This is a genomic window from Winogradskyella bathintestinalis (assembly GCF_030407435.1).
Taxonomy (GTDB): Bacteria; Bacteroidota; Bacteroidia; order Flavobacteriales; family Flavobacteriaceae; genus Winogradskyella; species Winogradskyella bathintestinalis.
The window spans coordinates 230,686-288,356 of record NZ_JASDDK010000001.1 but is presented as its reverse complement, the minus strand read 5'-3'; the positions used below and the strand labels follow the sequence as shown (position 1 = coordinate 288,356).

Annotated in this window: 52 protein-coding genes (2 of these 52 only partly in view); 35 read left to right on the top strand and 17 right to left on the bottom strand. The window is 31.3% G+C overall.

From position 1 onward, the window contains the following. From QMA06_RS01065 to QMA06_RS01030, 8 genes are all read right to left on the bottom strand, one after another. On the bottom strand, positions 1-482 hold the start of the coding sequence (locus QMA06_RS01065; protein ID WP_290205033.1) for a type IV secretory system conjugative DNA transfer family protein. The gene continues 1,099 nt to the left of window position 1, outside the view; only the first 482 of its 1,581 coding nucleotides appear in the window; its start codon is at positions 480-482; its stop codon lies off the left edge, out of view. Between the two features lie 2 nt (positions 483-484). Next, the gene (gene mobB, locus QMA06_RS01060) at positions 485-1,516 is read right to left on the bottom strand and encodes a MobB family relaxase (RefSeq protein ID WP_290205032.1); all 1,032 of its coding nucleotides are present in this window, start codon (positions 1,514-1,516) and stop codon (positions 485-487) included. An 11-nt stretch (positions 1,517-1,527) separates the two neighbouring features. Then, a complete protein-coding gene (locus QMA06_RS01055; protein WP_290205031.1) occupies positions 1,528-1,908 on the bottom strand; it encodes a BfmA/BtgA family mobilization protein in 381 nt (126 codons plus the stop codon). Positions 1,909-2,339: 431 nt separating this feature from the next. Beyond that, on the bottom strand, positions 2,340-2,537 hold the full coding sequence (locus QMA06_RS01050; protein ID WP_290205030.1) for a hypothetical protein: 198 nt from the start codon (positions 2,535-2,537) through the stop codon (positions 2,340-2,342). 12 nt (positions 2,538-2,549) lie between these two features. After that, a complete protein-coding gene (locus QMA06_RS01045; protein WP_290205029.1) occupies positions 2,550-2,930 on the bottom strand; it encodes a DUF6876 family protein in 381 nt (126 codons plus the stop codon). A gap of 78 nt (positions 2,931-3,008) precedes the next feature. Beyond that, entirely contained in the window at positions 3,009-3,353 is a 345-nt protein-coding gene (locus QMA06_RS01040) for a single-stranded DNA-binding protein (protein WP_290205028.1), read from the bottom strand. Positions 3,354-4,338: 985 nt separating this feature from the next. Continuing rightward, positions 4,339-5,175, bottom strand: coding sequence for a DUF932 domain-containing protein (locus QMA06_RS01035; protein ID WP_076547953.1), 837 nt, complete (start codon positions 5,173-5,175; stop codon positions 4,339-4,341). A gap of 265 nt (positions 5,176-5,440) precedes the next feature. Further along, positions 5,441-7,237, bottom strand: coding sequence for a ParB/RepB/Spo0J family partition protein (locus QMA06_RS01030; RefSeq protein WP_282073539.1), 1,797 nt, complete (start codon positions 7,235-7,237; stop codon positions 5,441-5,443). Positions 7,238-7,946: 709 nt separating this feature from the next. On the opposite strand from QMA06_RS01030, the gene QMA06_RS01025 reads away from it, so the two are divergent. Continuing rightward, complete coding sequence (locus tag QMA06_RS01025; RefSeq protein WP_290205027.1) at positions 7,947-9,158, top strand: site-specific integrase; 1,212 nt, start codon at positions 7,947-7,949, stop codon at positions 9,156-9,158. On the opposite strand, the gene QMA06_RS01020 is transcribed toward QMA06_RS01025, so the two are convergent. Continuing rightward, positions 9,155-10,138: an HNH endonuclease gene (locus QMA06_RS01020; protein WP_290205026.1), complete on the bottom strand. Its 984-nt coding sequence runs from the start codon at positions 10,136-10,138 to the stop codon at positions 9,155-9,157. The genes QMA06_RS01025 and QMA06_RS01020 overlap by 4 nt on opposite strands. A gap of 198 nt (positions 10,139-10,336) precedes the next feature. On the opposite strand from QMA06_RS01020, the gene QMA06_RS01015 reads away from it, so the two are divergent. The 5 genes from QMA06_RS01015 (at position 10,337) to QMA06_RS00995 (ending at position 15,089) form a co-directional block, all read left to right on the top strand. Then, on the top strand, positions 10,337-11,086 hold the full coding sequence (locus tag QMA06_RS01015; protein ID WP_290205025.1) for a hypothetical protein: 750 nt from the start codon (positions 10,337-10,339) through the stop codon (positions 11,084-11,086). 167 nt (positions 11,087-11,253) lie between these two features. Beyond that, positions 11,254-12,126 (top strand): AAA family ATPase, encoded by an 873-nt coding sequence (locus QMA06_RS01010; RefSeq protein WP_290205024.1) that lies wholly within the window; start codon positions 11,254-11,256, stop codon positions 12,124-12,126. Further along, on the top strand, positions 12,089-13,117 hold the full coding sequence (locus QMA06_RS01005; protein ID WP_290205023.1) for a DUF3871 family protein: 1,029 nt from the start codon (positions 12,089-12,091) through the stop codon (positions 13,115-13,117). Before QMA06_RS01010 ends, QMA06_RS01005 begins: the two co-directional genes overlap by 38 nt. 102 nt (positions 13,118-13,219) lie before the next feature. After that, positions 13,220-14,866 (top strand): hypothetical protein, encoded by a 1,647-nt coding sequence (locus QMA06_RS01000; protein ID WP_290205022.1) that lies wholly within the window; start codon positions 13,220-13,222, stop codon positions 14,864-14,866. 34 nt (positions 14,867-14,900) lie between these two features. Beyond that, on the top strand, positions 14,901-15,089 hold the full coding sequence (locus tag QMA06_RS00995; RefSeq protein WP_290205021.1) for a hypothetical protein: 189 nt from the start codon (positions 14,901-14,903) through the stop codon (positions 15,087-15,089). A 63-nt stretch (positions 15,090-15,152) separates the two neighbouring features. Here QMA06_RS00995 and QMA06_RS00990 read toward each other — a convergent pair whose 3' ends face one another. The 3 genes from QMA06_RS00990 to QMA06_RS00980 form a co-directional block, all read right to left on the bottom strand. Beyond that, positions 15,153-15,782, bottom strand: a complete 630-nt coding sequence (locus tag QMA06_RS00990) for a hypothetical protein (protein WP_290205020.1) — start codon at positions 15,780-15,782, stop codon at positions 15,153-15,155. Positions 15,783-15,879: 97 nt separating this feature from the next. After that, positions 15,880-20,052, bottom strand: a complete 4,173-nt coding sequence (locus QMA06_RS00985; RefSeq protein ID WP_290205019.1) for a hypothetical protein — start codon at positions 20,050-20,052, stop codon at positions 15,880-15,882. A 134-nt stretch (positions 20,053-20,186) separates the two neighbouring features. Then, entirely contained in the window at positions 20,187-22,859 is a 2,673-nt protein-coding gene (locus QMA06_RS00980; RefSeq protein ID WP_290205018.1) for a hypothetical protein, read from the bottom strand. A gap of 268 nt (positions 22,860-23,127) precedes the next feature. Between QMA06_RS00980 and QMA06_RS00975 the strand changes: the two genes are divergently transcribed. Further along, a complete protein-coding gene (locus QMA06_RS00975; protein ID WP_290205017.1) occupies positions 23,128-23,520 on the top strand; it encodes a hypothetical protein in 393 nt (130 codons plus the stop codon). 52 nt (positions 23,521-23,572) lie between these two features. Then, a complete protein-coding gene (locus QMA06_RS00970; RefSeq protein ID WP_290205016.1) occupies positions 23,573-24,010 on the top strand; it encodes a JAB domain-containing protein in 438 nt (145 codons plus the stop codon). A 69-nt stretch (positions 24,011-24,079) separates the two neighbouring features. Here the strand turns inward: QMA06_RS00970 and QMA06_RS00965 are convergent, their stop codons facing one another. Next, a complete protein-coding gene (locus QMA06_RS00965; RefSeq protein WP_290205015.1) occupies positions 24,080-24,313 on the bottom strand; it encodes a helix-turn-helix domain-containing protein in 234 nt (77 codons plus the stop codon). Positions 24,314-24,422: 109 nt separating this feature from the next. On the opposite strand from QMA06_RS00965, the gene QMA06_RS00960 reads away from it, so the two are divergent. From QMA06_RS00960 to QMA06_RS00915, 10 genes are all read left to right on the top strand, one after another. Continuing rightward, the gene (locus QMA06_RS00960; protein ID WP_290205014.1) at positions 24,423-25,244 is read left to right on the top strand and encodes a hypothetical protein; all 822 of its coding nucleotides are present in this window, start codon (positions 24,423-24,425) and stop codon (positions 25,242-25,244) included. Between the two features lie 8 nt (positions 25,245-25,252). Beyond that, entirely contained in the window at positions 25,253-25,822 is a 570-nt protein-coding gene (locus tag QMA06_RS00955) for a hypothetical protein (RefSeq protein ID WP_290205013.1), read from the top strand. Between the two features lie 84 nt (positions 25,823-25,906). Beyond that, the gene (locus tag QMA06_RS00950; protein WP_290205012.1) at positions 25,907-26,248 is read left to right on the top strand and encodes a hypothetical protein; all 342 of its coding nucleotides are present in this window, start codon (positions 25,907-25,909) and stop codon (positions 26,246-26,248) included. A gap of 731 nt (positions 26,249-26,979) precedes the next feature. Continuing rightward, positions 26,980-27,153 carry a hypothetical protein gene (locus QMA06_RS00945; RefSeq protein WP_290205011.1) on the top strand — a complete coding sequence of 58 codons (174 nt, stop codon included), beginning with the start codon at positions 26,980-26,982 and terminating at the stop codon, positions 27,151-27,153. A gap of 253 nt (positions 27,154-27,406) precedes the next feature. Next, a complete protein-coding gene (locus QMA06_RS00940) occupies positions 27,407-29,317 on the top strand; it encodes a tetratricopeptide repeat-containing sensor histidine kinase (RefSeq protein WP_290205010.1) in 1,911 nt (636 codons plus the stop codon). Beyond that, positions 29,314-29,982 carry a response regulator gene (locus QMA06_RS00935; RefSeq protein ID WP_290205009.1) on the top strand — a complete coding sequence of 223 codons (669 nt, stop codon included), beginning with the start codon at positions 29,314-29,316 and terminating at the stop codon, positions 29,980-29,982. The genes QMA06_RS00940 and QMA06_RS00935 overlap by 4 nt, the downstream gene beginning before the upstream one ends. A 426-nt stretch (positions 29,983-30,408) precedes the next feature. Then, the gene (locus tag QMA06_RS00930) at positions 30,409-30,774 is read left to right on the top strand and encodes a BlaI/MecI/CopY family transcriptional regulator (protein WP_290205008.1); all 366 of its coding nucleotides are present in this window, start codon (positions 30,409-30,411) and stop codon (positions 30,772-30,774) included. Between the two features lie 88 nt (positions 30,775-30,862). Continuing rightward, positions 30,863-33,124: a M56 family metallopeptidase gene (locus QMA06_RS00925; RefSeq protein ID WP_290205007.1), complete on the top strand. Its 2,262-nt coding sequence runs from the start codon at positions 30,863-30,865 to the stop codon at positions 33,122-33,124. Positions 33,125-33,154: 30 nt separating this feature from the next. Next, on the top strand, positions 33,155-34,285 hold the full coding sequence (locus tag QMA06_RS00920) for a tetratricopeptide repeat protein (RefSeq protein WP_290205006.1): 1,131 nt from the start codon (positions 33,155-33,157) through the stop codon (positions 34,283-34,285). A 154-nt stretch (positions 34,286-34,439) separates the two neighbouring features. After that, on the top strand, positions 34,440-34,880 hold the full coding sequence (locus tag QMA06_RS00915) for a hypothetical protein (protein WP_290205005.1): 441 nt from the start codon (positions 34,440-34,442) through the stop codon (positions 34,878-34,880). A 105-nt stretch (positions 34,881-34,985) separates the two neighbouring features. On the opposite strand, the gene QMA06_RS00910 is transcribed toward QMA06_RS00915, so the two are convergent. Next, positions 34,986-36,134 (bottom strand): glycosyltransferase family 2 protein, encoded by a 1,149-nt coding sequence (locus QMA06_RS00910; protein ID WP_290205004.1) that lies wholly within the window; start codon positions 36,132-36,134, stop codon positions 34,986-34,988. After that, positions 36,128-37,102: a lysylphosphatidylglycerol synthase domain-containing protein gene (locus QMA06_RS00905; protein WP_290205003.1), complete on the bottom strand. Its 975-nt coding sequence runs from the start codon at positions 37,100-37,102 to the stop codon at positions 36,128-36,130. Before QMA06_RS00905 ends, QMA06_RS00910 begins: the two co-directional genes overlap by 7 nt. Positions 37,103-37,128: 26 nt before the next feature. Between QMA06_RS00905 and QMA06_RS00900 the strand changes: the two genes are divergently transcribed. From QMA06_RS00900 to QMA06_RS00830, 15 genes are all read left to right on the top strand, one after another. Next, the gene (locus QMA06_RS00900) at positions 37,129-37,800 is read left to right on the top strand and encodes a cell envelope biogenesis protein OmpA (protein ID WP_290205002.1); all 672 of its coding nucleotides are present in this window, start codon (positions 37,129-37,131) and stop codon (positions 37,798-37,800) included. Between the two features lie 33 nt (positions 37,801-37,833). Continuing rightward, a complete protein-coding gene (gene ruvC / locus QMA06_RS00895; protein WP_290205001.1) occupies positions 37,834-38,388 on the top strand; it encodes a crossover junction endodeoxyribonuclease RuvC in 555 nt (184 codons plus the stop codon). Between the two features lie 113 nt (positions 38,389-38,501). Continuing rightward, complete coding sequence (gene hemW, locus QMA06_RS00890) at positions 38,502-39,629, top strand: radical SAM family heme chaperone HemW (protein WP_290205000.1); 1,128 nt, start codon at positions 38,502-38,504, stop codon at positions 39,627-39,629. A 131-nt stretch (positions 39,630-39,760) separates the two neighbouring features. Beyond that, positions 39,761-40,510, top strand: a complete 750-nt coding sequence (locus tag QMA06_RS00885; protein ID WP_290204999.1) for a cyclase family protein — start codon at positions 39,761-39,763, stop codon at positions 40,508-40,510. Positions 40,511-40,788: 278 nt separating this feature from the next. Continuing rightward, positions 40,789-41,400: a DUF4230 domain-containing protein gene (locus tag QMA06_RS00880; protein ID WP_290204998.1), complete on the top strand. Its 612-nt coding sequence runs from the start codon at positions 40,789-40,791 to the stop codon at positions 41,398-41,400. 69 nt (positions 41,401-41,469) lie between these two features. Further along, positions 41,470-41,838, top strand: coding sequence for an MmcQ/YjbR family DNA-binding protein (locus QMA06_RS00875; RefSeq protein WP_290204997.1), 369 nt, complete (start codon positions 41,470-41,472; stop codon positions 41,836-41,838). Between the two features lie 516 nt (positions 41,839-42,354). Beyond that, complete coding sequence (locus QMA06_RS00870) at positions 42,355-42,765, top strand: response regulator (protein ID WP_290204996.1); 411 nt, start codon at positions 42,355-42,357, stop codon at positions 42,763-42,765. Continuing rightward, the gene (locus QMA06_RS00865) at positions 42,765-43,304 is read left to right on the top strand and encodes a heme NO-binding domain-containing protein (RefSeq protein ID WP_290204995.1); all 540 of its coding nucleotides are present in this window, start codon (positions 42,765-42,767) and stop codon (positions 43,302-43,304) included. Before QMA06_RS00870 ends, QMA06_RS00865 begins: the two co-directional genes overlap by 1 nt. Beyond that, on the top strand, positions 43,304-44,896 hold the full coding sequence (locus QMA06_RS00860) for a sensor histidine kinase (RefSeq protein WP_290204994.1): 1,593 nt from the start codon (positions 43,304-43,306) through the stop codon (positions 44,894-44,896). Before QMA06_RS00865 ends, QMA06_RS00860 begins: the two co-directional genes overlap by 1 nt. Position 44,897: 1 nt before the next feature. After that, positions 44,898-46,031 carry an FIST signal transduction protein gene (locus QMA06_RS00855; RefSeq protein WP_290204993.1) on the top strand — a complete coding sequence of 378 codons (1,134 nt, stop codon included), beginning with the start codon at positions 44,898-44,900 and terminating at the stop codon, positions 46,029-46,031. Continuing rightward, positions 46,031-47,080, top strand: a complete 1,050-nt coding sequence (locus tag QMA06_RS00850) for a sensor histidine kinase (protein ID WP_290204992.1) — start codon at positions 46,031-46,033, stop codon at positions 47,078-47,080. Before QMA06_RS00855 ends, QMA06_RS00850 begins: the two co-directional genes overlap by 1 nt. Positions 47,081-47,083: 3 nt before the next feature. Then, on the top strand, positions 47,084-47,401 hold the full coding sequence (locus QMA06_RS00845; protein WP_290204991.1) for an Hpt domain-containing protein: 318 nt from the start codon (positions 47,084-47,086) through the stop codon (positions 47,399-47,401). A 9-nt stretch (positions 47,402-47,410) separates the two neighbouring features. Continuing rightward, entirely contained in the window at positions 47,411-48,124 is a 714-nt protein-coding gene (locus QMA06_RS00840; RefSeq protein WP_290204990.1) for a LytR/AlgR family response regulator transcription factor, read from the top strand. 319 nt (positions 48,125-48,443) lie between these two features. Next, positions 48,444-51,020, top strand: a complete 2,577-nt coding sequence (locus QMA06_RS00835) for a DUF6923 family protein (protein WP_290204989.1) — start codon at positions 48,444-48,446, stop codon at positions 51,018-51,020. Between the two features lie 192 nt (positions 51,021-51,212). Next, positions 51,213-51,890 carry a hypothetical protein gene (locus tag QMA06_RS00830; protein WP_290204988.1) on the top strand — a complete coding sequence of 226 codons (678 nt, stop codon included), beginning with the start codon at positions 51,213-51,215 and terminating at the stop codon, positions 51,888-51,890. Positions 51,891-52,212: 322 nt separating this feature from the next. Here the strand turns inward: QMA06_RS00830 and QMA06_RS00825 are convergent, their stop codons facing one another. Then, positions 52,213-54,276 (bottom strand): tetratricopeptide repeat protein, encoded by a 2,064-nt coding sequence (locus QMA06_RS00825; protein WP_290204987.1) that lies wholly within the window; start codon positions 54,274-54,276, stop codon positions 52,213-52,215. 147 nt (positions 54,277-54,423) lie between these two features. Here QMA06_RS00825 and QMA06_RS00820 point away from each other — a divergent pair, with 147 nt between their 5' ends. Together QMA06_RS00820 and QMA06_RS00815 are read left to right on the top strand one after the other, a co-directional pair. Beyond that, positions 54,424-55,680, top strand: a complete 1,257-nt coding sequence (locus QMA06_RS00820) for an oligosaccharide flippase family protein (RefSeq protein ID WP_290204986.1) — start codon at positions 54,424-54,426, stop codon at positions 55,678-55,680. A 113-nt stretch (positions 55,681-55,793) separates the two neighbouring features. After that, on the top strand, positions 55,794-57,002 hold the full coding sequence (locus QMA06_RS00815) for a glycosyltransferase (RefSeq protein ID WP_290204985.1): 1,209 nt from the start codon (positions 55,794-55,796) through the stop codon (positions 57,000-57,002). A 64-nt stretch (positions 57,003-57,066) separates the two neighbouring features. Here QMA06_RS00815 and QMA06_RS00810 read toward each other — a convergent pair whose 3' ends face one another. Next, positions 57,067-57,671: the final stretch of a glycoside hydrolase family 2 TIM barrel-domain containing protein gene (locus QMA06_RS00810; RefSeq protein WP_290204984.1), read on the bottom strand. It continues 913 nt past the right edge of the window; only the last 605 of its 1,518 coding nucleotides appear in the window; its start codon lies beyond the right edge, outside the window; the stop codon is at positions 57,067-57,069.

Below are 57,671 nucleotides of genomic sequence, written 5' to 3'. Positions count from 1 at the left end.
TTAAAAGGGATGTCGCTATCCTTGAAAAGCGGATATGCCATTTCGGTCAATTCAAAATCTTTATAATCGTGAATAATTCCGCAGAAACCTTCTTTTTCAAAATGCTTTAGAAATCCATAAACCACGCTTTCGGTTTTACCACTTCCGGCAGAACCAATGATGGATGCACCACGTTTGATATTATCCAATCTGAAATTTCCTTTAGTAGTTGCAAAGTTTACTTGGTATCTGCTGTCGCCATTTTTCGGGCTTTCGGTTTTATGTAGAAAAACATACAGTCCTATATTAATTAGCATTAGCGGACAAACCAAATAAAGTAATATAAATATCAATTCATTTCCTTCAGACAAATAGAACACGAGAACTGAAAGCGATATGCTATTCAACACAAACGCATATTTTGATACTCGAAACATTCCATAGAAAACCATACTGGCCAGACCAATAATTGAAAGTATCGTTATGAGATTGTTTATTTCCATACTTAGATTCCTATTGAACTTGATTTGATGGCCACCTCTATGCCACGTCTTAATCGCTTAAAAACTCGAAGCGCTATTTGTGCCTGACTTACTGGAATACTCGGCACTATGGGCAATCCTGATTTACTTATCATTTTAAAAGCCAATGCTTTTTCATTGGCTGGCAATTTCATCAATGCTGAAAAATATAGGTTTGGGTTCTTTACAAAGGTCTTTTTAGCTTTGTAGGTCTCTGCGTAATTGCGCTTATATCCAAATGTCTTATCAAATGTTTTTTCCGCTTTCGCGAAAAATGTATCTCTATCAAAACCACGCTTCACTTTTTTTCCGTGCATCTCTACTTCGGATGCTTTGTGCTTACTTCCTGGGGAAAGGCATATAGAATTTGAAGCATCCTTTCGGCTAACGATAATATGAATGTGACTTTGGTTTCCTGCTTTCGGCATTCCCTGAACTATCCGTTTTCCGTTTTGTTGATGTGGCGCTTGGCGTTCCAGTTTGGCAATTTCCTTTTCCATTTTCTTAATATTCCCTTCAGCTCGTCCTTCTTGAATATTTCGGATATCCGTTTTGAGCTGAAGTATTTTTGTGGCGAAAGGTTGGTTTTCTTTTATCTGAAAGTCCGTACCCTTGAAGGTTCTTTGATGTTCAATTTTAGCGTAATATTTTATGTCGTCTATTGATATAGGTCGTCCATTGATTTCCCGATTGAAGCTGGCAACATAATCTTTCATTAGCTCACGAGTGTAGGTTTTTAAATCTTCACGACTGTTCTGTAATCTGTTCAATTCATACTTGGAAGGACTGACCGTTATGGAATAAAATTTAGGTTCTTTCTTTTTCAATTTTGCCGTGTTTCCATCAATTTCTTTGACCACTTCTTCAGCGGAAATCTCATCGCCATATTGATTGAAAAAGTGTTCCATTTCGTATTGTTCCAACCCTTGGTTTTCCTTCTCTAAATAGCCTACAAAATCCGCTGAGCTTTGTGAATAATTGCTACCTAATTTTTGAGGTGTTACTGTGATATACATAGCTCAAAAGTTTATAGTTGGTTGCTTTGATTTTTCTTTTCGCGAAAGCGGATTTCCTTCTTTTCTTCGGCATATTTCTTTTCTACAATCAGCGGTTTTTTGGTGGGTTCTTCTGTTTCAAAAAGGGATTGAATCATCGCCACCGTAGGTTTGGTTTGTGTCTTTTCTACGTCTCGCATTATGGCAATTACCGCATTGATTCTTTTTAAAAGTTTGGCTTCAATAGTTCGCCCTGTTGGACCTAATTTTTCCTTTGGCGAAATTTCGTTATAGAAGAAAAAATCGAGCATCGTAGCCATCGCCTCGGTGTGCGATTTAAAGTAAGTGCGTGAGAAAGTTTGAAAACGTTTTGCAGTTTCCTTTTTAAATCTAATTCCAATAAATGAGTCCATATTTCGCCGATTTGTCGCAAAATCTTCCCTAAAAATGGGCGTTTACAGCCCGTTTGTCGCAAATCGTTGATTGTCAGGAAATTAAAATATATTCAAATCGCTGGTAATCAGCTATTTGAAAACGAAAAGGAATCCGAAACAGCGCGCAGCGTGTTACCCTCTTGCTATTCCTTTTCGTCACGCGCAAGCGTGACAAAAATCCATACAATCAGGCTTAAAAGCCGATTGCCATTTTCAAGGAAAATGATTTTCCGATATGTTATTTTTCGATGTGTAAGGTTATCGGCGAAAGTCGAAAAGTGGATAACCCTACTTAAATTTGAATGCTGAATTTCAGCGAAATAAAGATACGTTTTTTTATTGGTTATATACTAATCGCATACAAAAACACCTCTAAATTTTAGAGGTGCTTGCTTTTAATTTCATAAAATTTATACGTTGAAAATGTATTTATACGAATACAAATTCCGAAGTGCTTCTTCATCAAGCATCTTATCCAAATTGGTATTATGCTTTGTGGCATAATCCATTATATCCTTGCCGTACTTTTCCTTTACTTCTTCTTTGGAATTGGCAATTAATCGCTCTTGTGTTTCGGCGTTCAAATCGGTAAAATTTAGATATATCATAACGTCCGATTTTTAATATTCGCTTGGTAACATCAGCGTATCATTTACAAAAAATAACCGCAGTTCATCGAGCGGAAAATCGGTTGCCCGATATCCGTGTTTTTCCAAAATATTGTCGTTGCCATCGCTGTAAATTATCTCTGCTTCATAGCCTGTAAAATCCTGTTTATCTTCGGGCAATCTTTTGAAGTCTATGGTTATAAATTCGCTTCGGTTCATCAGACTTTTTGCAATTACGGATGTGTCTGTAATGAGCCAAAAACATTCTACTACTTCCGATAAGTATTTCAATCCGTCCGTAAAACGGGTTCGCAATAATGGGATTTGATAGAACATTTCTGTTCCACTAAAATATTGCAATCGCTCTTTTATTTCGTTAACTTGTGCTTTCATTGTACATATTATTTAAAGTGTGAATAATGAAAAAGAGGGCGCATCTTTCGACGGTTACGCCCTCTTTCATTTTAAGATTTACTTGTCGTCTTTGCTTCCAAGTAATAGAATTTCATCGGCTACAACTTCCGTAACATAGCGTTGTTCGTTATCATCATTTGTATAACTTCGAGTTTTAAGTTTTCCCGATATTCCAACTTCTTTGCCTTTAACAACATACTTCTCTACAATTTCGGCAGTCTTGCCCCAAGCAACTACCGTATGCCAATTAGTGTCAGTTTGTTTTTCGCCTTTGGCATCTTTGTAATACTCATTTGTGGCGAGTGAAAAACGGGCTACTTTCTTACCGCTTTCAAGGTTCGTAATGGTTGGCTCTTGTCCAACGTTTCCAATTAACTGTACGTGATTTCTAATAGTACTCATAATAAAAAGTTTTGTGTCTGCTTTGTTACAGACTGGTTTATATTTCCCCTATTTGTTTTAAACTGAATTAAATTTTAAGGGGTGTTTGTTCTTTTCTTCTGTGCACCGCACAATGGATAGAGTGGGTTTTGTCCAGACTTTTCGGGAACAAATCAGGTGTGTTTGCGACGTAGTAAAATCCTTGGATTTTCAAGAGAGTAGAAACCTTATTTTTCACTAAAACTTGTATAGTCTTGACAAGTTCCATAAGGGCATTAGCAATTCTTTTAAACGCAGTTGCGTTTGAGCGTACCGACAGTTAAGCGAGATAAGCAGCTGTGATTAAATTAGAATTGGTTATGTCGTGCCTGTTTTTCGACGCCCTGAAAAACAACAAAGGCTTTATCCATTATAAACCCCTTAAAATGTGTAAGGCAGCGGTTCGGTTTTTAAGGATTTTCGAGTGAGGGCTCAAGAAGACCGCGCCGAAAATCCTGTTAAGAAAACCGAAGGGATGACTTTCCGATGAAAAGCGGACTTAATTCACAATTTTGGCAAATGAATGAAGTGTTCCTTCCCAGTCCCGAGGCTTCGGGACGGGAAGGGTTAACGGAATGGAAAGCTAAAATTGGGGATTGTGTCCAAGATATGTGTAGTGAAGCTCTTTTTTCGAAATGTAGCTTTTGGCGAAATGCAGGGGAATGTGCTGAACGGATTAAGAAAACTATTTATTCTCATTATGCAGGATTTAAAGCGGACTTGACTTTGAAGGTGTAGGTTGGAATGCAGTTTGACCGCTTCCCGATTTTTTTCGGGAATTAGCGGGCAAGTGGAATGGAAAACGGAAGCTTTGAAGTTGTGTCCAAGATTATTATAGGAAGCGCTTTTCCCGAAATGAAGCTTTTTTGCGTAATGCAGGGGAATGGGCTGAACGGTATTGCTTTTAAACCTATAAGTAGCAAGCACAAAAAAATCCAGTTTGAGGTACTGGATGAACCTTTTGGCTTTAGGCCATTTCATAAATTTCATCAAACAATTTCTTGTCCAATCTTTCTTGTTGGCCAAAGCTTTTCTTCAGCGTGTTGTGTAAAACTGCATTGAAGGCATTGTAACCTAACCACAAATTAGGTTCCTCGTTTAGCAACAATGCTTCATAATTCAGGATTTCCAGGACTTCACGAGATTTTTTCGAAGGGTCGCTGTTCTTGTCGCTGCATTCATATCTAAAGAGTTTCGTTTTATCAAGAATGGCTTTTACAAATTCCTGTGTATCGATGATTTTAAATTCTTTCATCTTGTCGAATTTCTTGGTTATCGTATAGAATTCATTGTCCAGAAACTTGTCGAACAGGTTGTTTAGTCTTGGCATAATAAGGTGTGTATTGTTCTTACTATGCTTGATGGAAAACTCAATTTCGGCTTGTGAAACGTGCAAACCATTGGAACATACTTCTCTATAAAATCCGAAGTGTCCAGAAGTCTTTTCACTACCGTCATACGAGTTTTTGAACCGTAGCATTGGCAGTATCACGTCCTTATCGTTCTTGACGGTAAACTGACTTATATCGTCTATGATAAAGTCGGTAATGAACGACCTATCATTTTTGTTGATGGTGCGCTTGTGAAAGTTCAGTTGTGCATCTGTCAGCATTTCTTCAGCTTTCTTGAAGAACAATTGGTTTGGAATGTGTCCATAACTGTTAGATACCACATTGACGATTTTACCATTTGAAATGATGGCATTTTCAAGCCCTCGTCGGGATTCTATCTGTGTCAGAGTTTTTAAGGATTTCATTTCTGATGAAACAAAGATTTCATCCTGTTGCAAATTTTGTAAATACATAGCTTTTGAATTTAGATTAAACAATATTTGAGCTTAACCCAAACGGAAGCTAAAATCTCAGCTCAAAAGGAAACGGAATAAATAAGTAAGGGAAGAAGCGGTGGCTTTATGCCGTAGTCTTTTGATGGGTGTATTTTACGAGTTTACCTTTGCGTTACTATTGATTGATTATTCTCTCTATTCCTTGACCATTTTAACCAAGTGTCTATTATAAAAAAAAAAGAAGGACCAGCACGAATGCCAATCCTTCTTCAAACAACAAAAGCTACTCTTTCAATCCTTGAATTTGCTTTTCAAGAACTGTTATTCGCTCTTTCAAACGTTCTTCACGCTTGTTTCTTTTTTCGGCATATTCTTTTTCGATGCCGTCAATCTTGGACTTGTAATAACCTTGCATCGCATTGTAGAATGAAATGTTAGTCAGATTATTAACGTGATTGCTTTCGCCAAAATGCACTTGCTTCGTTAGTATATACCGTATCAACTTATGAAAGATTTCCTTTTTAAACTTCTTTTTGAAACTCTCAACAATTTCTTCATCTGTCATCTTGGATGTATTGCCCAATAAATTTGAAAAGAATCTTTGTCGTCCAACATAATCTACATTGTTTTCATACAACGTCAATGAGAATGCTACCATTTCATCCACCGAAAGTGTTTTCTTCGTATCAATGTATTTGGTGTCTCTAATCATTTCAACAACTTCTTCAAACTGCTTGTTGTTCTCTATTTGCTTCTTGCGTATTTCCCTTTCGTTGATTTTAATTATCTGTTCTTCAGGGGAACAATCTGCCATTTTTCTGTTTTCCAAAGGTGCTGAATACGATGTCGATTCATTTTTGGACTGTTCAACAATCTTTATAAAGACTTCTTTGTGTCTGTATGTTTCAGGATGGAACACAATACCTTTTACAAATTCATTTTCTTTAGCGGAATTGTATTTTTCCAATTCTTCTTCGTATTGCTGTAAGGCTTCATCCAGCTCAGCTTTAAATTCATCTTCGGAATAATCGTAATGTTGGTATTCTTTCTTGATGTCCTCAATTGTTGGCTTTATCGGATTTTCTATGATTTCAACATCATCCAGCAAATAGACTTTCAAACCGTTCTTTTCCAATTGTGAAATAATCAGCTGATTGTTTTCCTCGTCTGCCCAATACTGTCGTATTTCAGGAATTAACAGTATGTTCTCTTGTTTCGATTTTTCAATCAAATTCAAGAACGACTTGCTTTTCTTCGTTTCATAACAAGCTGATTTTGTACAAACCATTTTGCCATCGCCGAAAAGATTACCTTGATTTGCCGCGTTAAACGGACATTCAATACAAGAGCCTACTTTTGGCACCAATTTCTTATCATTTACATCAAAAGATGCTTTTTCCAAATCATAGGTCTGGTCTTTAATCATCCTGTTCACCTGATGGGCACTAAAATCTTCGCCCATCGTTTCCAACATCATCTGCTGTTCTTCTGGTTCAAAAAGTGCAACACCCACACCTAACGAAATCGTCATTTCGCCATTACGAACAAAATGCTTAAAACCTTCAATTAAACCAGCCAGCTTTAATCGTTGTCTGATAAAGTTATCTGTTCTTCCCAATCGCTTTGCAATTTCTGTAAGCGCATATTTTTCGCTTAAGTAAGCAATCGCCTCAGCTTCTTCGGTAGGTTCAACATCCTGCCTTTGCAGATTTTCGATGATTTGAATTTCAAGAACATCGTTGTTCTTATATTCCCTGACAATACACGGAATAGTTTTCTTGTCGGCCATCTTACTTGCTCGATACCTACGTTCGCCCATCACGATGATAAATTCGTTTCCAGATTTTCGGACTGTAATAGGCTGTAGAACACCGTGCTTTTTGACGCTTTCGGAAAGCTGTTGCAGATGTGCTTCATTAAAAGTCTTTCTGGGTTGCATCGGGTCGGGAATGACCTTTGCAGTTGATAGGTTCTCAATCTGAAGCCCAATCGCTTTTTGTGTCAATTTTTCTTTGACTTCTTTCTTGGCGGTGGTAATTTTTTTACCGCTCTTTCTTGTGGTACTCGCTTTTGTTGTCATAATACTCAAATTTTAGATTAAACAATATTTGAGCAGAAACCAAACGGAAGATAAAATCTTGGCTCAAAAGGAAACGGAATAAATAAGCGATGGAAGAGACGTTGGCTTTATGCCGTAGTCTTTTGATGGAAGTATTTTACGAGTTTAAATTGCGGTCATATTGTATGATAATAAACCCCCTTAGTTAAATTTTTATTTTCAATTCATTGGTAATATATTAGTTTAATATTTATTGGTAATAAATGTTGTTAATTGAAAAGAATTATTATTTTTGCATCAGACGAATCAAATTGAACTACAACTCACGAGAATTAGTTCACAAATCGTCAACATAGATAAAAATATTTGGCAGAAGTGCCACAGCGACAGGGCTCGCCAAGCAAGGTTCGAGTCCCGTCCAGACCGCTAAAATTGCAAAAAGAAGCTTCAAGAAATTGAGGCTTTTTTTAAGCAATTTAAAGACGTTGTGTTGTTCCAAGAGAAATCTTGGATGTAGTTTACCAAAGTGATTTGGTAATCCAATGAGAAGCTTTCCTTTTTTCTGAATAAGAAGATTGGGATGCTTTTTTGTTTTAGGATGGTAACAAATCTTCTAATACCATCAAAATAGGAGCATTTTAAGGGGACACTAATTTTTCAAAAAGGGGATGCTCTATCTTTCACAAAATCAAATAAATACATTTTTTAAAAACTATTAAAACTACCAATTATGCAGATAAATAGGGTGACTATTTTATTTGTAATTTACAAAAGCAGGAAAAAGAAAGACAATACTTCTCCTCTTTATTGTAGAATTACTTATAAAAAACAAAGGAAGGAGTTTGCAACAGGGTACTATATTTATCCAGAAAATTGGGATAGCAAAAACCAATTAGTCAAACCACCAGAAAAAGAACACAACTTTCTAAACACACAATTAAGCCTGATTATATCTCAAATTAATCAGGCTTTTTTAATGCTTCAAGTTAATCAAGTGAGTTTTGATGTAGAAGATATTTTTAGACAGTACAAAGGAGAAACTGTTAAAACAGATGTTGGAGTAGTTGAAGTTTATGGACTGTTTTTACAATACTTAGAAAGACTAGTGGGTAAAGAGTTAAATAATGATACTCACAAAAAATATATAGCCTATGGTAAACATCTTAAAAGCTTTATTAGATGGAAATATAAAACTAAGGATATAAAACTTTCAACTGTAAAAAGTAGTTTTATTGACCATTATGAATACTATCTTAAAACTGAAAAGAACTTTGCTCAGATAACTTTAAATAAAGTCATTCAAAGATTTAGAAGGTCAATTAAATATGCTATTGCAGAGGACTATTTGGATAAAGACCCATTTATGCTCTATAAAGCAAGGAGAATAAAGAAAGAGATTGTGTACCTATCACAAGAGGAGCTATTAAGGTTGGAGAATAAGACTTTTGAAATTAAGAGGTTGCAACAAATCAAAGACATGTTTGTATTTTGTTGTTATACTGGATTGGCTTTTAAAGAAATGATTGCCTTAAAAAAGTCTGATATTATTGTTGAGTTTGATGGAAACCTTTGGTTGGTTGTTCATAGAGTTAAAACTTCAAGAAGTTATAAAGTTCCATTAATGCCACAGGCAAAATTGATTATGGAAAAGTACCATCAAGAAGAATTAGATTTTGTATTTCCTAGAATATCAAATCCTAAGTTCAATGCTTATTTAAAAGAAATAGCTGATGTGACAGGAATTAAAATCAATCTGACTCACCATATTGCCAGAAAGACTTTTGCAACTACTGTATTGCTTTATAATGATGTTCCTATGGAAATAGTTTCTAAATTATTAGGTCATGCTAAAATGCAAACCACTCAGGAGCATTATGGTCAAATTGTGGAGAGAAAGATTAGTGAGGAGATGATTAAGCTCAACAAAAAGTTTAATACTTAGAGAGCAAAAATTTCTTTGTTATGCCACTGAAGTGATTCTGGAGAGGGATACCAAGAAGCTTTTTCAGGAAGCATAATTTGATTTCCATTAAACTGAGACAAAGAAAACATAGTTTCATTTTCAGTAACCGTAGGAGATATTCTAACTATGTGATCTTGGTTAATGGTAATCAAGCCTCTATCAAAAGCTCTATGTAAATTTGGGGATAAGGATATACCATTTGGGATTGTATCATCATTTGAAATGCTAAATGGTATAATGTGACAAGCATCTATCATTTGAGCATTTTGTGATGATTCAATCCTCATTCCTGATATACAACAAGAGTGATTATAGATTTTTGGGATGGTCTTTTTAAATAATCCACCTCTAATAAATAATTCTTCTTCGTATTCATCATCATCTAATGATGTCCTTAACTCTTTTAAGTGATTTTGATATTCAGCTTTAGGTTCATTCAGTATTTGACTCTCAATTTTCAATACTTCATTATTGACATTTGAGAGGATTATTGAATAATTTGACTCTGTATTATTAAAATATTTTTGAATAATAACCTGTTCTAAAATTGTTCTTGTTGAACTATCAGATAACAATTCAAATAGATGCCTATCAATTTCAGCAAAAGCAATAGATTCTTTTAAATTTTTGAAACTTTTAATGCTTTTTGATTTTGTTACAATTAGTTCCATTCCTGGTTTAATAACTAGATGCCAAAAAGATTCACTTCTCATATGGAAAAATGGAAGTGCAAAATTTGGAACATGAGGCGTGTCAACCATAACATTCCAAATGTTCTTAAATTCTAATAAGAGTTCTGGTGTTATGAAAATTCTATTTGAAACAATCTCTTTTCTTTGGATAAGTTGAATAATTGATAACAGTAATATAGGCTTATGCGGAGCTTTCCCCAAACCTTTATTATAGCCTCTATTTAAGGTCTCAAATAGATGAATGTATTTATTAATTACCTCAGTCATTAATCACAAATCTATATAAATGATTCAGATATTTCTGAAAATCAGTTAAGAAAAACATGAATATTAAACATTTTTATTAATTTTGTACTACTTACCAACCTAATGAGTTTTTCAAGTTCATTCTTTTGAACTTTGGCTTATTTCTTTAAGCCTAAAGATGAGTTTTTCTATTTTTTTAATTTAAATTTTTCAAAAATTATGGAAAAATTAAAGTTTGGGTATGTTAACCCAGAGGATTGTATTGAACAAAATGAAGCAATCCATCAAGAAGAAAATCACGAAGACATATTTGATGAAGACACTATTATTGAAATTCCTCTTTATGATTTTGAAAAAACTAAGGAAGAAAATCTTCAAACTGGAGTCAAATATTTATTAATTCCTGTAAGGAATGATGGTTTTGGAGGTATTGAAAATGGACAATTATTAAGTGAGTTTTCAAAGATAGTACTGAAACAAGACGATTTATTCCAATGTGATAGTGAGGGAAATAACTTAATTGTTGTTGACTATAACTCTATTTTCGGTTTGCGTCTAAATAGATTTATTAACTATAACAGTAAATTTTTCATTTGTGATGAAAGGGTTTTATTTGAGTTCCTATTAATGAAATATGAATATTTTGGTTTTGTTCCATTTTTTCTCTCATTTCCAACCATATTTGAGGAGATGGGAATAAAAAAAGATAGAGCAGTTACAATTATTAAAAGATTCAAGGAATTAGGCTTTTTAGAATCTAAAGTTGTAAGCTCTCTAATTGAGAATAAACAGAGACAGGTTACATATTATTCATTAGATACTGCTAGAATCATTGAGTTAATCCCTGAAATATTCTTAGATGAAGAGATAGAATGGGATATTAAGCATGATATAGATAAATATCTTAAATCTGGATTAAGAAGGAAAAAAATTCCAAAAGATTCTAATAAAAGAAATCAAATGCAATAATTATAGAAGAGGAGCAGAAATGTTCCTCTTTTTTTATGGGAAGGATTTCCATCAGTGGATTTCCTCTCACTAAAGATTACATATCTATATATAAATTAATTTTCAAGGTTGTACTCTTTTATCAGAGGATTTCCCTTGATGGAAAATAAACTTTAAAACTTATAATTATGAAATTAAGAAAATCAGAAAGAAAACAAGCCAAGATTAAAATGGCTTTACAAGGAAGTGCAGGGGCTGGCAAAACAATGTCAGCCCTTTTACTTGCAAAAGGATTAACCAATGATAATCTTTCAAAAGTAGCTGTCATAGATACTGAAAATGGAAGTTCAGACCTTTATGCACATTTAGGTAATTACAGTGTGCTAAATATGCAACCACCTTATACACCTGAGAAGTATATTCAAGCTATTGATATTTGTCTTGAGGCAGGAATGGAAGTTATTATCGTGGATAGCACAAGTCACTGTTGGGATGAATTAATAGATTTCCATAGTAAGTTGCCAGGAAACAGTTTCACAAATTGGAACAAGGTAACACCTAGACAAAAAGCCTTTGTAGATAAGATTTTACAATCACCAGCTCATTTTATTGCCACTATGAGAACCAAACAAGATTATGTGCTGAATCAAAAGAATGGAAAGTATGTGCCTGAAAAGGTAGGACTGAAAGCTGTGCAAAGAGATGGTGTGGAATACGAATTTACATTAGTTTTTGATATTGACTCAAAACATTTTGCAACTGCAAGTAAGGACAGAACCAATCTGTTCAATGATAAACCAGAGTTCATGATAAGCACAGCCACAGGAAAAAGAATCTTGGAATGGTGTAATTCACCAAGTTCACAAGAAGATGTCTTAAAACGTATTAATGAGTGTTTATCCATAAGTGAATTGATGAAACTTTATAAAGAATTTCCACAATTTCAACAATCATTGAATGCTCAATATCAGAGCAAAAAACAACAATTAGAAAATTTAGTTAAACCAGAAAATTTTAGTTCAAATGGAATTAATAAAAGTACACCACAGTCAGGACGATAATGTATCTTCTATTTCTGATGGTATAAAACAATCTGTTACAGAATTGAGAGTACCATCAGAAAGAAATAAGTATAAAATCAACCCATTCATTGAGGCTAACACAAAAGAGGTTAACCTCTCTCATTTAAGGCAGGACAATATCATTCCTGTATTTGCCAAGGACAATGAAAGAACCATAGCACATCAGGAATTTATTGAGATAGCACAAGAGTGTGTTGGTAATGCCTTTAACCATCAGCAGATAGATCTTCCTGAAATAAGAGTAAGTCATGAGATAAAGGGTAGAACCAGTGATGCTATTCACAAATCAGCCAAAGAGTTACTAGAACATGAGAAAACCCAATATTTTGAGAGAATGGCATTTGTGATAAGAGTACCCACAATAACAGAGACTATTAATGGAAATACGCTTTCCTTGATGGTGGGTGGAGTTAGAGCTTACAACCATGAGAACCTTTACAGTAAGAAGACTTATGAAAAGTTTAAATTCTTTATTGGATTTCAAAATATGGTATGCTGTAACCTTTGTATTTCTTCAGATGGTTTTACTTCAGAAATGAGAGTAGGAGGGTATGAAGAACTTCAGCATAAGATTACTGAAGTAATTAATGGTTATGAAGCAGAAACTCATTTAAAAGCAATGAGAGAACTCACTCAACAGAGTTTAACTGAACATCAGTTTGCTCAACTCATAGGTAAAACAAGATTGTATAATTATTTGCCTAAAGACCAAAGAAAAGGATTACCACAAATGGATTTTGCAGATAGACAAATGAATACTATTGCAAAGGATTATTATGAGGATAAGAGCTATTGTAAAGATGAAAATGGAAACATCAACTTATGGAATGTCTATAACCTTTTTACATCAGCAAATAAGAGTTCTTATATAGATTCTTTTCTGGATAGAACTGTCAATGCTTTTGATTTTTCAAATGGATTGGCACAAACTCTCAATGGGGATTCCAAGTACTCTTGGTTTTTAAGTTGAGTTGGAAAAAAACCCTTATACTTTTTGTATAAGGGTTTTAATATCCATCTAGGTTTTTTTAACATATTTATTTATCTTTCAGCAAACTAAACATAATCGTCTTTGAAAAACAATAATACAACTTCCAATAATTCTGATAGTAGTAAATTAATTGATAATGAAAATTTAAAATATGCAGTTTATGATATAGCTACTGTTAATCAATTAAAAAAGGAGTACAAAGAAGACACCAAACTTTATTTTCCAGAAAAAACAATATTAGATAACTTCATTAATAAATATAATATTATTGGATTTGATGAGAGTCAATCTAGATATATTGATTCCCTTCAATCATATTTAAAGCATTTAAGGCCTGAACTAAAGCTTTTAATTGAATATCCTTATACTGATAAACTATATAGAGATGCTTATTATTCTTATTATTCAACTTTGAATAGAACTATCAATAAAAATTGTATAAGAATATCTATATATGATTATGATTTGACTACTGATGATTTTACTGAAAGTGAATTTAGGAATAAATTACAGGAGGAAAATATCTTTTTAGGTTTTTTTATTTTAAGACCAACAGACAGAAAAAGAGTTGGTAGAAGTTTCATAAATCCAAAAGCATTAATAGACTCAAATTGTATAATTACAAAGTTAAAAAGTAGTTCTTTAATAAAAGGCGTAAGTCTAACCACAGAAGGATTTCCTCATTCAGCACAAGATGGGAAAGTACATACCTGCTCAGAAACATCTATTTGGAGTCTTATGGAATACTTTGGCGGTAAATATAGTTATTACAGACAGGTGTTGCCATCTACAATATTAAGTGTTTTAAAAAGGGTTTCCTATGAAAGACAAGTTCCGTCAAAAGGTTTATCACCAAGACAAATAGGGTATACTTTGAGAAAATTTGGTTTTGGTTCTAAATATTATAGTATTAATAAATTTAAAAATAAGTTACCTTATATTATTAATGATTACGTAGAATCAGGTATTCCTGTTCTTACAATTGTGAGAAGAGAATCAAATAATGATTTCCATGCAGTATTAATGATTGGTCATGAGAGGTTGGATTCAAACGAAATAGATTATTGTAACAAGCCATATAATATTTCAATAAATCATAAATTTAAAAAAGCTAATATTAGTGTTTCTGATAGTTTAGATATTACTAAAAAGAAATTTATTATCATAGACGATAATCAGCCACCATATCAAAAGAGTACTTTAGATGAACCATGTTCTTATTCTACAAAGATGAATGATGCCAAAATTCATGGCTGTATTGTTCCTCTGTACCCCAAGATATATTTAGACATAGTTAGAGCTAGACAACTGGTTTATGAATTGCTAGAAAACGAAATATATGGATATCGAGAAGGTCCTGACAAAATTATTTTAAGGTTGTTTTTAACATCTTCAAGGTCATTTAAGAGAGAAATAATGAATGAGGAAACATTACCTAAAAGTTATAGAGAAGCAATTGTTGATTATATTATGCCTAAATTTATTTATGTAGCTGAAATTTCATCTAATGAATTATATAAACAAAATAAAGGTATAGGCTATATAGTTCTAGATTCAACAAGTACTTCTAGTGATAACTTTGATAATATTGTTTTATTTGCTTTATATACTGATAGATTAATTCTTAGAATAAATGATAATTCACTACCTTTTGTTATTAAACCTAAAGTTGATGCAATAAAAGATAAACTTAAAAGTTTTAGTCTATACGAGAATAATTTAAAATAAACAACTATATTTGCACATTAATAAGCTTAAAACTATGACACCAATTACAAATTCTTTAGATAGACTATTTCATAATAGTGAAGTAGTGAGTGTTACATTTTTAGAAATGGAAGAATCAAGAAATGTAATAAATGAAAACATGGAACAGTTTGTTGATAATTTAAAAGTGAATAATAGTGATGAAGTTGATGATGAGATAAATACTATTATTGGAGGAGAATAAAAAACATTGTATTAAATATATTTAAAAGCAGGATTAATTATTAATCCTGCTTTTTTTATACTCTTATTTTTTATCTGATTCATCATCACTTTGCACATCTATATCATCTTCTGATGATGGAGATATATCAATTTTTGGATTTTCTGTTTTATTCTCCTCATCTTCATTAGGAGAATCAGAACAATAGTAGTTGAATATCATCTTTTCTTGTTTTTGGTTATTGTTGTGGTTTTGGTCTATTCCATTAAGGAAGAAAGATAAAAGTATAGAAATAATTATGAAAATCACAGACCAACCATAGCAAAGTTTAATGATTTTTAGATTTTTTGTGTTTTTAATTATTGACGCTCTATTATCTTTTAAAATTTTGGTTAACATTTTAACTCTATCTAACTCAAATAGTTCATCATAATCTTGTTCTTTTGTTCCTACTCCAAATTTATTAGGTTTAATTACAAAAATTATTAAAATAAGACCAACTAAAAAGAAAAGTAATGGGATGAACCAAAACGATTCATTTGTACCTTCTAAGGCAATTTTGAATGTAAAAAATATTGCTCCAAAGCCTATAAGGACACCCGCCTTTGATTCAATATTAAATTTATCAGAAAAAAGTCTATCAATTCTTTCCTTACTTGTTTGTATAAGAAATAATAATTTTTCAATTTCTTCATTTGGATTAATTTCTGGCATAATTTCTGGTTTTTATAATTTAAAAATCTCAATAGCTTTTTCTACCAATAGGTTAGTTCTTTCTTTTGCAGTCATCTTATAAATTGATTTTCATAATTTATTTACTATAATCACTTGGGTTTTTTGAATTTCCATCTATAAAAATAAATACTTGGAATGGATTAAATTCTGAATCATTAGTTTGAAAACCATGAGTTTTCATTGTGTTTATTATTATATTATTTATTGCAGGACTTGGAGGTGATTTTTTCTCTGTTAAGTCTAAAACACAAACAATTGAAACTAATTTAGAGTTGCCACTTGAATAAGCAAGTGGTTGATTGCCATATTTTTCAATAATCTTATTTCTTTCAGATAATTTTGTTTCTACTTTTAATTCTGTTGGAATTCCTTTAAAAGTAATTTCTACCCTGCCACCTGCATTGTGGGCTTCTTTAGATATATTTTCACCTATATTTGGATTTGCAGTTAAATGTTGAATAAGCTCATCTCTAAATTCATCTTCTTTACAATTTTTTACACCTTTGTATTTACCACTTTGTAAACAAAAGCCTTGATAGTTAAAAATGCCATTAAGTATTGTAAAGAAATTATTTTTTTCTTCATTATCTAATTGTTTTATTAAGGGGTCATTATATAGTTCAAAACTTTTTTTATCCATCATTTTAAAACCTGTTTGAAAAATTTCATTATTTTCATCTAACACTTTTGTTATTAACTCATCATACCCTATGATTGTTGGACATAATTTATCTTTCTTATTTAAAAAAAATGGAATTAGTTTAATTGAAATTAACTCATCTAAACTATTTTGAGCATATTTAAAAAGAATACTACCATTAACCTCATATTGTAATTTGTCATTCTTTAATTCTATTTCCTCAATATTTAGTTCAAAAATATTTGAACTGGTTGTTGATGGTTGAATTTTTAAAGTTCTGTAACCAGAAGGAATTTTATTTAATTTCACAATACCTCTAATAATATATACCTCTTTCGATTTAAGTATTTGTGGATTTGCCCAAGGATTATCTCTAATATAAAGTTCCAATGAAACTATATTAACTTCCTTATCTTCAGGTGTTTTTTCATTAACGCCTTTAGTATAAATTCTTTTTTCATTTTTTCTTAAATGATATATAAAAGGAGTTTTTATTTCAGCATACTTATTAACTATTTCTATAATTATTTCTGAATTAAAATTTTTAATAATATTTATAGATTCTATAATGTTTTTAACTTGTTCTTTTAATAATGGGATATGACTGAATTTATCAATATCTATAAGAGCTATATTGGTTTTACAAGCAATTAATTTAGTATTAGAATTTACATTGCCCTCTAATACTTCTTTAGACCATTCAAGTAGAAATAAAACACCAATCCCTAGTGATTTTAAGCTAAAGAAAAAACCTTCATCTTTTGAGTTAGATGAAAGGCTCTCAAGTTTTTCATATTTAGATAATAACAAGTTTTTTTCATTTAAAACAACATTGATATTTTTAATTTCAAAATTGTAGAAAAGAGCAAATTGTTTTTTGGTTATTGCTTCTTGAATTGCAATAACCTTATTTTTTGAAATTTCTTGACTGTCAATTAATTCCCTTATTTCAGAATTAGATAAATTATTATGCTTAATTAAAGTGAGGTTTGCAAGCCTTGAGAATTCATCAATTTTATTAAAGAAATAATTGAGTTTTTGGATTCTTGGAATCTTTTCTTTGATGAAATTAGTAAGCTCTAAAACATCTTCGTTTAGATTGTAAAAAGAAAAAACAATTAGTGTGAAGTTTAAATCATTAATAAATAAATCAATATTTGCAAGACATCTCTTTTTGATGTTTTCTTTCATGACCTCTTTAAAAGGTAATAAATCAATCAGATTCAATGAGAGAATTTCTACATATATTTCCCCTCTATCAGAACTAATGAAAGGTTCAAATTTATTTGGTGTGGTTTTATTAAGAAAAGAAAGGGAATGCTCTAACCATAAAGCATTGTAGTAAATATTCTGTTTCCTAAATGCATTGAGTTCTTTTAAAGAGTTTAGGCAGGAATAATAATCCCCATTCTTACAATATTCAGATAAGTATTTCTCTATCAATACTTTCTCCGTTTTATCAAAATGGTTTGGATTAACCCCCTTACTTACATACATTGATTGCTTGAATAATTTTTTGCAAAATTCAACATCTCTATCTTTTTCAGTATGATAAACCTCTAATAGGTTAAGTAAATATGCTAAAAGAATGTGCCTACCTTTAATATCCAATAAATCAAATAGTTTATAAGTTATTTCTGTTGCAGTTTTATGAACAATCACATACTTGTCTTTGTACAAGTTCAGGAGAGTTTTAGTATCTTCATTAGTTATCCTTTTCTTATTAATCAGAATTTGTTTATAGCAAAGAATAGTGTATTTTTTTATGAGATTGTCACTATCATTGAGGAAAATTTCTAGTAAACTAAAAATGGTTTGAGGAACAATGTTAAAATGATTTGATAAAAGTTTTTCAATAAACTTTAATGCTTGTACTCTTAATGAAACATTCTTAAAGTCTAACAACCAACTATGTAAATCTGGTAAAATATCAGTCAATAAAATAGAATCATTGACACCATCCCTTAAAATTTCAATAAAGAATAGTTTTAGTTGTGTACCATTTTTGTCCTTTTCTTCAATATTTCTGATAATTTCAATTAACTTTTCATAAAGTTTAGTTGGATTATGTTTTAATAAGTTTTTAAGAATACCTTTAAGTTCACGAATTTCATGTTCAAGTTTATTTTCTTCATTAATTATATCATAAACATTCTTTCCTTTTAAGGGATTAAAGGTTAGTGTGTCTTTATCTAAGTCTTTTTTATACCATTCAAAAGTAGATTTTGCAATAACGGAATTACTTAAAACCCCAATAAAACTATCAAAATCTTTTAGTATCATATCTGGATTTTTTCTACTAAAATTTTCTAATGTGTTTATTGCTTTTTTCTTTAATTCTGGTGGGTTTTTATCTAAACAAATTTTGATAAGTTGATTAATTAAATTTAATGTGTATGTACTTTTAGTATTCTTTTTAGAGTCATTTATATATAATTCATAAAACCTAAATACTTCAATTTTACCTCCAATAGTCATTTTTTCAAATTCGTTATTAATGGTATCAAAAACTTTTTGAGCATGTGATTTTGTTATTTTAACTAAAGTATTTGAAATAATAAAATCAGCAGATTTTGGAAAATCTGAGTCTTGAAGGTCTAACGATTTTATTAAATCTTTTATTAAAGGGATTGTTGTGTTACAGTTTAATGAATAGAGGTGATTTAAAATTAATACAGTATTAGCTCTGAAATTAGAATTTAATTCTTGTAATTTTTTTTTGAAAAGAGAAAAAAATTCTTCGCAATATGTTATGTGTACATTGTTGAAGAAAGAAACTATTGTAGGTGAATGATTTTCAAAATGATTGTATCTATCAAGTGAACTCAAATCATAATTTTTTATTAAATAAGGCGAAATATTAAATACCTGCTCTTTATTTAATTTTTTAAAAGGCAAAACTTTTAAAAATAGATTAGCAGCCTTTTCATTTTCAATGAGTGAAATTATTTTCTCTTGAAAGTAATTTGAGATTACATTTTCATTATGTGCTATTATGTTTAGACAAGAATCAATTAGTAGATTATTTATTTTATCATCTTTTAAATAAATAGATAAATAATCTAAAGATAAAGAGTTAAAGAATGAAGGAGACAACTTACTGGCTTCAAATAGTTCACTTGCTTTTTTCTTAATATTTGAAGGGTTTTCTCTTAATGAAATAAGAAGTTTTAAAATGGATACTTCTGGAGTTTTTAATTTTTCCTTGTCTTTTAGAACATCATTTAACCTTTGTTCTAATTGGTTTATTATTTCTAACTCTTGTGACTCTTCTTCCTCTTTTTTTCTATTTCTATCTTCATGTTGTTGGAGTACAATTCTTCCAAAATTGTTTTTGTTTAACTCATTATGATACTTGCAATTTGGGCAATTCTCAACAATAAAGTCATGAGCAATCCATTCAAGGTTCATGGCACTATCTCCCCTAAATTTGGTACATGAGATAGTATTCATTGTAGGTAAGCCCATTTCCCCCATCATCCCTCCATATTCTGAATCAATTTTTATATTCGAACACCAATTTTTTATTTTTGGAATTAGGGAATTACTCTTTTTTCCTAAACTAATAGAGTCTTTGAATTGATTATGACTATTATTTATTCTTGACATTTTTCAAAGGTTTCGTTTAATCCATCAAAATAGATGGGTTATTTGTTTTTAAATGTTCTATTGTTGTGTGGAGGAACAAGTAAATTGAATTGTTTTTGAAGTCTAAATTCATAGGGTTTTAAGCAAAGTCTTCTTTAAGCATTATCACTATTTGAGATTAACTCAAGATAGGCATTTTTATAATTATCATTGTCTATTTTTAAGATACTTTCTATAAAATGCTGGTTAATTGCCTGATGGTTTTTAAGAATCTTTTTGATAGCCCAATAAGAATTTCTGTTAGCATACTCTAACCAATGAACATCAATATTATTAAGTTCAAAACCTTTTGGGTTAACTAAAAAATCATAGTAAGGGGAATGCCCTTTAAATATCTTCAAAATCTTATATGTATCATCATAAAATTGATACACATGGTTAATAAAATAATTCAAAATTTCTATTTTCTTCACTTGCTTGTCAAGGCGATTTCTATGATGTGGATTATTGTATTTACTAAGACTTATTTCAACTTCATTTTTAAATTTTTCTAAATATTCTGTTTTTTCTGCAATAATAAGTTCAGAAGTGAAAAATGTGTACAATTTAAAGTCAAAACTTAAATCAGAATCAAGAATACTATATACTTTTTCCAAAACTTGATTTTTTTGTTCAAGGCTTCCTAATTCATATAATTCCAAATAAATGTATGAATTGTAGTATCCAGTTTTAGATTCAATATCACTTTCAATCAACAGATTGAATTGTGGTTTATTAATGCTTAATGAAGGAAAGGCTTTTAGTAAGGAAAAAACATTAGTGATGTTTGTGTTAAATGATAACTCAGAGTTTAGTGTGAAACTGATTAATTTTTTTGCATTGTAGGTATATAAGTTAGATTTTCTTTTGCTTACAAAATGATTTAGTCCAGATAACAATTCTTCTATTGGGTCTAATTCAACTATGTTGAGGATTTTTGAAAAAATGATATTGTCTTGTTTTTTATTAAAATTGAGGTATGACTGTATAAAAAGAATTTTTTCAATTTCTTTTAAATGAATTTTCAAATAAGAATGATTTTCATCCAATTCTATTGTTTGAGATAAAGAGTCAATTTTATTACAGAATAGTTTAAAGATTTTACTGTTTTGATTTTCTTCATAATTTAAACTGTCAATTGATAACTTAGAAAAAATTTCTTTATAGTCTTTTATGGTTAGAAATTCCATTGTAGTTTTAATCATATATTCTGAAATAGGATATTTTACCTGATTATCTACTGATGCATAAAGACTAAGGTTAAAAGTATATTTGGCAAATCGTTTTATGTTGAGGTAAAAGCCAAAAAAGATTCCATTTTCTTCAACAACTTGAAAAAGCTCTGCCCACCTTAATACGTTTTTCCATTCTATATTTGAAATATATGATTGTCCATTTCCCTTATTAATGGAATATCTTCCCTTTACACTTTCTAAATCTTGGGTTAAATCAAAATATTTATAATCAAAATATTTAGTGTACATCAAATAGCCAACTATTGAGCTAATACCTTTTTTTAGAATACTATTTTCGTTTTCACTCTTAATTTTGTTTCTCTCTTTTGTAAATAAATCATCCCCTTCAAACCACATCTTTTTTAGAATATCTTTGTTGTAATTAAGTATAAAATAAAGGGTAGGATATTCTTTTCTATTAATAGTCTTTGAAAGATTGTTAATTATGGTATAGCTTTCGTTAAGCTGTTTGACTTTGAAGAGATAGTATGCCTTTTGGATTAACCTTTTTGGAGAGTCTTTTTTTTCAATTTGACATTTTTTTGTCAAATCTTTAACCTCTCTACGTGAATGAGTACATTGCAGGCAATCACATTTCTCTTCAGTTTTCTTATTGTTTTCTAATGTGATTTTAATAGAGACTCTTTCAAACTTTAATCCATTTACTAAATTTCCATTAAGTCTTTTAATTACATTTCTAAACCTTTCAATGTCTTGACTATTACTAAAGTTTTTTAGATTGATTTTTGGCTTTTTACCTTTTCTCTGAATAAGTGAATTGTTAAAGAAGTCAAAAAGCACCTTATTGTTTGTAACTAAGGTTGCCCCTTCAAAATAAGTATGCCCATTATTTCCATTATTAAAAGGATAATTGTTACTGAAATACGATAAAGGAATAAAATTTAGTTCTTTGTAATAATATTCAATTGAAGAAGTCAATTGGTCTAACATACTCTTATTTTTCAGCCTCAGCCTTATTGTTTTCCAATTATACAATTCATAGGAAGATAGTTCACTAGACTTTGAAATTATCTTCTTCTGACCAAAAAATTGTGCGTAATCAATATAAAATTCTAAGTCAATTGATTTGTCTTTGAACTTCTTTATTATATCTGGATGTAAATTGTATTCTTTTTTGCTTACTCTAAAGTCAGAGTCATTTGAAATAAAGTAAAAGGAATAATTTTTTGGTAGATTTAAAAGTGTATTTAGGATGAGTGTATCATCCCAGTTTTTTGTATTGTGATTAGGTGCTAATTGGCTATTTACCCATTCTGCCAAACCTAACTCAATTGAATTAAGTTTATTTGATTTGCTGAAAATAGTTTTTATACTTTCAATAATTGAGTTTACGTCTTCTAAGCTAAATACCCCTTGTTTAATTACTTCGCTTCTTATTTTATCTATTTTTTGGTTAAACTCAGTTTCAATACCCATTGGTAATATTATTTCAATCTCATTGGCATGAATTTTCCCTAACAGGCTATCTATATAATCATACTCCAATCTCTCAACAAAATTTAACCAAACATTAGTGTCAAAAACTATTTTCATTTTTTATGTTTTTTTAAAGGTAAAATAAGACAGTTAAATAAGAATTTTATTTTTTAAATTTTTTTTCTGAGTTCACTAATGCAAATGCAAAGCACCCTAGCTAAACACCCCCACTAACCTCTGCGAAAGGGAAACCCCACCCCTTAGTATATATTCTAAAAATAATCTTGTCGGCTAAAATTATAACAAGGTGATAGCTGTTATTCTTTAGCTGATGGTAGAAGACATTTTGGAACAAAACAAAAGTTCAACTCAAAACATTAAAAACATGGTACGAATTATTAACTACAATGAAAGAGAATCTGAAGATGGTTCTACATTCTTTGCTCTGACTATTCAGGGTGGAGTGGAATTACTTCAAAGTAAATCAACAGGTAATTTTTATGCGACTGCAAAAAAAGCCAGTATAAGTTCAACCTTTGACAAGGAAACTTGTGAGGCACTTATTGGAACTGAAATGCCTGGCAAAATTGTGAAAAAGGAATGTGAGCCATATTCTTATACCATCAAGGAAACAGGTGAGATTATTGAATTATCTCATAGGTATGAATATGAGCCTGAAACACCATCAAAAAAGGATGACATAAGTGAATCTACTATTGATGATTTTGTCTCAAGTGAAGCTATAAAGGAAGAAAATCATCCTCTTATAGCAGGTTAGTCTAATCAATGCCCAGAATATTTTGTTTTGGGCATTTTAATTTTTTTTAAAAATGAATACAATTAAAGAAATTAGAGTTTCCTACTCTTCAGGAAATAATCATAAGGTTAAAATTAGTAATAGTAAAGATTCATATGAATTATTGAAATCTTGTTGGTCAATGAACACTATTGAATATCAGGAAGAGTTCAAAGTCTTATTATTAAATAGAAATCATCAGGTATTGGGAATTTACCCTTTATCAAAGGGTGGTGTTTCAGGAACTTTGGTAGATGCAAAATTGGTTTATAGTGTAGCCCTAAAGTGCAATGCTTCTAGTATTATAGTTGCTCATAATCATCCATCAGGGAATTTAAAACCAAGTGAAGCCGATTTAATATTGACAAAGAAACTTAAACAAGCAGGAAATTATCTTGATATTACTTTGCTAGACCATTTAATAATTACAAAGAATGGATATTATAGTTTTTCAGATGAATCTCAAATGTGATTGAGGCTGAAACACCTCGTTTTAGACAATTTTTTAATCAAACTAATAGATAGAGATTGTTATAAATAGCTATTTTTTAGTTTTTTCAAAGTAGAGTAATTCAGAAAGTGTAATAGACAATCTATTGGCAATTTTACTTAAAGTATAAATTGTTGGATTTGTATTACCAGCTTCAATTCGGCTAAAATTTGACTTTTCTATATTACAAGCTGCTGCAACATCTTGTTGTTGGATGTTTTTACTTTCCCTCAACTCTTTAATGCGTTTACCAATAGCTATTTGCAACTTCTTTTTGTCTGTCATTTTTTAGATTAATGGACAAGTCAAAGTTGTTATATATGATAACTATGTTGGTTATCATAAATGATAAATGAATATATTTGATGATTAAATTTAATACCATCTTTATCTGATGAATGAAAAGGACATTTTACTATTACAAGGTCTTGGATACCAAGTTACAGACCATGGTGCAATAATTGATGGTAATGGTAATTACCTTGAAGAGGTAGTTTATAAAGGACAAGTTATTGAATCATTTCAAACTAAATCTGAGTATTTAGCCCTGCAACAAAGAAAGGCTAAACTTGAAGAAATAGGATTTAAGGAAGATGCAAATAGCCCTAATAATCTTTACACTCAGCAAGAAATAGCAATTACTAAAAATCAAATAAATAAATATCTTAAAGACACTACTTCTGTTCAAAATCCTTATTTAAATGATAGTCCTTACTATCAAGCAGCAATTAAAGAAATCGAATTAGAAAATAATCAAATAAAAAGTGATTTTAAAGTTTCTGTAAAAGATGAAAACCAAGATGAGCAGATTGATAAGGATTCAAATGATGTCTTGATAGTTATCTCAGTTACTCTTTTAGTCAGTCTGATAGTTTTATTGCTAGTTAAATATATTAAAAAGGTTAAATCTTTTAGATTCTATATTATAATTACAGCTTTATCATTTCTTGTTAGTACTTATTTTGGTTTTAAATACAAAGAGTTGTCTAATGAATACTTTTTGAGGAAAGCCTCATTAAAAAAAACAGAATGGCAAAAAGATGCTTATCTGGATTATGTTAAATCACAAGATTCTTTTTTTGAGCTTAATGGATATAGCTTTTGTTGGGAGTGGTTTCTGTTTACTTTTTTAGGACTCTTGTTGTTAGCAATAGTTATAAGAAATACTATTTTTTATGATAGAATAAAATCTTTTATTAAAAGTATTAGAAGATAATCCTGTAAGTGAATTTTATTCAAAATTACATACAAGAATTTGAATCTCTTTCCCTTGATGGTATTTACAGTCTGGATAAAATTGAATATTGGCTATTGAAATACGGCGAAGATTACAAAAGAATTAAAAAGGAAGAATCAGAACATTTCATGCACTTCATAAATGGTAAAAGGATAAGATTACCAAATTATATTCAAGCAAGAATACCAGAAGAAAAGTTTTTACATATCTACAAGACCTTAAATGAATTAACAGAACAGCATGAGCATGAGGAGTACTTCAAGAAAGAAATGGCTATTTATAAGAATATTAAAAATAACCATCAAAAAGTAAGAGAATGGTTAGCTAAAAATGAGTACTTGGGTGCTGATAAATACTTAATGTTTTCCCTTGATTATTTTGGGGAAGAGGATGAAATGGAAAATGAAATTCATCTACAAGTAACTTTTTTAAAAGATAAAGAAAGAGTGCTATTTATTGATAGAAAGGATTTCCAATACACCATAGAATTCACAAATACTTTCAATAATACCTACTGGGATTTATTGGAAGAACTGAAATTAGACAAACTAAATTAATTTTTTAATAAGTAATTATTTGCCACCTGTGTCAAACACTAATACAGCACTTTGACACAGGTGGCATTTTTATACCCAATTGTTATGAAAAAGAAAAAACCACCTTTTACAATTGGTGAACAATATGAGCTTCATGAATTTGAACTTGAAGATGTTGAAACCGTAATAATAGGTAAATATGAATATGATGTTTACAGGTGTAGTAAAAAACTATGCTCTAGTTTAGATTATGGAAGCTTAGTTGATATGCTTTTATTTTATAATGCTGATATATTAGCCAAAGTAGTATATAAGTTTGAAGGATATGTTTTATTTGATTCTATCAAACTTTTAATTTGTAATAAATGTGATATTAATTATATTTATGATAGAGAAGCAAATTTGACAATTTTAGAGATAAAAGACATCAAACATAAATTTCAATAGGCTTATAATTAGGCTTATTCTTTTTGATGGTATTAGTTAAACATCTGGGGATTAGTTACTTATATTTAATACAATTTAATCCGTCCAGACCGCTAAAATTGCAAAAAGAAGCTTCAAGAAATTGAGGCTTTTTTTAAGCAATTTAAAGACGTTGTGTTGTTCCAAGAGAAATCTTGGATGTAGTTTACCAAAGTGATTTGGTAATCCAATGAGAAGCTTTCCTTTTTTCTGAATAAGAAGATTGGGATGCTTTTTTGTTTTATATAGATTCAGAGTACTGCACACTTCAAACTCATAACTCAAATATTATAATTGACGACATTAAGAATGGTTAATGATGAGTTGGGTTATTAGAGACGTTGACCAATCTTTTTTTAAATTAACCAAAAAAATCTTATTGAGTAAATGTCGAGTTATCAACAGTTTATGAACATAAAATTGTTTTTAGTCGTCAAATACAAGCACTTTATCGATGAATAATTAGGAGATGTCAAAAATACGGCTATATTTGTACTTTTAAAAATACACTCAAATGGCTTAAACGTATTTTGTTTTGAGCTAAGATATTCTAGAAATTTAGGTGTATAGATAACGTGCCAAATTTTAAATTTGGTATAAATTTTAGGTTTCCCCTAAAACAAGTTAATAATCCATTCCCCTCCCCTCACAAAGCGTAGTATTTAGAACTACAAATATTGATGTTAACTAATTTTAACCCTAATTTAATACTTATGAAAACCCTAAAAATTACTTTTGCTTTAGCTACATTATTATTATTAACTGTATCTGGCGTGCAATCTGAACCCAATTTATTTTTAGAAAAGGCTGAAATCAGTCAGCCAACTAAAATAGACTTATTAGCACACGGAAAAAAAACAAAACTTAAACCACCTACACAAGGTTAATTTTGTTTATAATAAAAGTATCGGAGCTCATAACTTGGTTATGGGCTTTGTTTTTTTTATAATCAAAAAGGAAGTTTACAATTGTTCAATAAAAAAAATCTAACTTTGGTTTTATAACATAGTATTTTTTTTGACCAGTAGATTAATTTTATTTTTCATTTGTCTTTCTTTTGTAAATCAACTTCACGGGCAATCTAATAGGTTATTATTAGACTCACTTGATAGTTTAAGAGAGTTGTCTAAAGATGCAAGCTTGTCTAGTAATTCTAGACTTAGTTATTCTATAAAAGCAAGTACCATAGCTTCAGAAATGGGAATTGATTCGCTTGTTCTTAGAGCGAATAGAGATTTGAGTTTTAACTATTTAATAAATGGCGATTTTGATAATTTCAAAAACGTGAGTCTCAAAAATTTAAATCTAGCACAAAAACTTAGAGATTCTTCTGCTATCGCATATACCAACAAAAATTTAGGTTGGTATTACTATGAAATTAGTGAGGACAATACAGCCGCTTATCAACATTTTATTAAAGCTTTAGATTATTTTAGTATCAAGGCCATGTTAAAACAAAAGGCTGAAGTATTGTTTAGTATTGCTGCTATTCAAGATCAAGAAAAAGATTACTTAGGAAGTGAACAAAATGCTATAGAGGCTTTAAGGTTATATAATAAACTAAATTATAGAGATATACTTAGCGACAGGTACCGCGTTACTAACCATTTAGGTAAGGTTTCTTATAAACTTGAAAATTATGATAAATCAATTGATTATCACAACCAAGCAATTAATTTAACGAAAAAAATTGATGATAGCCGAAATTTATATTTAGAATCACTTCATAATTTGGCGCTACCCTACAGAGCTAAACATAATTATGATAAAGCTTTAGGGATTTACAATGAACTTAGTGGAGTCACTAGTTTAAAAGAAGAGGACATAATGTTTTATGCATTAATATTAGGCAATTATGCTTTTACTAAATTTTTAGAAGGCAATTATGAGTATGAGAATTTAGAAAAAGACTTTAAAAGGGCACTAAAAATTGCTGACAGCATAGATGATTCTTATACAAAATTGGCTATTTCAATAGATTTGGCGAAGTTCTATAAAACGAATGCAAAACGTGATTCAGCTTTAGTTTACGCCAAAGAAAGTTATAAAATTTCTGGCGCTATTCCAATTAACGAGCTCTATTTAGAGTCGATGTTATTATTAGCTGATTTAACAAAAGGTAACTTGAGTAAAAAATACTTAGAGAAGCACATACTATTGAGTGATAGTTTGCTAAAAAATGAGCGAAAGGTTAGAAATAAATTCGCCAGAATAGCTTACGAAACCGATCAACTAGAGGCTAAGAACAAGCAAATTTCAAAAGAAAATTTATATTTATTAATTCTATCCATTGGTTTACTTCTCACTGTGATTTTGGTCTATGTTATAATTTCTCAGCGCGCAAAAAATAGAAAGTTAGCGTTAGTACAGACACAACAGAAAGCAAATGAAGATATTTATAACTTAATGTTAGGGCAACAAGATAAAGTTGATGAAGCAAGAGCCAAAGAGAAAATTCGAGTTTCTAAAGAGTTGCACGATGGTGTTTTAGGTGCATTGTTCGGTGTGCGGTTAAGTTTAGATAGCATCAATTTTAATGAAGGAAAAGAAGCCATGATGACTAGGGCAAAATATATTAGTCAACTTCAAACTATAGAACAAGAGATACGTAAAATTTCTCATGAGTTAAATACCGATTTTGTAGCGGGTTCTGGATTTATAGATATAATTGAAGAGCTTATTGAGATGCAAACTGTAGCATATAATCTAAATTATGAGTTTAATTCTACAGATGATATTAGTTGGGATTTAGTATCTAATAAAATAAAGATTAATATTTATAGAATTATACAAGAATGTATGCAAAACATCTATAAACATGCTAATGCTAAAATTATAGAGATTAGTATTTCTTTGAAAAAAAACTTAATTTGCTTAGATATTATAGACGATGGGGATGGCTTTGATATCTCCAAAAAGAAAAAGGGTATTGGCTTAAAAAACATCAAATCTCGTGTTGAAGATATAGACGGACAAATTGATTTTATCTCAAAGTCTACCCATGGTACAAAAGTGAGTGTTACGATTCCCTACATAAATCAATCTAAATGAACCATATTAAAATCTTAATGGTAGATGACCACCCCATTATTATTGAGGGTTATCAAAACGTATTACTAGCCACCAAACAAGACGATCAAAGCTTGCAAATTGATACGGCACATAATTGTGATGAAGCCGTTGCAATGATTGAGCAAGCCTCAAAGAAATATCCTTATCACCTCTGTTTTTTTGATATTAGTTTGCCGGCTTCTGAGGATGGAAAATATGCCTCTGGCGAAGATTTAGCCTTGTTAGCAAAAAAATTGATGCCTAGAACTAAGATTGTAATTCTTACCATGTTTAACGAAACCTTTAGAATTCATAATATTATTAAAGAAATTGATCCTCAAGGGTTTCTTATTAAAAGTGATTTAACCTCCATGGAATTAGCAGACGGCTTTCAGCAAATACTGAAATCTCCTCCATATTACAGTAGTACGGTTAATAATTATTTAAAGAAAACAGTGTCTAGTGATATTTATGTAGATGATATCAATCGTAAGATTCTACATTTATTGGCACAAGGTATAAGAACTAAAAGTCTAAATGAATATATAGGCATTTCAACCAGTGGTATTGAAAAACGAAAAAAACAGTTAAAAATTTTGTTTTCAGTAGAGGATGGTAAAGACGAAACACTATTAAAAAAGGCTAAGAATAAAGGCTATCTGTAAGAGCGCAGTTATAATCGGTATCTTTTTCGATCTAATAGTGCGCTTCTACGCACTATAGAACAAGGAAACTACGGTTTTTCCGCAGTAAGTCTGCGGTTTTTCCACAGCAAAAAGTTAAAAGACTAACATATATTTGTATCGTCAACAAGAATTAATTAATCCCAATTTTAAATCGTTGTTGAATTAATAGCAAGAAAATTAACCTAGTAACAATCTTAGTTACTAGGTTTTTTCTTTTATCTGCGCAGCCGAAACTCAGTATTATTTCAAAATATCATCTCGACATAAAAAATGCATAAACACTATTTATAACTAAAAAATTAGTTCAAACTAAAAAATTAGTTATATTTGTAGTGTGATTTCTTAGTATTAATAAAAAGAATTTTATTTAAAATAAATGCAATTTTCAAATCAGTTCAGTATATAATGAAACAATTAACCAAAGCAGAAGAAGAGATAATGCAAGCCTTATGGCAGCTAAAAAAAGCCAACGTTAAATCGATTATCAATATCCTTCCTGAGCCTAAACCAGCATATAATACGGTATCGACTATAGTTAGAATTTTGGAAAGCAAAGGTTTTGTGGATTACGAAAAACAAGGTAAAGGTCATGTCTATTATCCGTTAGTCGCTAAGGAATCTTATAGTAATCAATCTATCAATAAATTAGTAGATAATTATTTTCAAGGCTCTTTTAAAAGTATGGTGTCATTTTTTGTGCAGAAGAATGATGTGGATGCAAAGGACATTGAAATCCTATTGGATGAAATCCATAAGAACAAACCGCAGTAGTTTTTTATTTTTAAAATTAGTCCTCTACAATATTAATAAAGTGCAACGAGACCATTAAAAAAATTAAATATTAACGAATTAATTAATTATGCTGTATTCTATCTTTCAAATAATGGTTTTTCAAGCATTGTTTTTATTGGTTTACGATTTGTTTCTTAAGCGCGAAACCTTTTTTAATTGCAATAGAGCGTATTTAATGATCACGTCAATTCTATCTGTGGTGTTGCCATTTGTTAAATTTCCAGAACTTAAAACTATGGCCACAAAGGATATGGTCATTCATTTGCCAGAAGTTTTTATTGGCACCAAAACACCGTCAATTAGCGACATTCAAATTGCCGAACAAGCAGGTATAATTTTAGAACAACCACAAACCCCAATTTGGCAGATTATTATAGTTACAGGAATTGCCATTGCCACACTAATTTTTCTAATTAAAATTGCTGGGTTGTATTATACTAAACATAAAAACCCAAAGCGTTGGCAAGGGAATGTGCTTGTTATTAGCTTAATAAAAAGTAGCGCTGCCTATTCGTTTTTTAATATGATTTTTTTAGGTGAGCGCATTTCTGAAACCGCAAAACCAACCATCTATAAACACGAATTGGTACATATAAAAGAATATCACACCATCGATTTATTGGTTTTCGAATTGCTCAGAATAGTGTTCTGGTTTAATCCTATGGTTTATCTTTTTCAAAATAGAATCAAAGAGTTACATGAATATGTTGCCGATGCCAAAGCTTCAAAACAAAGTGGAAAAGCAGATTATTATACAAGTTTACTCAATCAGGTTTTAGATGTTAATCAGGTGTCTATTACCAACACATTTTTCAAAAAATCATTAATCAAAAAACGAATTGCTATGTTACAGAAATCAAAATCAAAACAGCTTAATCTCATAAAATACGCCTTATTAATTCCTATGGTGTTTGGGATGTTAATTTATACGTCAACAGATATTAGAGCGCTACAAAAGGTAGACTCACAAGATACCTTTATTGATCAAGAATTGACGGATGCCGAATTAATCAAAAAGTACTATAATAAAATGGTTACCATGAAAAAAAATGGAGCGACATTTTTTCAAATCTCTGATTATGCTGGGATTAATACATATGACCCTGGTAAGTATTTGCTTTCTAGAACAGAGTTCTTAAAGTTGAAAGCTCATGGACAATTAATTTCCGACGGTATAATTCAAAGAAAATCGGAAGAAGGTTCACCTATTCAGAAAGATATTAATACTGTAAGTTTAACGCAATTAGATAAATTTGAAAATTATGATGATTTTAAAGCCTTCAAAAGCACAAAAGCTGAAAAAGAACGATGGGAATCCAATACGCAAGACGGTGTTTTAAAACTATATGTTGAAGACGTTGGAAACAAAACGCCTGAAGAAACGAAGCGATTTAATGCTTTAATAAAACAGTTAGAGAACGATGATTCTGAGAAACTTGTTATATCTAGTAATAGTTCAACCATAATTATAGATTCACCAAATACTCAAAATCGAGAAATTCATATTCTTAAAAACGAAGTGCAACGTGTAGAAGTACCATTCTCTGTAGTAGAAAAAACACCTACTACCATAGAATGTAAAGATTTAGAAAGTAATAAAGATCGAAAAAATTGTTTCATTACGTTCGTTCACAAACATATTGGCAAAAATTTTAATGTGGCTGTTGGGGATAGTTTAAGCCCAGGTAGAAAACGAATTTTTGTGCAATTTAAAATTGATACCGATGGAACTGTTAAAGACATTAAAGCAAGAGGTCCAAGTCCAGAGTTAGAAGTAGAAGCCAGACGCGTTGTCGCTACGTTACCTAAATTTATACCAGGAAAGCAAAAAGGAAAATTGGTTGTTGTGCCGTTTTCTGTGCCAATCGTATTTGAAGTTAAAGGTGATAAGATTGAAAATAGAGTTTCAGATCAAAAATACCACGTAAACTTAGAGAAACGAGAAGAAACAGAATTAGAACCAAACCTAACTGATATTCCGTACAGTAAAGTCGAAGTCACGCCAATTTATCCAGATTGTAATTCAGTGAAATCGGAAATTGAAAGAAAGGATTGTACCGTTCAAGCAATTAATAAATTTGTAGGCAAAAACTTTAATATCGAGATAGGAAAATCATTAGGGTTACCATCAAAAAAGACACGAATTTTCACAAGTTTTTTAATTGATAAACATGGTGAGGTCACACATATCTCTGCGAGAGGACCGCACCCAAAGTTAGAGGAAGAGGCGGTTAGAGTTCTGAAATTATTACCTCAATTTATACCAGGGGAACAGGACGGCAAAGCTGTAAATGTGCAATATGCCATGCCAATAGTATTTGAATTTTAAGACACTAAGAAGAAGTAATTCTAATTAAACATGAAATTATTTTTATGGTTTGTATGTCTCACTTTTGCGGTGGGTTTAAGCGCACAAAACACTAACGAAAAAGCAGATAGTTTTTATGCTAATGGTCAATTTTCCAAAGCGATTGAAACCTATAAATCTTTAGAGAATTTAGATGACGTCTATGTTAAAATTGCCAAAGCTTACTTAGCTTTGGGCAACTATGGTAAAGCTATAAATAACTACGAGGAAGCCGTAAAAACCGATAGTGAAAACGTATTAATAAAATACGAATATGCTAAACTGTTAACCAGAACCAACAAGTATAACGAAGCCAACCAATTGTTTACTAACTTAATTGAGTTAGATAGTTTAAACCCTAGTTATTATTACGAGTTGGGTTTAGTTTTAGAAAAGCAAAAAGACACTTCGGCCTTTCAACAATTTGAGAATACTTTTAACTTAGATCACACCCATCAAAAAGCGATTTTTAAAATCGCCAAACAGCATCTAATGAAGCGAAATTTTTTGGACGCCCATAGCTTTATTGATCGGGGATTGGACAGTTATGAAGATAATATAGAGCTGATTAGTTTAAAAGCACAAACCTATTATCATCAAGAGCATTACACACATGCCATAGTGTGGTTTAATAAATTGCTCGAATTAGGTGAAAAATCGGAGTTTATACATGAAAAGTTAAGTATTAGTTATGCTCAAAATTCAGATTATATTGAGGCTATTAATCATAGAAAACAAGCTTTAAGATATAATCCGTATGATGCCAATGCCATGTATGTGGTAGGTGTATATTACGAACACCTCAATAATTTTAAGCAAGCCGAAAACTATATAACAAAGGCATTACAATTGAAAGATCAATCGCTATCGGAAGAATATGAAACATTAGGAACTATTTATAATCGGCAAAAGAAATATGAAAAAGCTATTAATGCTTTTCAAAAATCATTAAAAGAAGATCCTTCTAACATAACGTCAGAATTTTTTATGCTCAGAACGAAAGATGAATTTTATGCCAATGTCAACCATAAAATTAAGTTGTATGAAAATTTTGTAGAAAGACATGCAAAAAGCTATTTCACCGGGTTCGCTCAAAGACGACTAAAAGAATTAAAAGAAGAAAAGTTCTTAAACGAGAATTAAAATTCAAAGTTATAAATGGCATCCAAAACATTTTCTTTAATCTATTATTAAAAGCACAGTAGACTAATGTCTTTTTTCTTTAAAATATTTGTACTTTTCGGTTTTCAGAATTCTATAAATGAACCGATTAGTTTTTCTTTTAATCTTACTTCTAGTGACGTCGTGTAACTATTTTGAAAAGAAGAAAGTTTATCCTGAAGATTTGCTTGAGGAAGAACTTCAAACTTTCAATTGGAACGACGTGGATACTTATCCAACTTTTACAAGTTGCGATACATTAACTGAAAAAAAAGATAGAAAAGTCTGTTTTCAAAATACTATTGTAACGAATGTAAATCATTTTTTAGCCGCACAAAATTTTGTGGTTTCCAACGATATTAATGACACCATTAGACTAAAAATTAGAATTAATAATACTGGTATTTTAGAAGTAGAATCTATAAAAATTCATCCTGAAACCCTATTAGAAATACCTGAAATAGATAGTTTATTACGTGAGAGTTTAAAAAATGTTCCCAAAATATACCCAGCAATTAAGAGAGGTCAGCAGGTAACAACAGCTTTTGAGTTGCCAGTAATTGTTAGAATTAATTAAAAGGTTTCTTACATTTATTCTCAAACTAAGTATTTATAGGCAAAGTTTATTTGATGTGGTAATAGTTGCCAGTCTACTGAAGTTCATAGTTATTCCCAAGTAATACTATTTCTTAAAAGTTCTACCCTTCCATTCGTGCGATTTAAAAAAAGATAGAAAAGCGACATAAACGTTAAAAAAAGGATAGATAAAACTCGAAAAAAGATAAGATACTAAAAGGTTTTCCTGTTTGAAAAAACGAGAAGTTTTAAAAAGAAGTAAAAAATCTATACAGAATTTAATCACGAATAAAGCAATTGCTATTTTTATAGAAATAAATTGAAAACCCACCGCAGGGATCAATCCTAAACACATTAAGTTTCCTAAAAAAACTACTAAACCAATCGTTTTTGCAAACCTATTATTGTAATACTTTGTTTTTGACGCCCAGCGCAGACGCTGCTGAACTAATTCATCCATATTTTGAGACGGAGCGGTCGTTACAATAGCTTGTCTAGATTTTAAATAGTGGACTTTTGTAGCATTTTGATTTAAGAATTTCTCAAGTAATAACACATCATCTCCACTGGAAATAGTGTCATTACCAACAAAACCGTTGACAGCATTAAATTCAGATTTTCGATAAGCGAAATTCGCACCGTTACACATAAAGGGTTTCTTAATCCCAAATCCGCCAATTGTTGCTCCTTGTAGACTTAAAAAATCTAAAGTTTGAAAACGATTAAAAAACGAGGTCTTACCAAGATAGGTTACCGGTGCAGCGATGCAATTTGGTTGATTGATTTGAATGCATTCGTCAAACGCATCTAGCCAATATTTGGGTAAAATACAGTCGGCATCAGTTGTAATAATCCAACTATAATTTGAGTTTTTTATGGCAGTGGTTATCGCATCTTTTTTTGGTGAACCCGAGGTTCTTGTGTTTTGAATAATCCTAATGTTATTAATTGCAGCGTTATTTTTCTTAGTACCACTGTTGAGAAACTTTTTAATAATTGAAACTGAATTATCTTCGGAGTCATCATCTACCAAAATCACTTCAAACATCGTTTTAGGATAATTTAAATTTACAATAGCTTCCAATAATACTGGAAGGTTTGTAGCCTCATTTCTAAAGGGAATAATGACAGAAAATTTTGACTTAGCTTGTAAATCTTGTAGTTTAAATTCTTCGACTTTATCAATGCCAAAAACTAGTAAGCCTATAAATATCAGATAAAAAATAAAAATAAAAGTGAACAGTGCTGTCAGCATTTTTCTGTGGTTTTTTTGAGGTTAAAATTAAGTACAAAATAACTTCCAAAAAGGCTCGGAATCACAAAATTGAGCAACCACATTAGCGTTGTAATAGATAAAATTGTAAGCTCATGAATAGTAATATAACTAAATAAAAATACCGCAATACTTCCTTTTACAACCACATCGAAAATTGAAATAGATGGTAAAACAGAAGCCATTAAATACGTGCTCGAAATAATTACCATGGCATCAAAATAATTTAAAGAAGCACCAAACACCTTTAATAAATAATAAAACTGAAACGAAAAAATAAGATACCGAATTAAGGATAAAGTCAGGTTAGTACAATGTGTTTTAGAAGGTAATTTTTTTATAAATTTTAAAATTCGGCTCAACGAAAATCCTTTCAATTTAAAGCGTTTTTGTTTTATTCCAAACCAAGAAATTAAGCCAATTATAAGAACAATGCTCCCAATTATAAAGACGTTATGAAGATGGATATTAGTTGGGTAATATTTTATAAAAAACACAAACCCAATAATGCCAAAAAATGTTGTTATTGTCATTTGTGCTACATTCCCTAAAAGGTTTAACAATACTATTTTTCCTCGAAGTGATTTTTTGTAATAAATGGCTTTGGCGCCATAATCTCCAATACGATTAGGTGTGATTAAGGATACTGTGAGTCCACCTAAACTTTGTTCTAAAGCTGATTTAAACGAGATGTTTGTGATAGCATTTACTAAATATTGCCATTTTAAAATTTCAAAAAACCAATTAATAGTGCTTAAAAAGAGTAATATAACGATGTTTTTAATTGAAAACGTGTTGTTTTCTATTAATAAAGATACAAATTGACTTAAACTTAAACGTTCATTTTCCTCGAGTTTAGCGTAAATAAAATAAAATGCACCAACTACAATACTCAACTTAATAAGTACTACAAAGAATTGTTTAGTTTTGTAATGTATATTGACATTCATGCTTAGAACTCATTGAAACCGTGTAAATGAGTTCTGCAAATAAAACCAAAAACTTAGAAATGCAATACAATTTTAAACAATACCTTTACTTTTTATGTGTGCTTTTATTCACGTTTAAAAGTGAAGCCCAATTTAAAGACACAGCTAAATGGAAAGCTCTTTTTGCGGTTGGTGTAAATTATCCAACTACAGATGGTTTTGTAAAAGGCTCTTATGCGCAATCAATGAATTTTCCAACGGTAAATTTGGGCATTCAACACATGCTAAAACAACACTATGGTGTAAAATTAGATTTTGGTTTTAATCGTTTTAAAAATTCAGACGAAACACCAGAATTTAAAATCAACTATTCAAGAATTAATGCACAATTTGTATATGATCCTTCTACATCTTTAACATTCCTACCTGCGCGCTTAAGAACCGTTCTCCACGCGGGGCCAGGATTAACGTTTGCAAAACCTTTAAGTACATTAAAGGAAAACAAACAATCCTACCTAAATTTACTTGGTGGACTAGAAATTCACTATGCGATTAACGAAAAAGTTTCTATTTATGCCGATACGGCATATATATATGGAATAACATCTTTAGATGATTATAATCCTGCTTTAAGTGGTTTAGGCGCATTTAATGGTAGTGTTTTTAATCTTACTTTTGGGGTAGCAATTTCTTTAAGTGGTTGCCAATATTGCGATTAACCAATGAGATACCCATTTGCATGGGTAATAAATATGAGCAAAGAAAAAATTATTTTAGGCATAGATCCTGGTACAACGATTATGGGTTTTGGACTCATAAAAATTGTGGGCAAAAAAATGGAATTTGTGCAACTCAACGAGCTCATGTTAAAAAAGTACGATGACCATTACCTAAAGCTCAAACTTATTTTTGAGCGTACCGTAGAACTTATTGACACTTACCACCCCGATGAAATTGCCATTGAAGCACCATTTTACGGTAAAAATGTTCAAAGTATGTTAAAATTAGGGCGAGCTCAAGGTGTGGCTATGGCAGCAGGTTTGTCTCGCGAAGTTCCAATTACGGAATACGCACCTAAGAAAATTAAAATGGCAATAACAGGAAATGGAAATGCGAGTAAAGAACAAGTCGCCAAAATGTTGCAAAGCATGTTGGGTCTTAGAGAATTACCGAAAAACTTAGATTCCATGGATGGTTTGGCAGCTGCGGTTTGTCATTTTTATAATGAAGGTAGAGTTGAGGTAGGTAAGAGTTACTCGGGTTGGTCGGCATTTGTTAAGCAGAATGAGGGTCGCGTTAAAAAGTAATTGTTGTTATTTCTACGAAGGCTGGTAACTAATTATTTTATAAAAATTATTTTCTACCTCTGTATTATTTTACATTTGTTAGATACTACAATAAGTCAAAACGAAAAAACTAAATGGCTGGCATCTACATTCACATACCATTCTGCAAACAGGCCTGTCATTATTGCGACTTTCATTTTTCGACTTCTTTAAAGAAGAAAGAGGATCTTGTTAAGGCATTGGCAAAAGAACTAGAACTCCGTAAAGCTGAATTTGAGAATACACCTGTGGAAACCATTTATTTTGGTGGTGGAACACCAAGTGTATTAACCAATGAAGAATTACAATTTTTAATTGATTCGGTATATAAACATTATCAAGTTTCAGAGTCTCCAGAAATTACACTTGAAGCTAATCCTGATGATTTATCATCTGAACGTATCCAAGCCTTATCAACAACCCCAATAAACCGCTTGTCTATTGGTATTCAGTCTTTCTTTGAACCTGACTTGAAACTCATGAACCGTGCGCACAACGCAAAAGAAGCTAAAGACTGCTTAGAGGAAGCTACTAAGCACTTCGATAATATTTCACTCGATTTAATTTATGGAATTCCCGGCGCTTCAAACGATCAATGGTTAGCAAATATTGAAACCGCATTAAGCTTTAATGTGTCCCATATTTCTAGTTATGCCTTAACCGTTGAGCCTAAAACGGCTTTGGCATCATTCATTGAAAAAGGCCAAATTGATAATGTCGATGATGAGCAATCGCATGCACAATTTCATATATTAAAAGAAAAATTAGAAGCTTCAGGATTTGTGCATTATGAATTGTCTAATTTTGGAAAAGACGGTTATTTTAGTAAGAACAATTCAGCGTATTGGCAGGGGAAATCGTATTTAGGTATTGGGCCTTCAGCACATTCTTTTAATGGAACGGAACGTGGTTGGAATGTAAAAAATAATTCAAAATATATTAAGGCGATAGAAGAAAATAAGTTACCCATAGAACTAGAAACCTTAACGCAAACCGACCAATACAATGAATATATAATGACCGGCTTACGAACCATTTGGGGAGTGTCTATCAAAAAAGTGGAAAACGATTATGGTCTAAAATTCAAGAATTATTTAATAGCGCAATCGGAATTTTTTATAAAGCAACAGTTATTGTATATTGAAGATACACATTTACGTGTGACTAAAAAGGGCCAATTTTTATGTGATGGGATTGCGAGTGAACTGTTTATGCTGAACTAGTTCTAGTATCTATTATTTATGAGACGTTAGAATTAAAATGATCACGATTTTCCATATTTTTGAACACAAAATAACATTAAAGTTCCTGAAATACTGAATGAAATTCAGTGCCCATAACTTCAGCATATACTATGATAGCAACAATACAATATAAGTCAAGAAAACTAAAAATAGATCTTACACAACCTTTAGATATCTCAATACCGATAAAAGGCGGTGATTCTAATGTTAATGCTTGGTACATCGATCCGCCAAAAATTGAACCAGAAGAGTTTGATGGGGAACATGTTAGTGTTTCGGAAGGCGCGGTTGTAAATTTTAATACCATTACGTTCAATCCACATTCACATGGTACACATACTGAAACGGTTGGGCATATTATAAAAGAAAAGCATTCAATCCACAAGCGTCTTAAGCAATTTTTCTTTTTAGCAGAAGTGATAAGTGTAGCTCCAGAAAAATTTATGGATGATCATGTTATTTCTGCAAAACAATTACAATTCGCCATAGGGAATAAAAAGAGAGATGCTCTTATCGTGAGGACAATGCCAAACATGAAGGATAAGAAATCTAAACACTACTCCCATTCAAATTGGACTTATTTTACGGAAGACGCTATTAAATTATTGATTAAGAAAGGAATTAAACATCTACTTATTGATATGCCAAGTGTTGATAGAGAAGAAGATGGTGGTGAGCTTAAAGCGCACAAAGCATTTTGGAATGTTGGAGGTAAATTAAGAACAGATGCGACTATAACGGAACTCATATATGTCCCTAATAAAGTTGAGGATGGTATGTATATGCTTGATCTTCATATTGCACCGTTTGAAAATGATGCCAGTCCAAGCAAACCAATTTTGTATAAAATTTTAGATTAACGTTTGTGGTTTCTGTTAAAATTCAGCAGTATTATAAACTAAGGATTTATATCTCTAGTTTGCAGTTGAAAGTGTTGGATGGGCCACTTTTGGCACCAATTATTAAAGCCCCATTTTTTAAACTTCAATCGATCGTATTTTTGGTAATACGTCTAAACGTTGGGATGGTTTCAAAAAATATGAATTTCATAAAAATGGGAAATTTAAAATTTTATTAATAAATTCAAATCGTGTTGCGGTGTTTTGAGATGCTACTGTCTAACTATTAAAATCAAAAGATGGAAACCTTTTTTATTATTATCATAAGTATTTTGGTTACGTTGGGTTTGGTTACCATTTATAAACAATGGAAAACCAAAAAAGTGACAAAGGAGCAATCGATTCTCATTTTAGAAAAAATAAGACGTGTCTGTAAATTAGTATCAGTAGAAGGTGATTTTGCTGAAATTTACCATTATGAAGACGTTAAAGAGAAATTTTTAAAATTAATTTCTAGTCGAAAAAAAGCATTGGTAGTAATCAATGCTAAAGCACATGTTGGTTTCGATTTAGGAAAGGTGCAAATGTCTTCAAATGCCAAAACGAAAACGGTCTATTTAACTCATTTCCCTCAGCCAGAAGTGTTATCTATTGAGAGCGATATAAATTATTATGACAAACGCGATGACATGTTTAATAGGTTTGCGGCTGCAGATTTAACTGACTTGCACGCCAAGGCTAAAGCACATATTAGAGATAAAATTCCAGAGAGTGGTTTATATAATATAGCCAAACAAGAGGCGCTAGATGTCATTCTTCTTATTGAAAATTTGGTGGAAACTATTGGATGGACTTTAGATTATACCACTTTAAAGATTGATGAGGATGAAACAAAAAATTTGTTGAAATAAGTTAGTACACTATAATAGTGGATAATTAAATTAAAATTTGAAAATCATTTAGCTGCTGTAGAAAATGAGATGAATATAGAGCAATACAGAGATTACTGCATAAATAAAAGGGCCGTCACAGAACATTTTCCGTTCAATGAAGATACCTTGGTATTTAAGGTTTTAGGAAAAATGTTTGCGTTAACCTCCTTACAACGATGGGAAAATGGAGAAGGTTTTATCAATTTAAAATGCGATCCAGACTATGCACAAGAACTAAGAGCCAAATTCGAAAGTATAAAACCAGGCTACCACATGCATAAGCAGCAATGGAACAGCGTCTATATTCATACTAGGGAACTTTCTTTACCTCTTATTATGAAACTTATTGATCATTCTTATAATATGGTCGTAGCTGGTTTACCTAAAAAATTACGAAATACTCTTCACGACTATTAATTGAAATCTTTTCAAAGTAACATATCGTAGTATTCGTCGCTTTCAAATGTTCATTCGTCGAAAAAGCCAATTTTCAGTTGAAATAATTTTTAATTTTGGGTATAACTGATTCATTAACTCTTGGAGTTTAAAAAGCTTTTTAACGTGTGCATTACGCAAACGTGTAAAGTTATTGAATCTGTATAATGGTTTAATAATTATGTGAGTCACATTGTTTTGAAATTGGTTTTTTTATCCTTTTCATTAGCATCATTTAATGATAAATCGAGTATAACTCATCTAAAGAAACAATCTATACCTTATTAATTTATAGCTGCTGTCCGTTTGTCGATAGTGGCATTTTAACGTATTTTTAACACGGTTTAACGCCTTTTGCCACATTGTAAATAAAGAGGTTTTACCATTCGTCGATAGTAAATAACAATCCAACGTTTGTTAAACACACTCAATCGAAATAATAAACAAAAGGTGAGTTTTCTAACTAGTTTTGCTTTAGATACATAAATACAATTAACTATGAGCACCCTCAATGTTTTACTGATAGAAGACGATATGATAGAAGTGATGAAACTAAATAGAGCAGTTTCGTCTTTGAAACTTCAACATAATATCGTAGAAGCAAATAATGGTGAAGAAGCTTTGAAGATTTTAGAGAATAAAGATAAACTTCCAGATGTTATTTTGTTAGACTTGAATATGCCGAAAATAAATGGTATTGAGTTTCTAAAAATTTTAAAGAGTGATGATCGTTTAAAATACATTCCAACAATAATTTTAACCACTTCTAGCAATAAGCGTGATTTATTAGAATGCTTTGAAATAGGAATAGCCGGATACGTATTAAAACCACTAAAATATGAAGATTATGTTTTTAAAATTGAAAAATTATTAGCATATTGGAGCATCAATGAGTTAATAACTGCATAATGAAAGGCATAATATTTACAGAGTTTTTAGATTTAGTAGAAGAGAAGTTCGGTTTAGGTATGGTTGATGAAATTATTAACCAATCTCAATTAGAATCTAATGGTGTTTACACTTCGGTTGGGACCTATGAATTTTCTGAAATGCTTCAATTAATATCTCACTTAAGTGAAAACACAAGCATTTCTGTAGATGATTTATTACTAGTGTATTCAGAGCACCTTTTTAAGGCTTTAATAAAATCGCACCCCAATTTAGTTGAGCATTACAAAGATCCAATGCATTTGTTAGCTTCTATAGAAAATCATATTCATGTGGAAGTTCAAAAAATTTACCCAGAGGCGCAACTACCTACTTTTTTGTTAGAAGAACGAACCGATACAAAACTGGTACTGGTCTACAAATCTGAAAAAGCATTGTATATGTTGGGTAAAGGTTTAATGTTAGAAACGTTTAAGCTGTTTAAAACCTCTGCGGAAATTAATTTTGAAAAATTAAATGAAGCAGGTACAGAAGTGAGATTCATTATAGAAAAGAAATAATGGCTAACGAGGATATAGAAGTCTATAAACGAGCCTTGAAAAGGGAAAAAGCAGCTAGAAAGGCAGCCGAAGAAATATTGGAGCAAAAATCTACAGAGCTATATGATATGGCTCAAGAATTAAAAGCGACAAATTCAAAACTTCAAAAAACTATAAAAGAACAGAACACCGAACTTCAAGGTGTTTTTGAGAATATTATTGATGCTTATATTGTAATGGATTTGTGGGGTAATGTTCTAAAAATGAACGAAGCTGCAATAACCTTATTGGGTTACGATTACCAAAACAATGATTTCAATTTGTTTGCTATTGCAGATAAAGAAGAGGTAGATAATGTTATGAGCACTTTTGAAGCACTTATATCAGAAGGTTCTGTTACTGATTTTAAATTGAAGCTAAATACCAAAAATGGGACTCAAATTATTGCGCAAGTTAACGCGAGTTTAATATTTGATGAAAACAATAAGCCAATTGCAGCCCAAGGTATCATTAGAGATGTGACGTTCGAAAATAAATACAGGCAAGCCATAGAAACCGAAAAGCAGAAATACAGTCGCATTATTGCCAATATGCATTTAGGTTTAATAGAGCTAGATAAGGAAGAAAGAATAATGATGGCCAATCAGAGCTTCTGTGCAATGACAGGCTATACAGAAGAAGAACTTATCGGCAAAGTAGGCAAAGAATTATTGCCTGCAGAAGTCGATAAGGATTTAGTGCACGAAAAAACGGTAGAACGTAGAAGTGGTAAAAGTAATGCCTATGAAGCGCGCGTAAGAAATAAGAAAGGCGAACTGAGATATTGGCTTATTAGTGGGGCACCTAATTATAATTACAATGGTGAAATAATAGGATCTATTGGAATTAGTTTTGATATCACGGATATTAAAAATCTGCAACTTCAAAAGGAAGATTTACTCAGTAAATTAGAGAAAAGTAATAATGAGTTGCATGAATATGCGCACATCGTTTCTCACGATTTAAAATCCCCTTTACGAAGTATCAATGCTTTAGTGACTTGGCTAAAAGAGGACAATAAAGACAAACTAGACGAAGTGAGTTTGCAAAATTTTGCACACATTGAAACTACGCTAGAGAAAATGGAACAATTAATTACCGATATTTTAGAGTACTCTAGTATTGGTTCTGATGGTAAGGAAAAAAGAGCTGTAAATCTTAATGAGATCATTAGCGATTTAGTAAAAATTCTCTACGTTCCAGAGCATGTAAATATTAAGATACCTAAGAAACTACCAACCGTTAGAGGTGATGGAACTAAATTGCAACAATTGTTTCAAAATCTCATTAGTAATGCTGTTAAATTTATCGATAAACCCGAAGGTTTAATTGTTATTAACGTCAAAGAATTAACAAGTTATTTCGAGTTTTCTATTACCGATAATGGTATTGGTATAGATGAAAAATATCACGATAAAATATTTAAGATTTTCCATTCGTTAAATAAAAGGAAAGATTCAACGGGTATTGGCTTATCTATTGTTAAAAAGATAGTGGATTTGCATGAAGGGCATATCTGGTTAGAAAGTAAACCAGATATTGGTACAACGTTCTATTTTACGATAAAAAAATAATATGAGGACAGTTCAATTAATTAAACAAAAAAATGATGGTTGGAAATACTTATCGCATAAGATAGTGCTTAAAAAACCTTTAGTTTTAGTGTTTGGTGATAGATATGAATTGGAGAATGATAATATTTACGAAGAGCTTCGACAAAAATTTCCAGATGGCCATATAGTATTTGCATCGTCATGCGGCGATATAACGACATACTTTGTAACAGATAATAGTGTGGTGGCCACTGCAATAGAATTTGAAAAAACCAAATATGAAATTAAAACTTGTAATATTCTAAAATCAAACTTAGATAGTTTTATTACCGGTAAAAATTTAATTAATCAGTTAACTCCCGAAGGCCTAAAACACGTCCTGGTGATTTCTGAAGGTAGCTTTATTAACGGTAGTGAACTTACTAAAGGCATGAATAATGCCACAGCTAATAAAACATTAATTACAGGTGGTCTATGTGGTGATGGCGATCGATTTGAAAAAACATTAGCCTCTTATAACGAAAAACCAAAACCAGGAGAAATTGTTGCCATAGGATTTTATGGTGATACTTTTGATATATCTTTTGCTATACATGGCGGTTGGTCACCTTTTGGGCCAGAGCGTGTGGTAACTAAATCAGAATCTAATATTTTATATGAGTTAGATGGGCAACCTGCCTTAGATTTATATAAAAAATACTTAGGTGAAAAGTCTAAAGAATTACCAAGTGCCGCGCTTCTATATCCGCTCAATGTAAAGACTGAAGAAGAACAGCATTCTTTTGTAAGAACCATTATTAATATTGAAGAAGAAAATAATGCGATGGTTTTAGCAGGTCATATACCAGAAAACTCAACAGTGCAATTAATGATGACCAATATTGATAATATTGCAAATGCTTCTGAATTGGCTGCCAAACAAGCCTTGAAAAACTTGAAAACAAAACCACAATTAGCAATTTTAGTCAGTTGTATAGGAAGAAAGCTTGTTTTAGATCAGCGTGTAGAAGAAGAAATTGAGGAAGTTGTAGCCGTATTAGGCGAAGATGTAACATTAACTGGATTCTACTCTTATGGAGAAATTGCACCATTTAATACGGAGATCAATTGTCAATTACATAATCAAACAATGACTATAACTTTAATGAGCGAATAATGTCTACATTATTAAAACGTCAAATAAAAAAATTTTTAAGAAAAGATATTGCTGAAAACCAATTGTTAGAAGAGTTTCTGGATGCTGTAAGTCGTTCTTATACTAATTTTGAAGAGCAATATGCCATGCAACAATTGGCTATGTCGATTAGTTCTGAAGAGTTGTTCGCAGCAAATAAAAGGTTAAGAAAAGAAGCAAAGTCTCAAAAACAAGTTATAGATAAATTAAAACGTGTAGCGCAGACCATAAGTAACCCTCCTCAGGACGCCAGAATTCTTAATGAGGCTGAGGTAGAATTAGACGAGCTAAAACTTCTGGAATTAATTGAGAACCAAACTCAAGAAATTATAAAAATAAATAAGCAGCGCGAAACACTTTTGACAGAATTAGAACATCAAAATCAAGAGCTTAGTGATTATGCACATATGGTGTCTCACGATTTAAAATCACCTTTACGAAGTATTGAAACATTAACCACATGGTTAAGTGAAGATTACAAAGGGTCTTTTGATGCTAATGGTGACAAAACTCTAGGTCTTATAAAAACTAATGTAGAGAAAATGGATGGCCTAATTAATGGTATTTTAGAGTACTCTACCATTGGTAAAAATAAAATAGACGCTTACGATGTAGATTTAAATAATCTTATTGATAACATATTGAGTATTATACATGTGCCTAGTAATGTTACAGTAAAGAGATTAAACCTGCCAACGATTAACGGAGATAAATATAGGTTACAACAATTGTTTCAAAATTTAATAGCCAATGCTATTAAATATAACGACAAAGAACTTGGAAGAATTGAAATAGGATATGAAGATAAAAATCAATTTTGGCAATTCTATATTAAAGATAATGGCATAGGAATAGAAGAGGTTTATTTCGATAAAATATTTCAAACATTTCAAAAATTAGAAAATAGTATAGAATCCACTGGTATAGGACTTTCTATAGTTAAAAAAATTGTAGATATATATGGAGGTGAAATTTGGCTTACTTCAAAAATTGGGGAAGGCACAACTTTTTACTTCACTATAAAAAAATAAAGTATGGAACAGCCCAATATGTCTTATATTAAAAGTATGTCTGGCGGAGATGAAGCTTTTGAAGCTAAATTAATAAGTATTATAAAAAAAGAGTTTCCAGAGGAAAAAACCGTCTATTATAATAATATCAATGTCGACAATTTTAAACAAGCGGCAGATAATGTACATAAACTTAAACATAAAATTAGTATTTTAGGCCTTGAAAAAAGTTATGAGACTGCAGTAGTCTTTGAAAATAATCTAATAGAAGGAAGTACCGAACTTCAAGATGAATTCGAGATGATTTTAACGACCATAACTCATTATTTAAAACAGTTATAGACCTACTTTATGGATTGTATAATTATTGATGACGAAGCTACCGCAAGAGCAATCATTGGGCAGTTATGCTCTAAAATTGATAGCTTAAATGTTTTAGCTGAGTTTCCAAATGCCATGCAAGCCATAAAATATCTCAATCAAAACGAGATTGATTTAATATTCTTAGATATACATATGCCAGATTTTACAGGTTTCGATTTTATTGAAACGCTGAAAAATCCACCTAAAACAATATTAACCACTTCAGATCCAAATTTCGCTATTCAAGCTTTTGAATACGATTGTATTGTGGATTATTTAGTAAAACCAATTACTCCAGAGCGTTTTCAAAAAGCAATTCAAAAAGCTGAGGCGGCATCTCAATCATTAGAAACCGTAGAGCCATCACAAGAGAAAGTTGAGGGAAGTTCTGGTAACGATTTGTACGTTAATATAGATAGGCGTCTAATTAAAATAGATATAGCTAGTATTTACTTAGTTGAAGCTAAGGGAGATTATATACTCGTAAAGACTGAGGATAAAAATTATACGGTTCATTCTACACTTAAAAAGATTGAAGAAAAGTTGCCTAATGATCTTTTCTTAAAAGTGCACCGATCTTATATTATTAATGTCGACAAAATAATAGATATTGAAGACAATAGTGTGCTTATAAAAAAGGATGTTATTCCTGTAAGTCGATCTAACCGTCCGGAATTAATGAAACGTCTTAACTTACTCTAAGTATAAATTCTATATTTTTCAAATTATATAAAGCGATTCCTCTCCTGCTTATAAATTAATTGAGATTTTTTAGCTAAAAATAGATGCCAACCTAGGGTACTTATAGTTAAAATGAAATATTCATTTATCATAAAATAAAGGCGAGAGAATAATATGTTCATTTCGGTTATGTCCACACTTTATAATGTTATCTACAAAAAAACCATTCGTCGACACTAAAAGGCATACCAACGAGGTATTGTTAGTGCCAAACGAAAAAGCGAAAATTTGGTGGTTTTAAAAAGTAAATTTGTCTCAGAACCCAAACAAAACCTAAGAGATGAAGACACTTTACACATCTATTAACAAATTGGTATTTATTGCTTTTGCCTTATTCAGTTTTAGTAATCATGCGCAAGATATACCCTTTAATTGTGATTTCAATGCTTATTTATTTCAGTATAACGATGTTTATGCTATTGATTTAGCTTCTGGAAATTCTTACATGGTAGCAGAAGATGTTACCCCTGGCAATATTAACGCAACAGCTTACAACCCAGCAGATGGTTATATTTGGGGTTACTTAAAAACACCTGCAAAAACTATTGTTAGAATTGGTAAAAACTTCACTACAACAGAGTTTTACATAAATGAATTAGATAGTAGCAACAAATACGTTGGAGATGTAAGTTCTGAAGGTATTTATTATTTAAAAGGTAGCGGAACTACTTATTTCAAAATAGATTTAAATCCAGAATCTATAAATTACGGGAAGTATCAATCTACAGAGACATTATCTCAAAATATTAGCATTCATGATTGGGCATTTAATGCAGTAGATAACCAATTATATGCTGTAGAAAAAGGGACTAATATTTTATATAGAATAAACCCAAATAATGGCGTGGTAACCGCATTAGGTGTTGTGCCAATTATCTCAGGCTTAAATTATACTTACGGTGCCGTTTACTTTGATGCGGACGGTCGATTTTATGTCTCAGCGAATCAAACCGGAACAATTTACGTTATACAGAACGTACAAAATGTTATGATTGTCGCAGATATAGAGTCTAACTTGTTTGCCTTCGGTCCATCTAGTGCTAGTAACGATGGGGCACGTTGCCCGACAGCGCCAGTATTACAAGAAATTTGTGATAATGGAATTGATGATGATGGTGACGGCCTTATAGATTGTGAAGATCCGTCATGTTCAGGGTTTGGTATGTGCGAAGTAATACAGTTATCAACATCAAGTTCTAACGATGGTGGTTTAGAAAGTAACAGCAGATTATCTGAGCAAATCAATGCGCGTAACTTTAAAAGAGCAAAAACCAGCTACAAATTTAATGCCTTGAAAGCCCCAAAAGTACGAAAGGGTGCGTTTTATGCGGCTCGAAATGCTGACTCTAATTTTACATTACAAGATTTTGTGCCACTTACAACTATTAATGAAGATGAAGCCGTAGAAGCTACACCTTCAGATCTTATAGGAATTACTAATGCTACAGAAATCTATGCTGTAGATTACATGAAAAACAATAATTCAGTAGCATCAGTGTTAGCATTAAAAACGGAAAACGGTGTCTATGAGCATACAAAATATATTTGCGATCGTTTATTAGGAGGAGAACTGATTTCAGTATCTACAATAGATATTAACGAACAGCAATTTATTAAATCAATTATTAAAAACGAAGATGGTTCCTACGAGTTTGTTTTAAGCTTATCCGCTAAAGTAGTTAATGACGATGCTAATTTTGCCATAGAAAGCCATTGGAATTTAGATCAGTATGAAGAAAATGTAACATTTTATAACTTTCAGATCTGGTCTAACTCAATCGATGATCTCTATACGTTAGGACAAGAAGTTCTCAATTTATTGGAAGTAGAGAAACCAATTTTAAGCTATAATAATTCAACACCTCCTACAGTATTTGTTAGAAAAGGAAGTTATCATAATGGAGGTTTAGATGTGCAAATTGTAAACACCAACGGTACAGAAGCTATTAATTTAGATGCAGGTTACAGAACTACCGAAACAGAAGATTTTCAAAACCTTTACACAACGGTTAATTTAAATGGTAACTACATTACTAATGTGACTATAGATACCGGACGTTTATTTGATATAGGGTTTAGAATTGGAGATGGTATTGCAACACCAGATGATTTGTTTATGTCTGACGGCCCTTGGGGTGTTGATGCTTCACGAAGTGGAACAGAACTTACAGAATATGTAGTAACTACTAACGATTTCGATTTTGATAGCGCAGATTACCCAATAGAAAGAAATGTAAATTTGACGGCAACTACCGATTCTTACGTAGCTGCATATAGAGCATTAACACCAAGATTTCAGGCTGTAGATGTATCTGGTTATAACAGCTTTAATTTTAGTGCTAGTGGAACAGGTGAGTTAGAAATCACCTTTGTAAGAGAAAGCATTACAATTTGGGAAGAGCAGTTTAAAACCACGGTAAACATGAATGAGACATTACAAGATTATACGGTAATTCTAGATGATGCTAATCTCAACGATGTCGTAACCATTGTATTTACTATGGCTTCAGAAGATGGTACCACAAACACTAAAGAAATGTCTATAAATAATTTGCGTTTTTCTGAAACAAGTGCCTTATCTGTATCAGAATACACAACTGATACAAATACTATAAAAGCGTTTCCGAATCCAATGATTTCGCAGGCAGAAGTACAATTTACAGTAGGCCAAAACGAAACGGTACAATTTATAATGTACAATCAATTAGGAAAGCAGGTTTATAGCACAACTTATAATGCTCAAACAGGAAAAAACAACATTTCTATACGCAGAGCAAACTTAAGCTCTGGCCTATACTTCTGTAAAATTGTTAGTAACCAACATAATTACAACCCTCTCAAACTGATTATTAATTAACAAACCCTTAGTTAGTTCCTTATATTAAAGGCAAAAGCGAAAGCTTTTGCCTTTTCTTTTTTGTGGTGGTTTGGGTTTTAATGGTGTGTTTATGAGGTGATTAATTAACAAAACAAAAATTTAACACTAAAGAACGTATATAAATAGGATAGCATTACTACTTATGTTTAGTTGTTGTCGCTAACGTTAAAAATGAACGACGAGAATAAACGAAAATCGGATTTTTATTCAGGATTGATTGACAAAAACCTCAATCGACTCAAAGAATTTTATGACCATACATTTATGGAATTTTGCGAACTGAATTTACTGAAAAACGAAATTCTGACTTGCCAATTATTTGAACTATTTCAATCAAGTATCTTTAGCACAAATCATTTGCTTGAGAGAATGATTAAACTTTCACTAATAAAATTACATACTATTGACTATGACTATTCTGATTTAGAAAAATATTCAGAAAAACTAAAAGAAAGCGAAACGGAATTTGACGGATTGCCTTTATTTAAATCGCTTAAAAAGGCATTAGAAAAAGACTTGATTACGGAAACGGAATATGATTATCTGATAAACGCAAAAAACAATTTTCGGAATCCATACTCACACGCAGAAGTCGGAAAAGTAATAAAGAATGATAATGATTTTAGCGGTTTTATGTTCGACATAAATGATGTTAAAGAAAAGTTGAAAAGTGGAAAACCGTTAGATAATCCTAAACCGACAATTCTACCGAAATTTTCACCTGCAATAGCTCAAATGTTACAAGAAAATAATTCCAAACAATTTGCATTTGAATATTTTAAAGAAGTTTTTGGAATATTAAAGGAATTAGAAAATAGAATAAACGAACGAAAAGAGAAAAAACACTAGCTACAACACCGTGTATAATTCATTGCTAGTTAGAGCCTACTTACGAAAGTTTTCGCGCACTTTCTATCTGTGATTTAGTTGTAATTTTAGTACTTAAACCACGCAACGAAATCATAATCAAACACGCCGTCAGTAATTTGACAAACAAACTAAAAAAGACAATGAAATTTAAAAGATTAAAACTTTACACGAATCAATTAAAATAAAACCTGAGCCATTTTAAGCCGTTATCCAAGATGGAAAAAGGGTATATCATGTTGAATATAGAGGTCAAAAATTAAAAATAATGAAGCAATTTTGACCATAACCACATCATAATTCATTAATCCCTCTCAAAAACCGCTTTCTTTAAAAATTGCCACTTAAATCGTAAGCCAATTTCTGTAAACGTAAACCCTGCTGCTGTGGCAGATGCAATATTACTGCGGGTGCCATAGACATTAAGTAAACTACGTTCAGAGAATCTATAACCCAAAGCTCCTTGTATTCTATAAGCTGAAATTTTAGCGTCGTCCTCAATATACTGATAACCAAATGCACCTGTTAAATTGTAAAACCATTCCTTAGGTTTTGCTGCAGCTTCGTCTTTAATAAGATTTACAAATACTTCGTAAGCGTTAAATTTTTCTGGACTAAAATAGATCGTTGGTAATTGGTCTTTAAAAGTAATATGTTGGTAGTTGACACCTACTTTTAATGATGGTTTTGGTAATAGGTTATAATATAATGAGGTAAAAAGTAAATTTCTAGAATTCCCATCGTTTTGAGAGGTGTACATCAATTGCGTAAACCAACCCAATTTAAAATTAGTACCTAAATTGTAATTCGCGTAGTAATTGTTTTGCACGATTTCTCTATCTAATAAATCGGCATTAAAACTTTCAATCTGTCTTTTGTAACCCACATCTAAAGACTGCAACTTAAACGATTTAATACTAAACGATAGATCTGTTAATAATTGCGTATAATCTGCAGATTCTGCCTTAGATGAAGACACTCCGGCTGTACCTTTAAATGTAATGCTTGGAATAAATTTATAAGAGACACCTAAAGATAGGTTGTTAGAGGTGGCACTGTTATCTGTAACGGTATTATTTGTAGTTCGGTAATTATAGTTTCCTAATACGGCAAATTTAGTAGACAACGGAAATATGACGTTGTTGTTTAATGAAAAGGCATTATTATCACCGTTATCAAAGGTATAAGCGGCTTTTGTCTCTATAGTTGGTATAAAACTATTATCTAGTTGGTTGATAAAGCTTGTAGCATCTTTTTGCTGGTCGTAAAACTTTAAAGTGTTTTCTGCAGAGTTATAGGCATCGTCTGTATAGCCTAACGCTTTTAATACGTTCGCTTTTCCAAGGTTGCCATCAAATGACGTGCTGTCGTTGACTAATATTTGGTCGTAATCTTTTAAACTGGCTTTAAAATTACTTTTGTATATGTTTAGTGTAGCACGTAAGGATAATACCCAATTTTCGTTTGGGTAGGTTGTTATTAAATCGTCAATTAAAGATGTAGCTTCCGTAAATTTCTTATTCCAGATTAAAGCTTGTGCGTAGCGTTCTGTGGTTTGTTGAACTATCGTTTTATCGGTATCATCATTTAAACTTTGATATGCTTCTGTGCTAATACTTAAGGCTTTCTTTTCTTTACTATTTAAATGTTCAACTAAAGCTAAGCCGTTTTGTGCAATGATTTTATGCTTTGGTTGTTCGGCCAAAGTGTTGTAGGTTGTTTTAGCTTTATCCAATTGATTCGAAATTAAATATAAGTTGGCTAAATTTAATAAGGTGTCTTTATCATTGTTAAACAATTCTAGATTTTTATGTAGAAGTTCTTCAGCTTTCTCATAATTCTGTGCCTGTTGGTTCTGGTATGCATAGCCTAAATAAATATATTTTTTAGAGGTTAATGCGTTCGGATTTCCAGGTGAAACGTCTAAAGCAGTGTTCACCACTTTGAGCGCGTTTTCGTAATCTTTTAAATTAGACAACGTATTGGCATAGCCTAATTGTGCTGCAAAACTATTAGGGTCTTCCTTCACTAAACCTTGATAGTATACTTCAGCATCTTTAAAATTACTGTTCCATAATAAAGACTCTCCGTAGTTTAGTTTTACTTCAAAATCATTTGGGTAATCGGCTAGTAAATCTGTAAAGAGCACGTTGGCTTCCTTCGCTTTCCCATTAAGACCAATAGCACGACCATAACATAAGCGCGCAGTTTTATTCTCTGGATGGTCTTGTAATATGGTTTCAAAAAATGTTTCAGCTTGTGCATATTTACCCGTTTCTAGGTAGGTAAAACCTTCTTTCATGTCCTGAGCGGTGACGCTTAAAACGATAAAAAATATTGTAATATTAATAAGTGATTTCAAAGTCATAATTTCTCTTTGTTTAACTAAGTGCAAGTTACGGAGCATTTGTCCGCCATTCATCTATAGTAACTTGTCATCCATCGAAATATAAGGAACATACACGGAAATACCCTAGATATTTGTGCCAGATTTAAACGTATAACGACAAAAATTATGCAATTATTAGCAACTTTAAAATCTAGAAAATTAACTCCAGAACAACTATTTATGGTCAGTGTATTGGCGGTGAATGGTGGTAATTATTTATACAACCTTATACTAGGTCGTATATTAGGACCAGCAGAATTTGCTGATGCGGCCGTTTTAATTACGTTTTTATTAGTGCTCTCTTTTGTTGCTATGACGTTTCAGTTGGTTACTGCAAAATTCTCAGTGTTGTTTGAGAATGAAGTGTTCAAAAATTTTATCGTTAAAGTTTATAAGCAAGCAGTTGTTGCTGGTATTATATTAGGAGCCTTAATCATTGGTTTTGCTTCCCAATTGCAAGCCGTTTTTAATACGTCTTCATCAACCATGTTTATCATTTTTGGTTTTGGTGTACCGCTCTATTTTTTAATGAGTGTGAATCGTGGGACGTTTCAAGGAAAAAAGGCGTTTAAATCCTTGTCGATTACGTATCAAGGTGAAATGTTAAGTCGTTTATTGATTACTCTTGGTATTATATTATTGCTAAATATTCAATCATCTGCTGCTATTGCAGTTGGTATTTTAATATCCTTTGTATTTGGTTTGTTCCCTTTTAAAGTGAAACAATTACGTTTTAAAAATGCGACACCTTTAGATGCTAAATATAGAAAGCAAATTAAGAATTTCTTTTTGCTCACAGCCTTTTATGAGTTAACCCAAATCATTATAAATAATAGTGATATCTTATTAGTAAAGCACTACTTTGAATCTTACGAAGCAGGATTATACGCTTCCTTAGCACTCATTGGTAGAATCGTATATTTCATAGCTTGGATGTTTGTTATGTTATTACTACCGGCCGTTGTAGAGCTAAAAAAGGAAGGTAAAGAAACCGCGTCTATACTTTTTAAATATGTTGGTTATATCGCTATCATATCTACCATTATTGTATTAGGTTGTTTATTATTACCAGAATTAATTATAAATATACTTTTTGGTGAGCAATATATTGCAATGGCACCTTTATTATGGAAATACGCCATAGCAACATCAATGTTTGCCATCTCTAACATCTTTGCATATTACTATTTGTCTTTAGATAAATATGTACCAGTAATTATTTCTGGAGTCTTCGGAATGCTTCAAATGTTTTTAGTCGTGTTTTATCACGATAGTTTAGAGCAAGTCGTACTCATGCAAATAGTTGCCATGGCTTTATTACTAGTCATACAAATCGGATTTTTTATGTTGGAATCTAGACAACAGAAAAAGCTTAGTCTATAGTAAATTTCCATTGGTCTACAGTAAAAGTCGTCCTACCGAAAGATCCTAAGGATTAGTAATATAAAAGCGCAAATTTGTACTGCAATTAAAATTAAACAAAAAATACCCACATCATGAGACTAGCCATTGTAACAGCATATCCACCAAGTAAAGTCACTTTAAATGAATATGCTTACCATTTAGTTAAGCAGTTTAGACAAAACGAAGATGTCACTGAACTTGTGTTGTTAACAGACAAAACGGAAGGTGCAAAGGATATTGAATTTACAGAAGCTGGTTGTAAGATTACAGTTAAGGAATGTTGGTCTTTTAACAGTTATAAAAACATTTTATCGGTAACAAAAGCGATTAACCAAACAAAGCCAGATTCCGTATTGTTTAATTTACAATTCATGAAATTTGGAGATAAGAAAATTGCTGCAGCTTTAGGATTAATGTTACCATTGGTTTGCAAGTTGAAGAAAATTCCAAACATAGTTTTATTACATAACATTCTTGAAGAAGTTGATTTAGGAAGTGCAGGTTTTACCTCTAATAAATTAATGCAAAGCATCTACGGATTTATTGGAACAACCTTAACGAAATTAATTTTACAAGCCGATACAGTTGCTGTAACTATGCAGAAATATGTAGATATTTTAGAAAAAAAATATGGTGCTACCAATGTAAAATTAATTCCACATGGTACGTTTGAAATTCCAGCAGAACCAGAATACAAATTACCATCAGGACCCTTACAAGTTATGACATTCGGGAAATTTGGAACCTACAAAAAGGTGGAAGGTATGATTGAAGCTGTTGAAAAAGTAAGAGCGTCAACAGGTTTAGATCTTGAAGTGGTCATTGCAGGAACGGATAACCCAAATGTACCTGGCTACTTAGCTAAAGTACAAGAAGATTACAAGCATGTACCACAAGTGCGTTTTACAGGTTATGTTGAAGAGGTTGAGGTCCCTGTTTTATTTAATGAAAGTGCTGTGGTTGTTTTTCCTTATACCTCAACAACAGGAAGTTCTGGAGTACTTCACCAAGCTGGAAGTTACGGAAAAGCAGTTGTTATGCCAGATTTAGGTGATTTAGCATTATTAGTGCAAGACGAAGGTTATAGAGGCGAATTCTTTGAGCCAACAAGTGTTGATAGTTTAGCACAAGCTATTGAAGCCATAGTAACTAACGATGTGTATAGATTAAAATTAGGAAAAACAAATTATAAAGCTGCAACAGCACATCCAATGTCTCAAATTGCAAAAATGTATGTAGAAAGTTTTAAAAAAATAATGGCTAAAAAATCTAACAAATTAGCAGCCGTAACACAATCTTAAAATATTCCCCTAAGTTAAGTTTCTAAGCAGTAGTAGTTAAATTACACACGGAGTTAAGACCTCGCTACTGTTTAGAAATATATTGAAACGCTTCCTTTTTTGTCCCATTTTTATCAATAAACCCAAAATGTTTTTGCGTATTTCTATTCCAAGGTCTACTACCTACAACGGCTGTTGGAACATCGGTGAAATCATATAAAGTCCAAGACATAAATTGTAGCTTATTGGCTGCAATCTGTTCTTGGATTTTTTTGTGGTAGTTGGCCTGGTCTTCATCAGAAGAACCAAAAGGTTTCCAAAAACCAGAATATGACGATATTCCAAATTCTTGAAGCACTAAAGGTTTGTTTGGTATTTCGGCTTTTAAAGTTGTAATAGCGCTATCAAAACTTTCTAAATCTTCGTAATAATGAAAGGATATAAAATCGACTTTATCTTTTAAAATGGAAGCACTTTCAGTATTAGACCATCCAATAGTTACGGGATGCATAGGGTCTGTAGATTTTACCAAATCAATCATGCTATCTAACCAAGCGATAACATTGTCTTTTCCTCTAGATTCAAAATCTAAATTAGGTTCGTTTTTAATATCCCAAGCCAATAAAGCATTGTGATCTTTTACGGCATTAACAACTGCTTCTGCGTGGCGTTGATTTAGTGTCCAATTCA

Bases quoted from the DNA above. Each gene is read 5' to 3' on its own strand.
- mobB (WP_290205032.1), bottom strand. From the start codon at position 1,516: ATGTATATCACAGTAACACCTCAAAAATTAGGTAGCAATTATTCACAA.
- QMA06_RS01055 (WP_290205031.1), bottom strand. From the start codon at position 1,908: ATGGACTCATTTATTGGAATTAGATTTAAAAAGGAAACTGCAAAACGT.
- QMA06_RS01050 (WP_290205030.1), bottom strand. From the start codon at position 2,537: ATGATATATCTAAATTTTACCGATTTGAACGCCGAAACACAAGAGCGA.
- QMA06_RS01045 (WP_290205029.1), bottom strand. From the start codon at position 2,930: ATGAAAGCACAAGTTAACGAAATAAAAGAGCGATTGCAATATTTTAGT.
- QMA06_RS01040 (WP_290205028.1), bottom strand. From the start codon at position 3,353: ATGAGTACTATTAGAAATCACGTACAGTTAATTGGAAACGTTGGACAA.
- QMA06_RS01035 (WP_076547953.1), bottom strand. From the start codon at position 5,175: ATGTATTTACAAAATTTGCAACAGGATGAAATCTTTGTTTCATCAGAA.
- QMA06_RS01030 (WP_282073539.1), bottom strand. From the start codon at position 7,237: ATGACAACAAAAGCGAGTACCACAAGAAAGAGCGGTAAAAAAATTACC.
- QMA06_RS01025 (WP_290205027.1), top strand. From the start codon at position 7,947: ATGCAGATAAATAGGGTGACTATTTTATTTGTAATTTACAAAAGCAGG.
- QMA06_RS01020 (WP_290205026.1), bottom strand. From the start codon at position 10,138: ATGACTGAGGTAATTAATAAATACATTCATCTATTTGAGACCTTAAAT.
- QMA06_RS01015 (WP_290205025.1), top strand. From the start codon at position 10,337: ATGGAAAAATTAAAGTTTGGGTATGTTAACCCAGAGGATTGTATTGAA.
- QMA06_RS01010 (WP_290205024.1), top strand. From the start codon at position 11,254: ATGAAATTAAGAAAATCAGAAAGAAAACAAGCCAAGATTAAAATGGCT.
- QMA06_RS01005 (WP_290205023.1), top strand. From the start codon at position 12,089: ATGGAATTAATAAAAGTACACCACAGTCAGGACGATAATGTATCTTCT.
- QMA06_RS00995 (WP_290205021.1), top strand. From the start codon at position 14,901: ATGACACCAATTACAAATTCTTTAGATAGACTATTTCATAATAGTGAA.
- QMA06_RS00990 (WP_290205020.1), bottom strand. From the start codon at position 15,782: ATGCCAGAAATTAATCCAAATGAAGAAATTGAAAAATTATTATTTCTT.
- QMA06_RS00985 (WP_290205019.1), bottom strand. From the start codon at position 20,052: ATGTCAAGAATAAATAATAGTCATAATCAATTCAAAGACTCTATTAGT.
- QMA06_RS00980 (WP_290205018.1), bottom strand. From the start codon at position 22,859: ATGAAAATAGTTTTTGACACTAATGTTTGGTTAAATTTTGTTGAGAGA.
- QMA06_RS00975 (WP_290205017.1), top strand. From the start codon at position 23,128: ATGGTACGAATTATTAACTACAATGAAAGAGAATCTGAAGATGGTTCT.
- QMA06_RS00970 (WP_290205016.1), top strand. From the start codon at position 23,573: ATGAATACAATTAAAGAAATTAGAGTTTCCTACTCTTCAGGAAATAAT.
- QMA06_RS00965 (WP_290205015.1), bottom strand. From the start codon at position 24,313: ATGACAGACAAAAAGAAGTTGCAAATAGCTATTGGTAAACGCATTAAA.
- QMA06_RS00960 (WP_290205014.1), top strand. From the start codon at position 24,423: ATGAATGAAAAGGACATTTTACTATTACAAGGTCTTGGATACCAAGTT.
- QMA06_RS00950 (WP_290205012.1), top strand. From the start codon at position 25,907: ATGAAAAAGAAAAAACCACCTTTTACAATTGGTGAACAATATGAGCTT.
- QMA06_RS00945 (WP_290205011.1), top strand. From the start codon at position 26,980: ATGAAAACCCTAAAAATTACTTTTGCTTTAGCTACATTATTATTATTA.
- QMA06_RS00935 (WP_290205009.1), top strand. From the start codon at position 29,314: ATGAACCATATTAAAATCTTAATGGTAGATGACCACCCCATTATTATT.
- QMA06_RS00930 (WP_290205008.1), top strand. From the start codon at position 30,409: ATGAAACAATTAACCAAAGCAGAAGAAGAGATAATGCAAGCCTTATGG.
- QMA06_RS00925 (WP_290205007.1), top strand. From the start codon at position 30,863: ATGCTGTATTCTATCTTTCAAATAATGGTTTTTCAAGCATTGTTTTTA.
- QMA06_RS00920 (WP_290205006.1), top strand. From the start codon at position 33,155: ATGAAATTATTTTTATGGTTTGTATGTCTCACTTTTGCGGTGGGTTTA.
- QMA06_RS00910 (WP_290205004.1), bottom strand. From the start codon at position 36,134: ATGCTGACAGCACTGTTCACTTTTATTTTTATTTTTTATCTGATATTT.
- QMA06_RS00905 (WP_290205003.1), bottom strand. From the start codon at position 37,102: ATGAATGTCAATATACATTACAAAACTAAACAATTCTTTGTAGTACTT.
- QMA06_RS00900 (WP_290205002.1), top strand. From the start codon at position 37,129: ATGAGTTCTGCAAATAAAACCAAAAACTTAGAAATGCAATACAATTTT.
- ruvC (WP_290205001.1), top strand. From the start codon at position 37,834: ATGAGCAAAGAAAAAATTATTTTAGGCATAGATCCTGGTACAACGATT.
- hemW (WP_290205000.1), top strand. From the start codon at position 38,502: ATGGCTGGCATCTACATTCACATACCATTCTGCAAACAGGCCTGTCAT.
- QMA06_RS00885 (WP_290204999.1), top strand. From the start codon at position 39,761: ATGATAGCAACAATACAATATAAGTCAAGAAAACTAAAAATAGATCTT.
- QMA06_RS00880 (WP_290204998.1), top strand. From the start codon at position 40,789: ATGGAAACCTTTTTTATTATTATCATAAGTATTTTGGTTACGTTGGGT.
- QMA06_RS00875 (WP_290204997.1), top strand. From the start codon at position 41,470: ATGAATATAGAGCAATACAGAGATTACTGCATAAATAAAAGGGCCGTC.
- QMA06_RS00870 (WP_290204996.1), top strand. From the start codon at position 42,355: ATGAGCACCCTCAATGTTTTACTGATAGAAGACGATATGATAGAAGTG.
- QMA06_RS00865 (WP_290204995.1), top strand. From the start codon at position 42,765: ATGAAAGGCATAATATTTACAGAGTTTTTAGATTTAGTAGAAGAGAAG.
- QMA06_RS00860 (WP_290204994.1), top strand. From the start codon at position 43,304: ATGGCTAACGAGGATATAGAAGTCTATAAACGAGCCTTGAAAAGGGAA.
- QMA06_RS00855 (WP_290204993.1), top strand. From the start codon at position 44,898: ATGAGGACAGTTCAATTAATTAAACAAAAAAATGATGGTTGGAAATAC.
- QMA06_RS00850 (WP_290204992.1), top strand. From the start codon at position 46,031: ATGTCTACATTATTAAAACGTCAAATAAAAAAATTTTTAAGAAAAGAT.
- QMA06_RS00845 (WP_290204991.1), top strand. From the start codon at position 47,084: ATGGAACAGCCCAATATGTCTTATATTAAAAGTATGTCTGGCGGAGAT.
- QMA06_RS00840 (WP_290204990.1), top strand. From the start codon at position 47,411: ATGGATTGTATAATTATTGATGACGAAGCTACCGCAAGAGCAATCATT.
- QMA06_RS00835 (WP_290204989.1), top strand. From the start codon at position 48,444: ATGAAGACACTTTACACATCTATTAACAAATTGGTATTTATTGCTTTT.
- QMA06_RS00830 (WP_290204988.1), top strand. From the start codon at position 51,213: ATGAACGACGAGAATAAACGAAAATCGGATTTTTATTCAGGATTGATT.
- QMA06_RS00825 (WP_290204987.1), bottom strand. From the start codon at position 54,276: ATGACTTTGAAATCACTTATTAATATTACAATATTTTTTATCGTTTTA.
- QMA06_RS00820 (WP_290204986.1), top strand. From the start codon at position 54,424: ATGCAATTATTAGCAACTTTAAAATCTAGAAAATTAACTCCAGAACAA.
- QMA06_RS00815 (WP_290204985.1), top strand. From the start codon at position 55,794: ATGAGACTAGCCATTGTAACAGCATATCCACCAAGTAAAGTCACTTTA.